Source organism: Dyella sp. SG562 (genome assembly GCF_011759495.1).
GTDB classification, from domain to species: domain Bacteria; phylum Pseudomonadota; class Gammaproteobacteria; order Xanthomonadales; family Rhodanobacteraceae; genus Dyella_D; species Dyella_D marensis.
On record NZ_JAAOYS010000008.1, the window covers coordinates 114,388 to 170,525 of the forward strand.

General features: G+C 68.1%; 50 protein-coding genes and 2 tRNA genes (1 of these 52 running past the window's edge). 34 read left to right on the plus strand and 18 right to left on the minus strand.

Going from position 1 to position 56,138, the window contains the following annotated elements; genetic code table 11:
- The 3 genes from FHW84_RS15475 to FHW84_RS15485 form a co-directional block, all read left to right on the plus strand.
- On the plus strand, positions 1-695 hold the 3' end of the coding sequence (locus FHW84_RS15475; protein ID WP_167256871.1) for a protease pro-enzyme activation domain-containing protein. 1,702 nt of this gene lie to the left of the window's left edge; the window shows 695 of its 2,397 coding nt (coding positions 1,703-2,397); its start codon lies off the left edge, out of view; it ends in the stop codon at positions 693-695.
- Positions 696-854: 159 nt separating this feature from the next.
- Positions 855-1,280 carry a heavy metal-responsive transcriptional regulator gene (locus FHW84_RS15480; protein ID WP_167256872.1) on the plus strand — a complete coding sequence of 142 codons (426 nt, stop codon included), beginning with the start codon at positions 855-857 and terminating at the stop codon, positions 1,278-1,280.
- Complete coding sequence (locus tag FHW84_RS15485) at positions 1,277-3,736, plus strand: heavy metal translocating P-type ATPase (RefSeq protein ID WP_167256873.1); 2,460 nt, start codon at positions 1,277-1,279, stop codon at positions 3,734-3,736. The genes FHW84_RS15480 and FHW84_RS15485 overlap by 4 nt, the downstream gene beginning before the upstream one ends.
- Before the next feature lie 50 nt (positions 3,737-3,786).
- On the opposite strand, the gene FHW84_RS15490 is transcribed toward FHW84_RS15485, so the two are convergent.
- Complete coding sequence (locus tag FHW84_RS15490; protein ID WP_167256874.1) at positions 3,787-4,518, minus strand: helix-turn-helix domain-containing protein; 732 nt, start codon at positions 4,516-4,518, stop codon at positions 3,787-3,789.
- 231 nt (positions 4,519-4,749) lie between these two features.
- On the opposite strand from FHW84_RS15490, the gene ispG reads away from it, so the two are divergent.
- The 3 genes from ispG to FHW84_RS15505 all read left to right on the plus strand — a co-directional run bounded on the left by ispG (position 4,750) and on the right by FHW84_RS15505 (position 7,608).
- Positions 4,750-6,009: a flavodoxin-dependent (E)-4-hydroxy-3-methylbut-2-enyl-diphosphate synthase gene (ispG, locus tag FHW84_RS15495; RefSeq protein WP_167256875.1), complete on the plus strand. Its 1,260-nt coding sequence runs from the start codon at positions 4,750-4,752 to the stop codon at positions 6,007-6,009.
- A 19-nt stretch (positions 6,010-6,028) separates the two neighbouring features.
- Positions 6,029-6,715 carry a methyltransferase domain-containing protein gene (locus FHW84_RS15500; RefSeq protein WP_243868138.1) on the plus strand — a complete coding sequence of 229 codons (687 nt, stop codon included), beginning with the start codon at positions 6,029-6,031 and terminating at the stop codon, positions 6,713-6,715.
- Positions 6,716-6,801: 86 nt separating this feature from the next.
- Complete coding sequence (locus FHW84_RS15505) at positions 6,802-7,608, plus strand: HD-GYP domain-containing protein (protein ID WP_208399817.1); 807 nt, start codon at positions 6,802-6,804, stop codon at positions 7,606-7,608.
- Between the two features lie 207 nt (positions 7,609-7,815).
- Here the strand turns inward: FHW84_RS15505 and FHW84_RS15510 are convergent, their stop codons facing one another.
- Positions 7,816-8,778 carry a helix-turn-helix domain-containing protein gene (locus tag FHW84_RS15510; RefSeq protein ID WP_167256877.1) on the minus strand — a complete coding sequence of 321 codons (963 nt, stop codon included), beginning with the start codon at positions 8,776-8,778 and terminating at the stop codon, positions 7,816-7,818.
- 111 nt (positions 8,779-8,889) lie between these two features.
- Here FHW84_RS15510 and FHW84_RS15515 point away from each other — a divergent pair, with 111 nt between their 5' ends.
- Positions 8,890-9,534: a cysteine hydrolase family protein gene (locus FHW84_RS15515; protein ID WP_167256878.1), complete on the plus strand. Its 645-nt coding sequence runs from the start codon at positions 8,890-8,892 to the stop codon at positions 9,532-9,534.
- Positions 9,535-9,700: 166 nt separating this feature from the next.
- Here the strand turns inward: FHW84_RS15515 and aat are convergent, their stop codons facing one another.
- Genes aat through trxB form a run of 4 tightly spaced genes read right to left on the minus strand, consistent with a single transcriptional unit; the run spans position 9,701 to position 13,250 of the window.
- Complete coding sequence (gene aat / locus FHW84_RS15520) at positions 9,701-10,441, minus strand: leucyl/phenylalanyl-tRNA--protein transferase (protein WP_167256879.1); 741 nt, start codon at positions 10,439-10,441, stop codon at positions 9,701-9,703.
- Between the two features lie 2 nt (positions 10,442-10,443).
- The gene (locus FHW84_RS15525; protein WP_167256999.1) at positions 10,444-11,586 is read right to left on the minus strand and encodes a GNAT family N-acetyltransferase; all 1,143 of its coding nucleotides are present in this window, start codon (positions 11,584-11,586) and stop codon (positions 10,444-10,446) included.
- A gap of 45 nt (positions 11,587-11,631) precedes the next feature.
- The gene (locus FHW84_RS15530) at positions 11,632-12,291 is read right to left on the minus strand and encodes a DsbA family protein (RefSeq protein ID WP_167256880.1); all 660 of its coding nucleotides are present in this window, start codon (positions 12,289-12,291) and stop codon (positions 11,632-11,634) included.
- Positions 12,291-13,250 carry a thioredoxin-disulfide reductase gene (trxB, locus tag FHW84_RS15535; RefSeq protein ID WP_167256881.1) on the minus strand — a complete coding sequence of 320 codons (960 nt, stop codon included), beginning with the start codon at positions 13,248-13,250 and terminating at the stop codon, positions 12,291-12,293. The genes FHW84_RS15530 and trxB overlap by 1 nt, the downstream gene beginning before the upstream one ends.
- Positions 13,251-13,542: 292 nt before the next feature.
- Between trxB and FHW84_RS15540 the strand changes: the two genes are divergently transcribed.
- The 8 genes from FHW84_RS15540 to FHW84_RS15575 all read left to right on the plus strand — a co-directional run bounded on the left by FHW84_RS15540 (position 13,543) and on the right by FHW84_RS15575 (position 23,374).
- Positions 13,543-15,873 carry a DNA translocase FtsK gene (locus FHW84_RS15540; RefSeq protein ID WP_167256882.1) on the plus strand — a complete coding sequence of 777 codons (2,331 nt, stop codon included), beginning with the start codon at positions 13,543-13,545 and terminating at the stop codon, positions 15,871-15,873.
- A gap of 59 nt (positions 15,874-15,932) precedes the next feature.
- Positions 15,933-16,592, plus strand: a complete 660-nt coding sequence (lolA, locus tag FHW84_RS15545) for an outer membrane lipoprotein chaperone LolA (protein ID WP_167256883.1) — start codon at positions 15,933-15,935, stop codon at positions 16,590-16,592.
- 10 nt (positions 16,593-16,602) lie between these two features.
- Positions 16,603-17,268 (plus strand): YoaK family protein, encoded by a 666-nt coding sequence (locus tag FHW84_RS15550; protein ID WP_167256884.1) that lies wholly within the window; start codon positions 16,603-16,605, stop codon positions 17,266-17,268.
- 217 nt (positions 17,269-17,485) lie between these two features.
- Entirely contained in the window at positions 17,486-18,817 is a 1,332-nt protein-coding gene (locus FHW84_RS15555) for a replication-associated recombination protein A (RefSeq protein WP_167256885.1), read from the plus strand.
- Positions 18,818-18,878: 61 nt separating this feature from the next.
- Positions 18,879-19,505 (plus strand): DsbA family protein, encoded by a 627-nt coding sequence (locus tag FHW84_RS15560; protein WP_167256886.1) that lies wholly within the window; start codon positions 18,879-18,881, stop codon positions 19,503-19,505.
- Positions 19,506-19,596: 91 nt separating this feature from the next.
- Positions 19,597-20,172, plus strand: a complete 576-nt coding sequence (locus tag FHW84_RS15565) for a hypothetical protein (protein ID WP_167256887.1) — start codon at positions 19,597-19,599, stop codon at positions 20,170-20,172.
- 115 nt (positions 20,173-20,287) lie between these two features.
- Complete coding sequence (gene serS, locus FHW84_RS15570; RefSeq protein ID WP_167256888.1) at positions 20,288-21,568, plus strand: serine--tRNA ligase; 1,281 nt, start codon at positions 20,288-20,290, stop codon at positions 21,566-21,568.
- A gap of 138 nt (positions 21,569-21,706) precedes the next feature.
- Complete coding sequence (locus FHW84_RS15575) at positions 21,707-23,374, plus strand: S41 family peptidase (RefSeq protein WP_167256889.1); 1,668 nt, start codon at positions 21,707-21,709, stop codon at positions 23,372-23,374.
- Positions 23,375-23,621: 247 nt separating this feature from the next.
- Here the strand turns inward: FHW84_RS15575 and FHW84_RS15580 are convergent.
- Positions 23,622-23,711 (minus strand) — tRNA-Ser (locus FHW84_RS15580).
- 111 nt (positions 23,712-23,822) lie between these two features.
- Here FHW84_RS15580 and FHW84_RS15585 point away from each other — a divergent pair.
- Positions 23,823-25,238, plus strand: a complete 1,416-nt coding sequence (locus FHW84_RS15585; RefSeq protein ID WP_167256890.1) for a deoxyribodipyrimidine photo-lyase — start codon at positions 23,823-23,825, stop codon at positions 25,236-25,238.
- Positions 25,239-25,333: 95 nt separating this feature from the next.
- On the opposite strand, the gene FHW84_RS15590 is transcribed toward FHW84_RS15585, so the two are convergent.
- Both FHW84_RS15590 and FHW84_RS15595 read right to left on the minus strand, forming a co-directional pair.
- Complete coding sequence (locus tag FHW84_RS15590) at positions 25,334-26,530, minus strand: cation:proton antiporter (RefSeq protein ID WP_167256891.1); 1,197 nt, start codon at positions 26,528-26,530, stop codon at positions 25,334-25,336.
- Between the two features lie 37 nt (positions 26,531-26,567).
- Positions 26,568-28,034, minus strand: coding sequence for an MFS transporter (locus FHW84_RS15595; RefSeq protein WP_167256892.1), 1,467 nt, complete (start codon positions 28,032-28,034; stop codon positions 26,568-26,570).
- A 400-nt stretch (positions 28,035-28,434) separates the two neighbouring features.
- On the opposite strand from FHW84_RS15595, the gene ligA reads away from it, so the two are divergent.
- From ligA to FHW84_RS15610, 3 genes are all read left to right on the plus strand, one after another.
- The gene (gene ligA / locus FHW84_RS15600) at positions 28,435-30,819 is read left to right on the plus strand and encodes an NAD-dependent DNA ligase LigA (protein ID WP_167256893.1); all 2,385 of its coding nucleotides are present in this window, start codon (positions 28,435-28,437) and stop codon (positions 30,817-30,819) included.
- The gene (gene epmA, locus FHW84_RS15605; protein ID WP_167256894.1) at positions 30,816-31,802 is read left to right on the plus strand and encodes an EF-P lysine aminoacylase EpmA; all 987 of its coding nucleotides are present in this window, start codon (positions 30,816-30,818) and stop codon (positions 31,800-31,802) included. Before ligA ends, epmA begins: the two co-directional genes overlap by 4 nt.
- A 122-nt stretch (positions 31,803-31,924) precedes the next feature.
- Positions 31,925-32,086, plus strand: a complete 162-nt coding sequence (locus tag FHW84_RS15610; RefSeq protein WP_167256895.1) for a DUF5668 domain-containing protein — start codon at positions 31,925-31,927, stop codon at positions 32,084-32,086.
- A gap of 72 nt (positions 32,087-32,158) precedes the next feature.
- On the opposite strand, the gene aqpZ is transcribed toward FHW84_RS15610, so the two are convergent.
- Positions 32,159-32,857 (minus strand): aquaporin Z, encoded by a 699-nt coding sequence (gene aqpZ, locus FHW84_RS15615; protein WP_167256896.1) that lies wholly within the window; start codon positions 32,855-32,857, stop codon positions 32,159-32,161.
- Positions 32,858-33,207: 350 nt separating this feature from the next.
- On the opposite strand from aqpZ, the gene FHW84_RS15620 reads away from it, so the two are divergent.
- On the plus strand, positions 33,208-34,521 hold the full coding sequence (locus tag FHW84_RS15620) for an MFS transporter (protein WP_167256897.1): 1,314 nt from the start codon (positions 33,208-33,210) through the stop codon (positions 34,519-34,521).
- A 216-nt stretch (positions 34,522-34,737) separates the two neighbouring features.
- On the opposite strand, the gene FHW84_RS15625 is transcribed toward FHW84_RS15620, so the two are convergent.
- Positions 34,738-35,424, minus strand: a complete 687-nt coding sequence (locus FHW84_RS15625; protein ID WP_167256898.1) for a DUF2461 domain-containing protein — start codon at positions 35,422-35,424, stop codon at positions 34,738-34,740.
- Between the two features lie 12 nt (positions 35,425-35,436).
- Positions 35,437-36,888, minus strand: a complete 1,452-nt coding sequence (sbcB, locus tag FHW84_RS15630) for an exodeoxyribonuclease I (protein ID WP_167257000.1) — start codon at positions 36,886-36,888, stop codon at positions 35,437-35,439.
- Between the two features lie 119 nt (positions 36,889-37,007).
- On the opposite strand from sbcB, the gene orn reads away from it, so the two are divergent.
- From orn to FHW84_RS15655, 5 genes are all read left to right on the plus strand, one after another.
- Entirely contained in the window at positions 37,008-37,568 is a 561-nt protein-coding gene (orn, locus tag FHW84_RS15635; RefSeq protein ID WP_167256899.1) for an oligoribonuclease, read from the plus strand.
- A gap of 33 nt (positions 37,569-37,601) precedes the next feature.
- Complete coding sequence (gene folP / locus FHW84_RS15640; protein WP_208399818.1) at positions 37,602-38,513, plus strand: dihydropteroate synthase; 912 nt, start codon at positions 37,602-37,604, stop codon at positions 38,511-38,513.
- Positions 38,514-38,552: 39 nt separating this feature from the next.
- Positions 38,553-39,905, plus strand: coding sequence for a phosphoglucosamine mutase (gene glmM, locus FHW84_RS15645; RefSeq protein ID WP_167256901.1), 1,353 nt, complete (start codon positions 38,553-38,555; stop codon positions 39,903-39,905).
- Positions 39,906-40,028: 123 nt separating this feature from the next.
- Positions 40,029-40,976 carry an isopenicillin N synthase family oxygenase gene (locus tag FHW84_RS15650; protein ID WP_167256902.1) on the plus strand — a complete coding sequence of 316 codons (948 nt, stop codon included), beginning with the start codon at positions 40,029-40,031 and terminating at the stop codon, positions 40,974-40,976.
- Positions 40,977-41,156: 180 nt separating this feature from the next.
- Positions 41,157-41,642, plus strand: a complete 486-nt coding sequence (locus FHW84_RS15655) for a hypothetical protein (protein ID WP_167256903.1) — start codon at positions 41,157-41,159, stop codon at positions 41,640-41,642.
- Position 41,643: 1 nt separating this feature from the next.
- On the opposite strand, the gene FHW84_RS15660 is transcribed toward FHW84_RS15655, so the two are convergent.
- Positions 41,644-42,456 (minus strand): SDR family oxidoreductase, encoded by an 813-nt coding sequence (locus FHW84_RS15660; protein WP_167256904.1) that lies wholly within the window; start codon positions 42,454-42,456, stop codon positions 41,644-41,646.
- A 132-nt stretch (positions 42,457-42,588) separates the two neighbouring features.
- Between FHW84_RS15660 and tpiA the strand changes: the two genes are divergently transcribed.
- The 6 genes from tpiA (at position 42,589) to FHW84_RS15690 (ending at position 47,834) form a co-directional block, all read left to right on the plus strand.
- Positions 42,589-43,338: a triose-phosphate isomerase gene (gene tpiA, locus FHW84_RS15665; RefSeq protein ID WP_167256905.1), complete on the plus strand. Its 750-nt coding sequence runs from the start codon at positions 42,589-42,591 to the stop codon at positions 43,336-43,338.
- A 23-nt stretch (positions 43,339-43,361) separates the two neighbouring features.
- A complete protein-coding gene (gene secG, locus FHW84_RS15670) occupies positions 43,362-43,817 on the plus strand; it encodes a preprotein translocase subunit SecG (RefSeq protein ID WP_167256906.1) in 456 nt (151 codons plus the stop codon).
- A 13-nt stretch (positions 43,818-43,830) separates the two neighbouring features.
- Positions 43,831-43,915, plus strand: a tRNA-Leu gene (locus FHW84_RS15675).
- A gap of 130 nt (positions 43,916-44,045) precedes the next feature.
- Positions 44,046-44,975, plus strand: coding sequence for a hypothetical protein (locus FHW84_RS15680; RefSeq protein WP_167256907.1), 930 nt, complete (start codon positions 44,046-44,048; stop codon positions 44,973-44,975).
- Between the two features lie 854 nt (positions 44,976-45,829).
- On the plus strand, positions 45,830-46,072 hold the full coding sequence (locus FHW84_RS15685; RefSeq protein ID WP_167256908.1) for a hypothetical protein: 243 nt from the start codon (positions 45,830-45,832) through the stop codon (positions 46,070-46,072).
- 85 nt (positions 46,073-46,157) lie between these two features.
- A complete protein-coding gene (locus FHW84_RS15690; RefSeq protein WP_167256909.1) occupies positions 46,158-47,834 on the plus strand; it encodes an amidohydrolase in 1,677 nt (558 codons plus the stop codon).
- A gap of 39 nt (positions 47,835-47,873) precedes the next feature.
- Here FHW84_RS15690 and FHW84_RS15695 read toward each other — a convergent pair whose 3' ends face one another.
- The gene (locus FHW84_RS15695) at positions 47,874-48,458 is read right to left on the minus strand and encodes an FMN-dependent NADH-azoreductase (RefSeq protein ID WP_167256910.1); all 585 of its coding nucleotides are present in this window, start codon (positions 48,456-48,458) and stop codon (positions 47,874-47,876) included.
- A gap of 120 nt (positions 48,459-48,578) precedes the next feature.
- On the opposite strand from FHW84_RS15695, the gene FHW84_RS15700 reads away from it, so the two are divergent.
- The 3 genes from FHW84_RS15700 (at position 48,579) to FHW84_RS15710 (ending at position 51,551) form a co-directional block, all read left to right on the plus strand.
- Complete coding sequence (locus tag FHW84_RS15700) at positions 48,579-49,544, plus strand: LysR substrate-binding domain-containing protein (RefSeq protein WP_167256911.1); 966 nt, start codon at positions 48,579-48,581, stop codon at positions 49,542-49,544.
- A 76-nt stretch (positions 49,545-49,620) separates the two neighbouring features.
- Entirely contained in the window at positions 49,621-50,766 is a 1,146-nt protein-coding gene (locus FHW84_RS15705; RefSeq protein WP_167256912.1) for a pyridoxal phosphate-dependent aminotransferase, read from the plus strand.
- Positions 50,754-51,551, plus strand: a complete 798-nt coding sequence (locus FHW84_RS15710; protein WP_167256913.1) for an amidohydrolase — start codon at positions 50,754-50,756, stop codon at positions 51,549-51,551. The genes FHW84_RS15705 and FHW84_RS15710 overlap by 13 nt, the downstream gene beginning before the upstream one ends.
- 147 nt (positions 51,552-51,698) lie before the next feature.
- On the opposite strand, the gene arsC is transcribed toward FHW84_RS15710, so the two are convergent.
- From arsC to FHW84_RS15730, 4 genes are read right to left on the minus strand one after another with little or no spacing between them, the layout of a single operon-like run.
- Positions 51,699-52,049, minus strand: coding sequence for an arsenate reductase (glutaredoxin) (gene arsC, locus FHW84_RS15715; protein WP_167256914.1), 351 nt, complete (start codon positions 52,047-52,049; stop codon positions 51,699-51,701).
- Positions 52,050-52,058: 9 nt separating this feature from the next.
- A complete protein-coding gene (locus FHW84_RS15720; RefSeq protein ID WP_167256915.1) occupies positions 52,059-53,567 on the minus strand; it encodes a pseudouridine synthase in 1,509 nt (502 codons plus the stop codon).
- Entirely contained in the window at positions 53,564-54,523 is a 960-nt protein-coding gene (gene scpB / locus FHW84_RS15725) for an SMC-Scp complex subunit ScpB (protein ID WP_167256916.1), read from the minus strand. The genes FHW84_RS15720 and scpB overlap by 4 nt, the downstream gene beginning before the upstream one ends.
- A 51-nt stretch (positions 54,524-54,574) precedes the next feature.
- On the minus strand, positions 54,575-55,477 hold the full coding sequence (locus FHW84_RS15730; RefSeq protein ID WP_167256917.1) for a ScpA family protein: 903 nt from the start codon (positions 55,475-55,477) through the stop codon (positions 54,575-54,577).
- Positions 55,478-56,138 lie beyond the last annotated feature (661 nt).

The window sequence follows — 56,138 nt, forward strand, 5'->3', positions numbered from 1 at the left end:
TGACGGTGAACTTCACCGACAGCTCGACCGATACGGGCGGCACCATCAGCACGTATGCCTGGGACTTCGGCGACGGCGGCACCTCCACCAGCAAGAACCCGAGCCACACCTACGCCGCGGGCGGCACCTACAACGTCAAGCTGACCGTCACCGACAACCTCGGCGCCAGCAACAGCAAGACGCAGGCGGTAACGGTGAGCGGCGGCGGTGGTGGTTCCTCGCAGCTGCTGGGCAACACCGGCTTCGAAAGCGGTGCGGCCTCGCCGTGGTCGATGAGCTCCGGCGTGCTGTGCAGCAACAGCAGCTGCTCCGGCCAGACCGCGCATGCCGGCACCTGGTTCGCGTGGATGAACGGCTATGGCTCCAGCCACACCGACACGGTGTCGCAGTCCGTGGCCATCCCCAGCGGCAAGACCACCGCCACTTTGCAGTACTACCTGCATATCGACACGGCGGAGACCACCACCAGCACCGCCTACGACACGCTGAAGGTGCAGGTGCTCAACAGCTCCGGCACCGTGCTGGCCACCCTGGCGACGTACTCCAACCTCAATGCCGCCAGCGGCTACACGGTGCATACGGCGAACCTTGCGCCGTACATCGGGCAGACGGTGACGATCAAGTTCACCGGCACCGAGGATTCCTCGTTGCAGACTTCGTTCGTGCTGGACGATGTGACCTTGAACGTGCAGTGAGTTCGCGCTGCCGATCGCTGCGTGCAATTCGCGGCGGTTGTTGAAGAGAGAGCCCGGCCGCACGGCCGGGTTCTTTTTTGTCAGCCCAAAGGACGGTTGGCAGGGGCGTGACTCTACAGGCTTGACTCTGGACCTTGATCAATGGTCTAGACTTTCCCCATGGACACCCAAACCCCCACCCTCACCATCGGTGCCGTCGCCAAGCGCGTCGGCGTGAATATCGACACCATCCGCTTCTACGAGCGCGAAGGGCTGCTGCCGGAGCCGGTGCGCCGGGCCTCCGGCTACCGCAGCTACGACGAAGGCGCGGTGCGGCAGTTGCGCTTTATCCGGCGCGCCAAGGACCTGGGCTTCACGCTGGAGGAGATCCGCGACCTGCTGGCGCTGTCGGCGGACCGGCATCGCGGCGTGAAGGCGGTGAAGAAGCGGGCGGAGGCGCGGCTGGCCGCGATCGATGCGCGCATCGCCGAACTGACGCGGGTGCGCGACGGGCTGGAGGAATTGATCGAGGCCTGCCCGGGGCACGGCTCGCCGGACCAGTGCCCGATCCTGCGCGCGCTGTCGGACGATGAGGACGAGGCATGAGCGCGCAGGAGAAGGCTTGTTGCGGTTCGCATGCCAAGGAGCCGGAAGGGGTGGCCGCGGAGTCGGCAGCGGCGAGTTGCTGTCACGCCCAATCGTTGGCCCATGAAGATCATGCGCAGCACGATCACAGCCATCATGGCCACCCGCACGACCACCACGCGCACCACGCCGTGAAAGACCCCGTCTGCGGCATGTCCGTCGATCCGCACACCGCCAGGCACCGCGCGGACTTCGAAGGCCACACCTACTACTTCTGCGCCGCGCGCTGCCGCGAAAAATTCCTCGCCGACCCGGCCAGCTATCTGGGCGAACGCCCCAAGCCGCCCGCCGCGCCGCCCGGCACCATCTACACCTGCCCGATGCATCCGGAAGTGCAGCAGGTCGGCCCCGGCGATTGCCCCAAGTGCGGCATGGCGCTGGAGCCGATGATGCCCAGCCTGGACGAGGACGACGGCGGCGAACTGCGCCATCTGTCGCGCCGCTTCTGGACGCTGGTGGCGCTGACCCTGCCGGTGTTCCTGCTGGCGATGGGCCCGCACCTATTTGGCTGGCATCTGCCGACGCCGTGGGATGGCGTGGCGGCGTGGACCGAGGCGCTGCTGTCCAGCGTGGTGGTGCTGTGGGGTGGCGCCTCGTTCTTCGCGCGCGGCTGGCGTTCGCTGCGGCCGTGGTCGCCGAACATGTACACGCTGATCGCGCTGGGCACCGGCGTGGCCTGGGTTTACAGCATGGTGGCGTTCTTCCTGCCCGAGGCGTTCCCCGATGGTTTTCGCGATGCGCACGGCCGGGTGGGCGTGTATTTCGAATCCGCCGCGGTGATCGTCACCCTGGTCACGCTCGGCGATTTCCTCGAGCTGCGCGCGCGCCGCCGCACCGGTGCCGCCTTGAAAGCGCTGCTCGGCCTGGCGCCGAAGACGGCGCGCCGCGTCAACGCCGACGGCAGCGAACACGACGTGGCACTGGAAGACGTACAGGCCGGCGACATGCTGCGCGTGCGGCCCGGCGAGAAGGTGCCGGTGGATGGCGTGGTGCTGGACGGCACCAGCCACGTCGACGAAGCCATGCTGACCGGCGAACCGCTGCCGGTCGCCAAGCGCGCGGACGATCGCATCACCGGCGGCACCGTCAATCAGGATGGCGCGCTGACCATGCGTGCGGAAAAGGTCGGCGCCGACACCCTGTTGTCGCGCATCGTGGCCCTGGTGGCGCAGGCGCAGCGCAGCAAGGCGCCGCTGCAGCGCGTGGCCGACCGCGTGGCCGCGTGGTTCGTGCCGGCGGTAGTGGCGGTGGCCGTGCTGGCCTTCGCCGCCTGGGCCGTGTGGGGGCCGGAGCCGCGGCTGGCGCATGCGCTGATCGCGCTGGTGTCGGTGCTGATCATTGCCTGTCCGTGCGCGCTGGGCCTGGCCACGCCGATCTCGATCATGGTGGCCAGCGGGCGCGGCGCACACGAAGGCGTGCTGTTCAAGGACGCGGCGGCGATCGAAAGGCTGCGCGACGTCGACACCCTGGTGCTGGACAAGACCGGCACGCTCACCGAGGGCAAGCCTGCGCTGCAGGATGTGGTGAGCACCGGCGCGCTGCCGTGGGATCAGCTGCTGGCCGTGGCCGCGGCGCTGGAACGCCCCAGCGAGCATCCGCTGGCGCGCGCGATCCTGGCCGGCGCCGCGGCGCGCGGCGTCAAGGTGCCGGAGGTGGAAGCGTTCCGCACGCTTACCGGCGGCGGCGTGCAGGGCAGGGTGGCCGGGCGCGACGCGGCGCTGGGCAATGCGCGCCTGTTCGAAAGCTTGAGGATCGCCATCGGCGACGAAGCGCGGCAGCGCGCCGACGCCATGCGCAAGGACGGCGCGACGGTGATGTTTCTCGCCGTGGACGGCGCACTCGCCGGCCTGCTGGCGGTGGCCGACCGGTTGAAGCCGAGCACGCCGCCGGCGATCGCGGCGCTGCATGCGGCCGGCCTGCGCATCGTGATGCTTACCGGCGACAACGCCGTCACCGCGCAGGCGGTGGCGAAGACGCTGGGCATCGACGCGGTGCACGCCGATGTCTCGCCGGCCGACAAGGCCGCGGTGGTCAATGCGCTGCGTGCCGAAGGAAGTCGCGTGGCGATGGCCGGCGACGGCATCAACGACGCGCCCGCCCTGGCCGCGGCGGATATCGGCATCGCCATGGGCGGCGGCACCGACGTGGCGATCGAGAGCGCGCAGCTGACCCTGGTGAAGGGCGAGCTGACCGCGATCCTGCGCGCGCGTGCGCTGTCGCAGGCGACGGTGGCGAATATCCGCCAGAACCTGTTCTTCGCCTTCGTCTACAACGCGCTGGGCGTGCCGCTGGCGGCGGGCGTGCTGTATCCGTGGCTGGGCCTGACCCTGTCGCCGATGGTGGCGGCGCTGGCGATGAGCCTGTCGTCGGTGTCGGTGGTGGGTAATGCCTTGCGGCTGAGCCGGCAGCGCGCGTAACGGGCGCCCAACATCGCTGCCTTCAAGCGTGCGGCATCGTTGGGGTTCGCCTAGGGCTCACCCCAACCTACGTGGCGCAGTCCATCCAGATGCAGCAGTTCCACGCCGCTGCGCGTCACCCGCAGCAGCCCCGCATCGCGGAACCGCGCCAGCAGGCGGCTGACCGTTTCGGTGGCCAGGCGCAGGTGGTTGCCGATGTCGGCGCGCGACATCGGCAGCGGCAGCAGGGCGCCGGTGTCGCCCAGTGCTCTGCGGCGTTCGTGCAGGTCGACCAGGAAAGCCGCCATGCGCTCGTCGGCCGAGCCGCCGGCGGCGTCCAGGTGCTGGCGGTGGACCAAGCGGCTCATCGCGCACAGCAGGTGCGCCTGCACTTGCGGCTGGCGGGTGGCGAGATCGCGCAGCGCGGCGAACGGAAAGCGGCAGCATTGGGTGCGCCCCAGCGCGACCGCGGCGCTGTCGTGCTGGCCCTGCCAGATGGCGTCCAGCCCGAACAGCTCGCCGGGAAGGTGAAACGCCAGCACGCGCTCGCGGCCGGCGCGGTCCACCGACACCGTCTTGGCCATGCCCGATTGCACCGCGTACACCGCATGGAAGGGCGTGAGCGGGCGGTACAGATATTCGCCGTCGCGCAGCAGGCCGACGCGCTCGGCGATGCAGCGCAGGCCATGCAGCTCCGGCCGGCCGTAGCCGGCGGCCTGGCAGGCCGGGAGATGGGCGCAGCCGGTGCAGCGGGTAGGGGCGGCTGCGGCCGGCGGCGTCTGGATGGCAAAGGCGACGGACATGGCGGCGGCTCCCTCGTTGCGCGACGCCGTTCATGATGAGCCGGCGGTGCCGCGGCGCCATGCCCGTGTGCGCTTATGCCGCGCGGCTTTGCGCCGCGGCCGTGGTCAGGAGGACACCGGAACGGGAGCGGCGGGTCATGAAGCCGCCAGCCGGCTGAAGTATCCTTGCGAGCCATCTGCCGCGATCCCAGGCGTGGCGTCCGTCTCCTGCCATCCGCAATCGGTTCCCCCATGAGCGACCAGTCTTCTTCCACTCCCCGCGCCGCCGAGCCCGAGCCGCGCCGCCCCAGCGTCGGCGTGCGCATCGGCAAGGTGACGGTGGGCGGCGGCGCGCCGATCGTGGTGCAGTCGATGACCAACACCGACACCGAGGACCCGGCCAGCACCGCGAAGCAGATCGCCGAGCTCGCGCGCGCCGGCTCCGAGCTGGTGCGCATCACGGTGAACACCCCGGCCGCCGCCGCGGCGGTGCCGCGCATCCGCGAGCGGCTGGACATGATGGGCGTGGAAGTGCCGATCATCGGCGACTTCCACTACAACGGCCACCAGCTGCTGGAGCAGGAACCCGCCTGCGCCGAGGCGCTGGCCAAGTACCGCATCAATCCCGGCAACGTCGGCTTCGGCAAGAAGAAGGACAGCCAGTTCGCCGCCATCATCGAAAAGGCCATCCAGTACCGCAAACCCGTGCGCATCGGCGCCAACTGGGGCTCGCTGGACCAGAGCATGGTGGTCGCGCTGATGGACGAGAACCACGCGCGCGCCGAACCCTGGGACGCCGCGCTGGTGGCGCGCGAGGCGCTGATCCGTTCCGCTGTCGATTCGGCCATCCGCGCCGAAGAGATCGGCCTGCCGCGCGAGCGCATCATTCTTTCCTGCAAGGTTTCCGGCGTGCAGGAACTGATCGCCGTCTACCGCGACCTGGCCCGGCGCTGCGACTACGCCCTGCACCTGGGCCTGACCGAGGCCGGCATGGGCTCCAAGGGCATCACCGCCTCCAGTGCCGCGCTGGCGGTGCTGCTGCAGGAAGGCATCGGCGACACCATCCGCATCTCGCTCACGCCCGAACCCGGCGCTCCGCGCACCGGCGAAGTGGTGGTGGCGCAGGAACTGCTGCAGACCATGGGCCTGCGCGCATTCACTCCGCTGGTCACCGCCTGCCCGGGCTGCGGCCGCACCACCAGCGAGTTCTTCCAGGAGCTGGCCAAGACCGTGCAGTCGCACGTGCGCGAGCGCATGCCGGAGTGGCGGGTGAAGTACGACGGCGTGGAGAACCTCACCCTGGCGGTGATGGGCTGCGTGGTGAATGGCCCGGGCGAATCCAAGCACGCCAATATCGGCATCTCGCTGCCGGGCAATGGCGAGGCGCCGGCGGCGCCGGTGTTCATCGACGGCGAGAAGGCCATGACCTTGCGCGGCGAGCGGATTGCCGAGGAGTTCATCGGCATCCTGGACGACTACGTAGCCAGGCGCTACGCCGCGCGCGGCGCCTGAAGCGCGGGAGCGGATGCCCTTGCACGATCGTCCGCACGCCGAAGACACCATCCTCGAGGTCTGGCACGGCAACGCCGCGCCATGGACCGATGCCGTGCGCGAGCGGCGTATCGAAAGCCGCCGGCTGGTGACCGACCGCGCCATCGTCGACGCCGTGCTGTCGCGTCGGCCGCGCAGCGCGATCGATCTGGGCTGCGGCGAAGGCTGGCTGGCCCGTGCGCTGGCGGAGCATGGCGTCGACGTGCTGGGTGTGGATGCGGTGCCCGCGTTGATCGACGCCGCACGGGCGCAGGGCGGCGGACGGTTCGAAGCCATGAGCTACGCGCAGATCGCCGCCGGCGAGCTGCATGGGAAAGCCGACGTGGCGATCTGCAATTTCTCCCTGCTCGGCAAGGAGTCGACCGAGGCCGTGCTGACCGCGGTGCCGCGGCTGCTCGAACCGGGTGGCGCGCTGCTGGTGCAGACGCTGCACCCGGTGGTTGCCTGCGGCGAGCTGCCGTACCGCGACGGTTGGCGCGAAGGCTCGTGGGCCGGCTGCGGCGAGGGCTTCGGCCAGGCCGCACCCTGGTATTTCCGCACGCTCGGCGGCTGGGTCGATACGTTCCTGGCCTGCGGCCTGCGCGTGGCGCGCATCGAGGAACCGCTGCATCCGCACAGCGGGCGGCCGGCGTCGATCATCTTCGCGCTCGAAGCTGCCACGTCCTGACGCACGTTGCTTCGCCGGCGATTGGCGGTAAGCTCGCGGCTCTCGTTCCCGGGACGGAGTTTCCCGGGGCGGCAAGGGGAAGTCGGATGAGACTGAAGCCTCAAGTACGCACCGTGCTGGCGTACGTGATCGTGTCCAGCCTGTGGATCTGGTTGTCCAACCGCGTATTGCGCCTGCTGGTGGAAGACCCCGACACGCTCAGCCTGATGCAGAGCCTGAAGGGCACGCTGTTCGTCATCGTCACCGGTGCCTTGCTCTACGTGCTGATCGACCGCGACCTGCGCGGCATGACACGCGCCAATCGCCTGCTGCTCAAGGGCAACGAACAGGCCCTGCGCGCGCTGGTCCATGCCATGGACATCCGCCACAAGGAAACCAGCGACCACTCCGACCGCGTCATGCGCATGACCGTGGCGCTGGCCCGCCTGGCCGGACTGCGTGGCGAGGAGCTGCGCAAGGCGCGCTTCGGCGCGCTGCTGCACGATATCGGCAAGCTGGCGCTGCCGGACGCGATCCTGATCAAGCCCGGCCCGCTGAGCGAGGAAGAGATCGCGGTGATGCGCACCCATCCGCAGGTGGGCTACGAGCTGCTGCAGCAGGTGGATTTCCTGCGCGATGCCGCGGAGATTCCATATAACCACCATGAGCGCTGGGATGGCGGCGGCTATCCGCGCGGTTTGCGCGGCGAGGCGATTCCGCTGGTGGCGCGGGTGTTCAGCGTGGTGGATGTGTGGGATGCGCTGAGTTTTCCGCGGGTGTACAAGCCGGCGTGGCCGGAGGACGAAGTGATTGCCTATCTGCGCAAGATCGCGGGGAGCCAGCTGGATCCGGCGGTGGTGGAGTTGTTTCTCGCGAATTATGAGGACATCAAGCGGGTGGGGCTGGCGGATTAGTTCCAGTTGGAATTCCTTCTCCCATCGGGAGCACGCGGGGAGGGCACAGGGATGTGCCCGGCTTTGAGGAGCGAGGAAGGTTCCGGCAGGCGGATGAGGGTTCGGCCGGAGTCGTGCACATCACTCTTGCGCTTCGCCCGCACCCTCACCCCAACCCCTCTCTCCCACGGGGACTACCTTCGGGTCGCCGGAGGGAGAGGGGCTCGATCAAGCGGCCTTGCCTGCGTTGAATGTCCGCCGGTAATTCGCCGGCGAGGTGCGGAACGCGCGCTGGAAATGCTGCCGCAGCGTCACCGGCGAACCCAGCCCCACCGCGCTGGCGATGCGATCCAGCGGCAGTGCGGTCGTCTCCAGCAGGCGCTGTGCTTCGCTGAGCCTTTGCGCCATCAGCCAGTCGCCGAAGCTGCTGCCGGTGAGCTGGCGGAAATGCCGGGTGAAGCTGCGCCGGCTCATCGCCGCGCGCTCGGCGATCTCGTCGAGGTTATGCGGCTGCTGCAGCTTGCGGCGGATCTCGTCGAGCAGCTTCGCCATGCGCTCGTCCCCGGCCATGCTCGGCACCGGCTGCTCGATGAACTGCGCCTGCCCGCCATGGCGGAACGGCGACACCACCATGCGCCGGGCGATGCGGTTGGCGCTCTCGCTGCCCAATAGCTGGCGCACCAGGTGCAGGCAGCAGTCGATGCCGGCGGCGGCGCCGGCGGAGGTGACCACCTGGCCGGCGTCCACATAGAGCACGTCCGGGTCGACTTCGGTGGCGGGGAAGCGCTCGGCCAGCTCGCCGGTGGCGATCCAGTGCGTGGTGGCGCGCCGGCCATCCAGCAGGCCGGCATGGCCGAGCACGAAGGCGCCCATGCACAGGCCGACGATGCGCTTGCCGCGCGCGGCGGCGCGGCGCAGCGCTTCCAGCAGGGCTTCCGGCGGGCGCTCCTCCGCGCTGCGCCACGAGGGCACGATCACGATGTCCGCGTTGCGCAATTCCTCCAGCCCGTAGTCGGTGGCGATCAGGAAGCCCGAGGCGCTGCGCACGCGCTTGCCCTCGGCCGAGCACACGCGCAGGCGGAACGGCGATTGCTCGTCGCGCAGCACCGCGGCGAACACGCCGCAGGGCACCGAAAGATGGAAGGGCAGGATGTCGTTGAACGCCACGACGGCGATGCGGATCTTGCGCATGGGGAATTCCGGTTGGCCCGATCGCATCGATCATTGTCCTTCAGGCCACTCCCGCGCAAGTGGCCCGGAGCGCAGCATGTGCACACCTTTTCCACCCCAAGGAGCCGTGCCATGACTGCCACCCAACCCCGCCGCGCGCTGATCGTCGTCGACGTGCAGAACGAATATTTCGACGGCAACCTGCAGATCGAATACCCGCCGGTGTCCGACAGCCTGCCGAAGATCGTCCGCGCCATGGACGCCGCCACCGCCGCCGGCATTCCGGTGGTGGTGATCCGCCAGGATTCGCCCGCCGATGCACCGGCCTTCGCCGAAGGCAGCCACGGTTGGCAGCTGCATGCGGAAGTGGAACGCCGCCGGCGCGACGTGCTGTTCGGCAAGCCGCTGCCGAGCGCCTTCGCCGGAACCGGCCTGGGCGAATGGCTGCAGGCGCGCGGCATCGACACGCTCACCGTGGTGGGCTACATGACCCACAACTGCAACGACACGACGATCAAGCATGCGTTCGATCGCGGCATCGAGGTGGAATTCCTGCACGATGCATCCGGCGCGGTGTCGTATGCCAACCGTGCGGGCTATGCGACGGCCGAGGAAATCCATCGCGTGTTCGCGGTGGTGGAGCAGTCGCGTTTCGCGGCGGTGCTGAGTGTTGAGGAGTGGGAGCGTTGCCTGGACACCGGCGAAGCGCCGGTGCGGGAGAACATCCTGGATTCGTATGCGAATGCGCGGAAGTTGCGCGAGGCAAAGGCGGCGTAACGCGCTTGCTCCCTCTCCCCTCCGGGGAGAGGGCCGGGGTGAGGGGCCGGGCGGAGCGTAGAAGCGAGAGCGGACAACGAGCCACGCCCTGTCGATCTTCCGCCGCGAGCACCCGCCCCTCATCTGCCTGCCGGCATCTTCTCCCCGGAGGGGAGAAGCGATTCACTTAGCTTCCTTTGCGCAACCCCGCCATCGTCTCTTCCACCAACGGCGTGAATTCCTTCCAGCTCCCGGGCTGCCCCGGCAATTTCACCAGCTGCCTTACCGTCTTCAGGAACGTGTCGCGCGGATACTCCACCGCCCCAAGACTCAACAGATGGTTGTTCGTCACCTGCGCATCGATCAACGGATAATCCCACCGATGCAGCAAGCGCCCCAGCGCCAGCAAGGCCAGCTTCGACCCACCGCTCTCGCGGCTGAACATCGACTCCCCGCAGAACAAGCGCCCCACGGTCACGCCGTAGATCCCGCCGACCAGCCGCTCGCCTTCCCACACTTCCACGCTGTGCGCATGCCCCATCTCGTGCAACTGTGTGTACGCCTCCGCCATCGCCGGCACGATCCACGTACCCAGCTGCCCGGAACGCGGCGCGGCGCAGGCTTCGACGGTGGCGCGGAAGGCATGGTCCAGGGTGATGCGCCAGGGTTTGCGCCCGATCTGGCGGCGCAGGCTGCGGTTGGCCAGCAAGCGGTCGGTTTGGAACACGCAGCGCGGATCCGGCGACCACCACAGGATCGGCTCGTCCTCGTTGTACCAGGGGAAGATGCCGCCCGCGTACGCGGCCAGCAGCCGGCGCGGCGTGAGATCGCCGCCGAAGGCGAGCAAGCCATTGGGGTCGGCCATGGCGCGGCCGGGATCGGGAAACTGCTCGGGATGGGCGGCGTCGAGCAGGGGCAGGCGGATCATGGTCAGGCGTCGCGGTGGGCGTACGGGCTGTGTTCGAGCAGGTCGGCGGCGTAAGCGTCAACTGCTTCGGCCTCGCGCGCAAGCGCGGCGTGCACGGCCTTGCGGAAGCTGCCGTCGGCCAGGTAATGGCGCGAATGCGTGCGCACCGGCAGGAAGCCGCGCGCCAGTTTGTGTTCACCTTGGGCGCCGGGTTCGAAGCGCTGCAGGCCGGCGCGGATGGCGTGCTCGATGCCCTGGTAGTAGCACAGCTCGAAATGCAGCCCCGGCACCTCGACGCGGCTGCCCCAGTAGCGGCCGTACAGCGCTTCGCCGCTTTGCAGGAACAGCGCCATCGCGGCCATGCGCTCACCCTCCCAGGCCAGCGCCAGATGCGTGGCGGCGCCGAGTTCGCCTTCGCCCAGGGCATGGAAGAAATCGCGCGTCAGTGCGGCGTGGTTGCCCTTGGCGTCGAAGGTGCCCTCGTACAGGCGGTGCGCCTGCCGCCATTCGTCCGCGCCCAGGCTGTCGCCGCGGCGCACTTCCAGCCGCAGGCCGGCGCGCGCCACCTGGGCGCGCTCCTGGCGGATGTTTTTCCGTTTCTTGTGATTGAGCGCGGCGAGGAAATCGTCGAAGCCGCCATAGCCACGATTGGGCCAATGGAATTGCACGTCCGAACGTGCCAGCCACTGGTCGTCGAAGGCGGGCAGGTCGTCCGGCGCCAGGAAGTTGGCGTGGATGGACGACAGGCCATGCGCGTCGGCCAGCTGGCGCATCGCCCGCACCAGGGTTTCGCGCCGCTGCGGTGCTTGCGGGCCATCGCCGGCCAGCAATCGGGCCCCAGGCACGGGCGAGTAGGGCACCGCATTGAGCAGCTTGGGGTAGTAATCGCCACCCGCGCGTTCCCACGCCGCGGCCCAGCTCCAGTCGAACACGAACTCGCCGTGCGAATTGCCTTTCACGTAGAGCGGCGCCGCGGCGACCAGCCGTTCGTCCTCGTACAGGCCCAGGTGGTGCGCCTGCCAGCCCCAGTCCTCGCGGATGCAGCCGGTGCGCTCCAGCGCGGCGAGGAAGGCGTGTGAGAGGAAAGGATTGCCGTCGGTGCGCAGGGCATCCCACGCGGCGGCGGGCAGCTCTTCGATGCGCGGATGGAAACGGGCTTCGAGCATGCCGGACCGGTCGGCGGCCATCGGCGAGCGATGGCCGCGCGTCATTCAGTGCACCGCCGGCAGGCGGGCCGCGATGCGTTCGACGAAGGCATCGGGACGGCCGTAGTCCTGGTGGTGCGGCAGCACGTGGCGCACGCCCTGGACGTCCAGCACCAGGGTGGGGAAACCCTGGCCGCCCACTTCGCCGAGCAACTGGCGGCTGGCGGTGACGTGTTCGATCGTCTCGGCGCCGCTTGCGCTGGCGAAGGCCTCGGCGAACCGCGCGGCATCCAGGCCGATCTCTTCCGCCAGTTCGGCCAGCACGTCGGCTTCCACCACGCGCAGGCCGCGCTGGTAGTGCGCATGCTGGATCGCCACCAGCATCGGATAGCCGGCCTGCGGATGGAGCCGTTCGGCCGCCAGCACCGCCGCGATCGGCGGCAGCGAATACAGCACCGTGCCTTGCTCGGCCAGCAGGCCTTCGGTGTAGGCGTCGCCGAACGGCTGGCCGCTGATCTCCTCGATGCGCTCGTCGGCGCGCACGATGTGCTCGGCCATCGCCGGGGTCAGTTCCTGCGGCTCGGCAAACAGCGCGCCGCCGTGCAGGCGCAGGGCCAGGCGGTCGCCGAGCATGGCGACCGCGGCGCTGACCAGCGGCTGGGCGCCATAGCACCAGCCGCACAGCGGGTCGTGGATGTAGTGCAGGGTGGCGTGGCTGGCGCTCATCAGGCGGCCGGGGTCTGCTGGTCCAGCCAGCGCTCGGCGTCCAGCGCGGCCATGCAGCCGAAGCCGGCCGAGGTGATCGCCTGGCGGTAGACGTGGTCGGCCACGTCGCCGGCGGCGAACACGCCCGGCACCGAGGTCATGGTGGCCATGCCTTCCTGGCCGCTGTGGATCTTGATGTAGCCGTCGTGCATGTCCAGCTGGCCCTCGAAGATGCCGGTGTTCGGCGTATGGCCGATGGCGACGAAGAAGCCGGTGGCCTGGATGTCGCGGGTGGCGCCGCTGTTGACGTCCTTCACGCGCACGCCGGTGACGCCGCTGCTGTCGCCCAGCACTTCGGCCACGGTGTGGTTCCACACCAGCTCGATCTTGCCGGCGGCGGCCTTCTCGAACAGCTTGTCCTGCATGATCTTTTCCGCGCGCAGCTTGTCGCGGCGATGCACCAGGGTGACCTTGCTGCACAGGTTGGACAGGTACAGGGCCTCTTCCACGGCGGTATTGCCGCCGCCGATCACCACCACTTCCTGGCCGCGGAAGAAGAAGCCGTCGCAGGTGGCGCAGGCGGACACGCCCTTGCCCTTGAAGTGCTGCTCGCTCTCGATGCCCAGGTACTTGGCGGTGGCGCCGGTGGCGATCACCAGGGCGTCGGCGGTGTACTCGCCGGAATCGCCCTTGAGGCGGAACGGGCGCTGGCTCAGGTCCGCGCTGTGGATATGGTCGAACACCATCTCGGTCTCGAAGTGCTCGGCATGCTCGGCCAGGCGCTGCATCAGCTCCGGACCCTGCACCGCCTTGTCGCCCGGCCAGTTCTCCACGTCGGTGGTGGTCATCAGCTGGCCACCCTGCTGCAGACCGGTCACGAGGGTGGGCTTCAGGTTGGCGCGGGCAGCGTACACGGCCGCGGTGTAGCCGGCGGGGCCGGAACCGAGGATCAGCAGGCGGCTGTGCTTGGGGGTGCTCATGGTTATAATCCTTGGGTGTTATCAGCAGCTTGGAATTGCTATTCGATCCGGCCTTTACGGCCGTTTCCTCACACCGGTTCAAGGCTCCGGCGAAAGGTTGGAGCCCGACAGAATGGGGAAGACGGGTGCGCGATTCAAGGCAGCTGAACCGGCAACCGGAGGTTGGCGGGCCCTGGGGCCCGGCCCCTGCGGACCGGGCCGCGGGGGGCGGTATCGAGGTATCTGGAGTCCTGGCCTTTGCCCAGGCGACGCAGTAGAAGCAGGTCCCTAGGACCGGCACGCGAGGAATACGGTGGCGCGTAGCGCGAACGTCAAGAAAGACAAGAACAAGGAACCCAGCGGCCTCAGCGAGGAGCTGAAGCGCCGCCTGCGCGAGGCCGGCGCGCTGCTGCTGCTGCCGCTGGCGCTCTATCTGCTGGTCTGCCTGTTCAGCTACAACGACCAGGACCCGAGCTGGGGTCATGCCAGCACGGTGGAGCACGCGCGCAACTTCGGCGGCGCCGTCGGCGCCAATATCGCCAACCTGCTGCGCTACATCTTCGGCCTGGTCGCCTACTGCTTCCCGCTGCTGCTGCTGGGCCTGGGCGTGCAGGTGCTGCGCCACCGCGGCGTGCGCACGGTGCAGCCGTGGGAGCCCTCGCTGCGGCTGATCGGCTCGGTGTTCTTCTTCATCACCGCGCCGGCCCTGCTGTACCTGAAGTTCAGCGACGAGCCGGTGCTGCCCCAGGGCGTGGGCGGCATCATCGGCATGTGGGTGGGCCGCGGCCTGCTGCAGGCTTTCGGCGGCACGGGGGCGCCGCTGCTGCTGCTGGCGATCTTCCTGATCGCGGTGACCCTGGCCACCGGCCTGTCCTGGTTCAAGCTGATGGACCTGACCGGGCAGGGCATGCTGAAGATCGCCGGCTGGTTCGGCGGCAAGCTCAAAGAAGCCCCCGAAGTGCTGGCCGCGCGCCAGGCGCGCGCCGAGCGCGAGGTGGTCAAGAAGGTCGAGGCCGTGAAGCAGGCCAAGCGCGAGCCGGTGCGTATCGAAGCACCGCCGCCGCCGGCGCCCAAGAGCGAGCGCGCCCGCGTCGAAACGCAGATCCCGCTGTTCACCGGCGCCTCCGAGGCCGGCGAGCTGCCGCCGCTGTCGCTGCTGGACGAGGCGCCGCCGCAGGGCCCGGGCTATTCCGAAGAGACCCTGGAAGTGCTGTCGCGCCAGGTCGAGCTGAAGCTCAAGGATTTCCGCATCGAGGCCAAGGTGGTGGGCGTGTATCCCGGCCCGGTGATCACCCGCTTCGAGCTGGAACCCGCCGCCGGCGTGCGCGGCTCGCAGGTGTCGAGCCTGGACAAGGACATCGCGCGCGGCCTCTCCGTGGTGAGCGTGCGCGTGGTCGACGTGATCCCGGGCAAGAACGTGATCGGCCTGGAGATTCCCAACGCCAAGAAGCAGATCGTGTACCTGTCGGAGGCGCTGCGCTCTGAGAAGTACGACCAGATGAAATCGCCGCTGGCGCTGGCCCTGGGCAAGGATATTGCCGGCCGCCCGGTGGTGGCCGACCTGGCCAAGATGCCGCACCTGCTGGTGGCCGGCACCACCGGCTCGGGCAAGTCGGTGGCGGTGAACGCGATGGTGCTGAGCCTCTTGTACAAGGCCAGCCACAAAGACGTGCGCATGATCATGATCGACCCGAAGATGCTGGAGCTCTCGGTCTACGAGGGCATCCCGCACCTGCTGGCGCCGGTGGTCACCGACATGAAGGAAGCCGCCAACGCGCTGCGCTGGTGCGTGGCCGAGATGGAGCGCCGCTACAAGCTGATGGCCGCGGTGGGCGTGCGCAACCTGGCCGGCTTCAACAAGAAGGTGAAGGACGCCGAGAACGCCGGCCAGCCGCTGCTGGATCCGCTGTTCCGCCCGAACCCCGAGATGCCGAACCTGGCGGCCGAGCCGCTGGAGCCGCTGCCGTACATCGTGGTCATCATCGACGAATTCGCCGACATGATGATGATCGTCGGCAAGAAGGTGGAAGAACTGATCGCCCGCCTCGCGCAGAAGGCGCGCGCCGCCGGCGTGCACCTGGTGCTGGCCACGCAGCGCCCGTCGGTGGACGTGATCACCGGCCTGATCAAGGCCAATATCCCCACCCGCATCGCGTTCCAGGTTTCCTCCAAGATCGACTCGCGCACCATCCTTGACCAGTCCGGCGCCGAGACCCTGCTGGGCCACGGCGACATGCTCTACCTGCCGCCCGGCACCGCCACGCCGGAGCGCGTGCACGGCGCCTTCGTCGACGACCACGAGGTGCACAACGTGGTGGCGTGGCTGCGCGCGCAGGGTGCGCCGCAGTACATCGAGGGCGTGCTGGAAGAAGTGCAGGCCACCTCGGACGGCAAGTTCATCAACGACTCCGGCCTGCCGCAGGACGGCGAGGAAGGCGGCGATGCCGACGCGCAGCTGTACGACAAGGCGGTGCGCATCGTCACTGAGTCGCGCCGCGCGTCCATTTCCGGCGTGCAGCGCCATCTGCGCATCGGCTACAACCGCGCCGCGCGCCTGATCGAGCAGATGGAGCAGGACGGCGTGGTCAGCGCGCCGCAGCACAACGGCAACCGCGAAGTGCTGGCGCCGCCGCCGCCGAAGTAAACCATTAAGCGATGTCGGCGCAGACTGCGCCGCCATCCGCGACACGAAACAGGGACCTTATGAACCGCTTCCTCGCCCTCTGCGCCGCGCTGGCCCTCACCGCCGCCGGCGCCGTCCACGCCGCCGCCGGCCCGGCCCGCGCGCGCCTGGACACCTTCGCCACCGGCCTGCATGCGCTGACCGGCCAGTTCACCCAGATCCTCACCGACGCCAACGGCAACAAGGGCAAGAGCAGCTCCGGCACCTTGTCGCTGGAAGCGCCGCGCCAGTTCCGCTGGGAAACGCTCGCCCCCTACAAGCAGACCATCGTCGCCGACGGCAGCCGCGTATGGCTGTACGACCCGGACCTGGAGCAGGTCACCGTGCGCGTGCAGAGCACCGAGGAGGCGCACAGCCCGCTCACCGTACTCACGGACCTCAAGCAGATGGACCGCGACTTCAAGGTGACCGAGCAGGGCGAGCACGACGGCCTGGCCTGGCTGCGCCTTACCTCCACCGCCAAGGACCCGCAGTTCGACTACGCGGACCTGGGCTTCGATGCCAACGGCCTGGCGCGCATGACCTTCCGCGACCAGCTCGGCGCGGTCACCGAGATCCGCTTCGCCAACTGGCAGCGCAATCCCGCCATCCCGCCGGCCACGTTCAACTTCGTGCCGCCGAAGGGCGCCGACGTGATCGGCGACGCGCCGGTGATCCAGACGCAGCCGCTGAAGGACTGACGCTTCCTCCATGCTGCGCCAGCTGCCGCGCTGGGCCTGGATCGGCGGAGGGCTGCTGGCCTTTATCGCCGGCATGATCAACGCGGTGGGCTTCATGGGTTTTCGCCATCAGGCGATCACGCATCTGACCGGCACCGCCACGTTGATGGGCGTGGCGGCCGCCGAAGGCAACCGCGGCGAGCTGTTGCACTGGGCGCTGGCGATCCTGGCGTTTCTCGTTGGCGCGGTATTGAGCGGCTTTATCGTGCAGCAGCACACGCTGAAGCTGGGGCGGCGCTATGGCGTGGCCTTGATGGTCGAATCGGCCTTGCTGTTCGCCGCGGTGCCCTTGATCCACGCCGGCAACGATGCGGGGCTGTATCTCGCGTCGATCGCCTGCGGTTTGCAGAACGCCATGGCCAGTACCTATAGCGGCGCGACGTTCCGCACCACGCATCTGTCGGGCATCTTCACCGACCTCGGTATTTATCTCGGCCAGCGCCTGCGCGGGCTGGACGTAGACCGCCTGCGCATCCAGGTCTGCGTGTTGGTGGCCGGCAGTTTTATCGCGGGCAGTGCGGTGGGGGCGTTGGCGTTCGGGGTGATGGCGGAGCGTACGTTGTTGTTGCCGGCGGTGATGACGGGTGTGGTTGGGCTGGTCTATGCGATCTACCGTCACCGCCACTTGGTCGATTAGAAGGCGGCGCCTCGCCATTGCCGTCATCCCGGCGCAGGCCGGGATCCAGTGGCGACAAGGCGCGAGGTTGCAAGAGCATGAGCAGCTTCTGGCGGCCGTTGCCTGCCCCGACGGTGCCGTTACTGGATCCCGGCCTGCACCGGGATGACGATGCGGCGAAGCCGTTTGCTTAGGGCATTCCGCGTCCCCAGGCCTCCCCGCGCTATCATGGCGTCCTATGTCCGCCCGCGGTTCCTCCCCCGACCTCTTCCCCGAATCCGACGAGCTCAAGCCCCTGGCCGAGCGCATGCGTCCGCGCGGCCTCGACGAGATCGTCGGCCAGCAGCGCGTGCTCGCGCCCGGCAAGGCGTTGCGCCGCGCACTCGAAGCGGGCCGCGTGCATTCGATGGTGCTGTGGGGCCCGCCCGGTTGCGGCAAGACCACCGTGGCCCTGCTGGTGGCGCGCTATGCCGACGCCGATTTCCGCGCGATTTCCGCCGTGCTGTCGGGCCTGCCGGAAGTGCGCAAGGCCTTGGCCGAGGCGGAGGCGAACTTCGCGCAGGGGCGGCGCACCGTGCTGTTCGTCGACGAGGTGCACCGCTTCAACAAGGCGCAGCAGGATGCCTTCCTGCCGCATATCGAGCGCGGCGTGATCATCTTCGTCGGCGCCACCACCGAGAACCCGTCGTTCGAACTCAACTCCGCCTTGCTGTCGCGCTGCCGCGTGCACGTGCTGGAAGCGGTGTCGGCGGACGATATCGTCGGCGCGCTCAAGCGTGCGCTGGAAGACAGCGAGCGCGGGCTGGGCGGGCAGGGGCTGAGCATCGGCGACGCATCGCTGCAGCTGATCGCCCGCGCCGCCGACGGCGACGTGCGCCGCGCGCTCACCTTGCTGGAAATCGCCGCCGAGCTGGCCGAGGACGGCCGCATCGACGAAGCCACGCTGGAGCAGGTGCTGGCCGACCGCACGCGCCGCTTCGACAAGGGCGGCGAGCAGTTCTACGACCAGATCTCGGCGCTGCACAAATCCGTGCGCTCCTCCGACCCCGACGCCGCGCTGTACTGGATGTGCCGCATGCTCGACGGCGGCGTCGATCCGCTGTATCTGGCGCGCCGCATGACCCGCATGGCGGTGGAAGACGTGGGCCTGGCCGAGCCGCGCGCCTGGCGCATGGCGCTGGATGCCTGGGACACCTATGAGCGCCTGGGCAGCCCGGAAGGCGAGCTGGGCCTGGCGCAGCTGGCGATCTGGCTGGCGATGGCGCCCAAGAGCAATGCCGCCTACACGGCCTACAACCAGGCGCGCGCGACGATCCGCGAAACCGGCACGCTGGACGTGCCCATGCATCTGCGCAATGCGCCGACCAGGCTGCTGAAGGGGCTGGGCTACGGCCAGGGCTACCAGTACGACCACGATGCCGAAGGCGGCATCGCGCTGGGCCAGCAATGCCTGCCCGATGCGCTCGACGGCACCGTGTTCTACGAGCCGGTCGAGCGCGGCCTGGAATTGAAGCTGCGCGAGAAACTGCTGAGCCTGCGCGAAGCGCGGCGGCAGGCGCGCGGCAAGTAAGCGGTCTTTCTTCGGCGTTCCGCGCGGGCGCCGCCGTTCTGCCGTAGCCTGAGGCCATCGCATGTCCATCGTCTGGTACTTCGACTTCGTCTCCCCGTTCGCCTGGCTGCAGTGGCCGCGCATCGAGGAGCTGATGCGCACGCACGAGGTGAGCTTGCGCCCGATCCTGTTCGCCGGCGTGCTCGACCGCGTCGGCCAGAAGGGGCCGGCGGAGATTCCCGCCAAGCGCGAATTCATCTATCGCCACGTGCTGTGGCGTGCGCGCGAGGCGGGGCAGCCGCTGCGCTTTCCGCCGGCGCATCCGTTCAATCCGCTGGCCGCGCTGCGCCTGTGCATTGCGGCCGGCAGCGATGCACGCGCCACCGGCGCGATCTTCGAGTGGATCTGGGGACAGGGGCAGGTTGGCGACACGGCCGAAGCGCTCGCGCCGGTTGCGCAGGAGCTGGGCATTGCGGATGCCGCCGCGGCGATTGCCGACCCCGCCGTGAAAGCGCAGCTCAAAGCCAACTTCGACGCGGCCATGGCCGACGACATCTTCGGCGTGCCCACCCTGGCCATCGACGGCCGCCTGTTCTGGGGCGGCGACGCGCACGACTTCGCGCTGGCCTGCCTGCGCGATCCGGCGCTGTGGGACGAAGCGGAAATGCACCGCGTCGCCACTTTGCCGATCGGCGCCTCGCGCCTTTGAGCGCAGCCTGCTGCGAGCACCCTTGCGGGGCTTGCGCGCGCAGGCATAGATTCCGGCCACCGCAGCGCTTCTAACCGGGGGAGGGACGGATATGCGCGTACTGGTGGCTGCCTTGATCGGCGGCATCGTGATGTTTATCTGGGGCGCCGTGGCACATATGGCGCTGGGCCTGGGCGAAACCGGCATACGCCAGCCGGCGGCGGAAAACGTGGTGCTGGACAGCCTGCATCAGGGGCTGGGGATGCAGGCCGGTGTCTATATCCTGCCGTCGTTCGATCCCGCCAGGATGTCCGACGAGGCCGCCGTCAAGGCTTATTCGGAAAAGGCCAAGTCCTCGTCGTACGCCTGGATCGTCTATATGCCGCAGGGCGACGATCTGATGCAGATGGGCCCGCAGCTGGGCCGGCAATGGGCCTCGGACACCTTGTCCGCCCTGGCCCTGGCCTTCGTGATGGGCCTGGCCGCCTTCGGCTTCCGCAAGCGCCTGGGCATCGCGGTGGCGGCGGCGTTGTTCGCCTGGCTCAGCTCCATGGTGCCGTACTGGAACTGGTACCGCTTCCCGCTGGACTTCACCCTGGCCGCCCTGGTGGAGCAGGTGATCGGCTGGCTGCTGGCCGGCGCCGCCATGGCGTGGTGGCTGGGCCGCGCGGAACGGCGCGTCGTTTAAGCCGGACCGCATCACAGGCCGCGGCGGGCGAGGGCGCGCCGCGGCCTGTCGCATTGCGGCAAGTCGGGCCCGGCCGCCATAATCCGGCGTTCCCTGGCCATCATCCGGACCCATCATGCTGGACCCCGCCCTGCTGCGTTCGCGCCTGGCCGACACCGCCGCGCGCCTCAAGGAAACCCGTGGCTACGAACTCGACGTAGCCGCCGTGGAAGCGCTGGAAAGCGAACGCAAGCGGCTGTCCACCGAGACGCAGGAACTGCAGAACCTGCGCAACACCCGCTCCAAGGCGATCGGCCAGGCCAAGGCCAAGGGCGAGGACGTCGGCGCGCTGATGGCCGAAGTCGCCGGCCTGGGCGACAAGCTCAAGGCCAACGAGCATGCACTGGTCGAGGTGCAGGCGAAGATCGCCCACATCGCGCTGGGCATCCCGAATATCCCGCACGAGTCGGTGCCGCCGGGCAAGGACGAGAGCGAGAATGCCGAGCAGCTGCGCTGGGGCACGCCGCGTTCGTTCGATTTCGAAGTGAAAGACCACGTCGACCTCGGCGCCCGCCACGGCTGGCTGGACGCCGACGCCGGCGCCAAGCTCTCCGGCGCGCGCTTCACCGTGCTGCGCGGCCAGCTGGCGCAGCTGCATCGCGCACTCGCGCAGTTCATGCTCAACCTGCATACCGGCGAGCATGGCTACCTGGAATGCAGCGTGCCGCTGATCGTCAATACCGAGACGATGCAGGGCACCGGGCAGCTGCCGAAGTTCGAGGAAGACCTGTTCTCGACGCACGTCGGCGAGGCCAAGCGTTATCTGATTCCCACCGCGGAAGTGGCGCTGACCAACCTGGTTGCCGACAGCATCGTCGAAGCCGACGCGCTGCCGATGCGCCTCGCCGCGCATTCGATGTGCTTCCGCGCCGAAGCCGGCAGCTATGGCCGCGACACGCGCGGCATGATCCGCCAGCATCAGTTCGAGAAGGTGGAGATGGTGCAGATCGCTGCGCCTGAGCAGTCGCATGCTCAGCTCGAAGAAATGGTCGGCCATGCCGAGAAGGTGCTGCAGCAGCTGGGGCTGCCGTATCGCAAGGTGCTGCTGTGCACGGGCGATATGGGGTTTGCGGCGCAGAAGACCTACGACCTGGAAGTGTGGCTGCCGAGCCAGAACACCTATCGCGAGATTTCCTCGTGTTCGAACTGCGGGGATTTCCAGGCGCGGCGGATGCAGGCGCGGTGGCGCAATCCGGCGACGGGGAAGCCGGAGCTGGTGCATACCTTGAATGGGTCGGGGCTGGCGGTGGGGCGCACGCTGGTGGCGGTGATGGAGAACTATCAGAACGCGGATGGTTCGATCACGGTGCCAGAGGTGTTGCGGCCTTACCTGCACGGGGCGGAAAAAATCGCCTGAGCCTGTGACGAAAAGCCCGGCCTTCGCCGGGCTTTTTTCTTATGGGCCGCCACATTGCTTTTAGGGAAGATGTCGAAGGGGGCCGCCGCTCGGGATGGCTCAAGCAGTGCTTCGATCCATTCGAACAGCGAAGACGACATGATCAGGACGCAGACGCGAAGCTTGGCTTGGATTTTATGTTTCATGGCCTGCGGGGCCGCCGCGGCCCAGTCGCCGCCCGCGACACCGGCCAGCCTGCCGGGGCGCTATATCGAATCGCTGAAACTGCATCAGGCCCGGCAATATGCCGAGGCCGCGGCGATCCTCGAGCCGTTCTACACGGCCGGCCCCAATGGCATGGATTGGCATTGGAATGCCGCCATGTACCAGCTCGCACGCGATGAAGCGCTGGCCGGTAACAAGGACAAAGCCATGGATGCGCTGATGGCCGCGCAGGCCAGGGGCGGCAGCGTTTCGGCGGACCAGCTGGCAGCGGAGGCCGACCTGGCATCGCTCCATGGCGACCCGCGATTCAAGCCGCTGGTCGAGGCGGCGCGCAGCCAGGAGCGCCTGTGGGCGCGCCAGCCCGGCCAGGATCTGCCGTTCGCGCCGAACCTGAGCGAGGACGCGAAGATCGCGGGGTTGTCCAGCCTGTGGGCGGAGGCCCGCTTCAACTTCGCGTTCTTCGACCGCGAGCCCGAGCTGGACTGGAACCAGGCCTACCTGGATTTCCTGCCCAAGGTGCGGGCGGCGGCATCGACCGAACAGTATTACCGGGTGCTGATGCGGTTCGCCGCACTGCTGAAGGACGGCCACACCAATGTCTATCCGCCCGAGCTTCTGCGTGACGCCTTCTATGGCCGGCCGGGCTTGCGCACGCAGCGGGTGGAAAACGCTGTGGTGGTGACGGGAATCGACGATCCGGCGTTGTCCGCGCAGCATTGGCGTGTGGGCGATGTGCTGGTGAAGATCGATGGCGAAGACATACGTTCCTATGCGGAGCGCGAGATCGCGCCTTACCAGAGCTCCTCGACGGCGCAGGATCTGCGGGTGCGCACCTATGACTATGCCTTGCTCGGCGGGCGGGCCGGCAGCCAGGTTCACGTCACTGCCAGGAATGCCGAAGGTAAGGAAGAAACCCGCGTATTGACCCGGTTGACGCTGGCAGCGCAATCGAAGCTGAGGACCGGTGGAGTGTCGTTCAAGTTGAGGCCGGATGGGATTGCCGTTCTTGCCATCGACGAGTTCGACGACAGCGAAGGCACCAAGGCGCTGCTCGCGAATCTGTCGGTGGTGAACGCGTCCAAAGGGCTGGTCATCGATCTGCGTGCCAATGGGGGCGGCAGCACACCTGTGGATTTGTTGCAGTTGTTGGCGCGGGAGCCGATTCGGGGGCCGTTGATTCGTACGAGAAGCTATGCGGCGGCGGATCGGGCGCGTGGTGTGTTGCCGGGGTGGAGCGATGTGGTGCCGTTCGAGGTGCCGGCGGATCCTGCGCATCATGTCGATGTGCCGGTGGCGGTGTTGACGAGTGCGCGGACGTTTTCGGCGGCGGAGGATTTTGTCGCGATGTTCGGGGCGATGCGGCGGGGGATTACGGTGGGGGAGACTACTGCTGGAAGTACAGGGCAGCCGTTGTTCTTTTCGCTACCGGGTGGGGGGAGTGCGCGGGTTTGTACCAGGAATGATCGTGGGCCGGATGGGGTGGTGTTTGAGGGGGTGGGGTTGCGGCCGACGATTGGGGTTTCGCAGACGGTGGAGAGTGTGCGGAGGGGGAGGGATGTGGTGTTGGAAAGGGCGGTGGGGGCGTTGGTGAGTGGGAAATGAAATGGGGGGCGGGGCTTAGTGAGGTTTCGATGGAGGGGGCGCTTTGGTTTGGGAGGGTGGGATTGTGAGGCCCATCCATGGGCCTCACCCCTCCGCGCTGCGCGCTGCGGGGCCAGCCTGCGGCTGTCCAAATTCGCTCCCGGCGAATTTGTCGAACCGGTGGCTCGGCGTAGCCGAGCCACCGGTTCTCTCTACCCACTCTCTCCGCCAGATACCAGAACGCCCCCAATGGGGGCGTTCTGGTATCTGGCGGAGAGAGTGGGATTCGAACCCACGGAAGGTTTGACCCTTCGCCGGTTTTCAAGACCGGTGCCTTAAACCGCTCGGCCATCTCTCCGTAAGCGTTGTCGGCTGTCCAGGACAGCGAAAGCGGCGCCATCCTAGCAGAATTGGCGTTGGGGCCCGCTTTGGGCGATAAGCTTCGTTCTTCCGAAGGCTTTCCATCCCGATGACCGCTCTCGTCTGGTTCCGCCGCGACCTCCGCCTGGCCGACAACCCCGCGCTCGCCGCCGCCTGCGCGGAGCATGGGCACATCCTGCCGGTCTACGTGCACGAGCCGGACGAGGAGGGTGCCTGGGCGCCGGGCGCCGCCAGCCGCTGGTGGCTGCATCATTCGCTGGCCGCGCTGTCCGCCGCGTTGAAGCAGCAGGGCGGCGGCCTGCATATCCGCACCGGCGGCACCCTGGACAACCTCGTCACCGCATGCCGCGCCGCTGGCGCCACGGCGGTCTACTGGAACCGCTGCTACGAACCCGCGCTGATCGAGCGCGACAAGCACATCAAGGCAGCGCTGCGCGAGCAAGGCATCGAGGCGAAGAGTTTCAATGCGGCGTTGTGGGTGGAGCCGTGGCAGGTCGCCACGCAGCAGGATGGTCCTTATCGCGTTTTCACCCCGTTCTGGCGCAGCGTAAGGCCTCGGCTGGAACCGCAGGAGCCGATTCCCATGCCGGCCATGCGCTTTGCCAAAGCCAAGCATGGCGTGACATTGAAGTCGCTCGAACTGTTGCCGCGCATCCACTGGGACAAAGGCCTGCGCGAAACCTGGACCCCGGGCGAGCAAGGCGCTCTCGAAGCGCTGGAGCTGTTCGCCGACGACGCGCTCAACGGCTACGCGCGCCTGCGCGACCTGCCGGCACGCCACGGCACGTCGCGCCTGTCCCCGCATCTGCATTTCGGCGAGATCTCGCCGCGGCAGATCCACCACATCCTGCATCGCCAGACGCAAGGCCTGGCCGCCAAGCGCCGTCCGGATCTCGAACCCTTCCTGCGCGAACTGGGCTGGCGCGAATTCGCCCACCACCTGCTGTTTCACTTTCCGCAAACCCCCACCGACAACTTCAACCCAGGCTTCGCCAACTTCCGCTGGGCCAAGCCCGACGAAGCCTTGCTCGAACGCTGGCGCCATGGCCGCACCGGCATTCCCTTGGTCGACGCAGGCATGCGCGAGCTATGGCACACCGGCTGGATGCACAACCGCGTGCGCATGGTGGTGGCGAGCTTCCTCACCAAGAACCTCCGCCAGCATTGGCACGAGGGGGCGAAGTGGTTCTGGGACACGCTGGTGGATGCGGACCTCGCCAACAACACGCTCGGTTGGCAGTGGGTGGCCGGTTGCGGTGCGGATGCGGCGCCGTACTTCCGCGTGTTCAATCCGGTGTCGCAGGCGCAGAAGTTCGATCCGCAAGGGGGCTATCTGCGCCGCTGGTTGCCGGAGTTGAAGGATGCGCCGCTGCCGCTGCTGCATGAGCCGTGGAAGGATGGCTCGCTGTTGTCGCGCAGCGGTTATCCGGCGCCGATGGTGGATCTGGCGCAGTCGCGGCGGGATGCGTTGGGGGCTTATCAGGCGATGCGGGGGCGGGATTAGACCGAAGAGCAGGTTGTCGCTTGCTTTCCGTTGCGGCTTCTACGCTTCGAGTGACCCCTCACCCCAGCCCTCTCCCCGGCGGGGAGAGGGGGCGGTCAGCCGCGAGTGTCGGGTTCCGCTACGCCGCCGTCGCGCTTGAGCAACACCGCCAGCACCGGCGGCGTCACCATCGCCGTCAGCAGCGACATCGCCACGATGATCGCGTAGGTGCGGTCGCTGAACACCCCGGCCGCCAGGCCAAGGCTGGCGATCACCACGCCTACCTCTCCGCGCGGCACCATGCCGAAGCCCACGATGGTGGCCCCGCGCTTGCCCAGCGACAGCGCGCCGAGGAAGCCGCCGGCGAGCTTGGAAATGATGGCGATGACGGTCACGACAGACAGCGTGATCAGGGCGTCCGCGCTGGCCAGCTGCTGCAGATCGATCTTGCTGCCGGTGATCACGAAGAAGAACGGCGTGAGCAGGGCCAATAACGGCTGTACCTGCTTCTCCAGCGTGTGCTGCTGGCGTGTCTCCGAGGCGATCATGCCGGCAAGGAAGGCGCCGATGATGGCGGCCAGGCCGAACAGCGTGGACACATAGGCCAGGCCCAGGCACAGCGCCAGCACGATCGCCAGCGCCGAATGCTGGCCGTGCGGCTTGTCCAGCCAGCTGGAATTCCAGCGCATCGCGCGCGCGCCGCCGAAACCGATCACCGCGATAAAGCCGATCGCGCCGACCAGCGTGGTGATCAGGTGCATCGCGTTGAAACCTTCGCCGCCCTGCAGCGACACCACCACGCCCAGCAGCAGCATGGCCAGGATGTCGTCGATCACGGCGGCGCCGAGGATCACCTTGCTCTCCGTGCGCTGCAGCGCATTGAGCTCCTGCAGCACGCGTGCGGTGATGCCGGCGGAAGTGGCAACGAACGCGGCGGCGATAAACAGCGACTTGCCCCAGTCGTAGCCGCTCGCATGCGCCCACACGCCGCCGAGGCCGAACGGCACCAGCACGCCGAGGATGCCGACCAGGAAGGCGACCTTGCCCACTTTCTTGAGATCTTCGAGCCGCGTCTCCAGGCCGACGGCGAACAACAATAGGACTACGCCTATTTCCGCGAGCACATCGAGCGGCGTGCCGGTGGCGATCTGCTCCGGTGCGATCCAGCCGAGCAGCGAAGGACCGACCACGCAGCCGGCGGCGATCTCGCCCACCACGCCCGGCAATTTCAGGCGTTGCGCGATCTCCCCGCCGATCTGCGCGGCGACGAAGACGATGAACAGGGTGAGCAGGATGTCGGCGGCGTGATGCATGCTCAGGTTCCTTCCGGTCTATCGCGACCGGGGCATGCTACACGCTTGCGCTGCGTTTCGGCGCGTCGCGGCCGAGCCGGCTGAACACCCAGCTGGCGGTGGCGGTGACGATGCCCAGCAGCAGTACCGTCCAGCGGAACGACACCACGTAGTCGTCGTGCGCATGGCCTTGCAGCAGCGCCTCCATCAGCAGCGAGGCGAGCGCGATGCCGAAGCTCATCGACAGGTATTGCGCGGTGGAGGCCATGGACGAGGCCATCGAGGCGTACTTCACGTCCAGGTCGTTGTAGATCAGCGTGTTCATCGCGGTGTACTGCAGGCCCATGAAGCCGCCGTAGACGAACACCATCACCGCGATCACCCACATCGGCGAGTCCTTGCCGAGCAGGGCGAACGAGCACAGCAGCACCGCCACGATCAAGGTGTTGGCCAGCAGGAAGCGGCGATAGCCCATGCGCTGCAGCAGGCGGTTGATCACCCACTTGGCGCAGATCGAGCCCAGCGCCTGCGGCACCATCATCAGGCCGGCCATGGTCGGCGACCAGCCGCAGCCCACCTGCAGGAACAGCACCAGCAGCAGGAACATGCCGGACACGCCCAGCCGCGTGAACAGGTTGCCGGCCAGCGACACCCATACGCTGCGCACGCGCAGCAGGTTCAGGTCCGCCACCGGGTATTCGGTATGCCGGCTATGCCAGACGTAGATGCCGCCGAAGATCAGCGCGAGCACGCCGCTCACGGCGATCTGCAGCCATTGCCCGCCGCCGCCGCTGGCCACTTCCGAAGCGGTGAGCAGCATGGCCGAGGCCAGCGCGAACAGCACGAAGCCGGAAAGATCGAAGCGGTGCGGATCGGCCAGTCGGTAATCCGGCATCTCGCGGCGATTCATCCAGAAACCGGCGATGCCCACCGGCACGTTGATCAGGAAGATCAGGCGCCACGAGGTGTACTCCGCCAGCACGCCGCCGAGCAGCGGACCGATCACCGAACCGAGCAGGCCCACCGTGGCCACCGTGCTCATGGCGCCGACGAAGTCGCGCTTGTCGATGCTGCGCACGAGCACATAGCGGCCCACCGGCATCAGTGCGGCGCCGCCCAGGCCTTGCAGCACGCGCGCGGCCACCAGCTGGGGCAGGGTCTGCGAGATGCCGCACAGCAGCGAGCCCACGGTGAAGATGGCGATGGCCGCGGCGAAGATGCGGCGCGTGCCGAAGCGGTCGCACATCCAGGGGCTGGCGGGAATGAAGATGGCCAGGGTCAGCACGTAGCTGGTGAGCGCGATGCGCATGCCCAGCGGCGCCACGCCCAGCGCTTCGCCCATGGCCGGCACGGCGGTGTTGACGATGGTGGAATCGAGCGCCTGCATGAAGAAGCTGGCGGCGACCAGCCAGATCAGTCCGCGGTAGCGCTCGCGCGAGGAGACGGGAGGCGGGGCGGGAGGTGTGCCGGGGTTGGGCGTACCCAGTTCGGGCGGCACTTCCGTGGCTGCGGAGGTATCGGACATGACCTGCGCATGATAGCTGCTATGGCAGCTGCCGATGCAGCCGCGGATTGGGGCGAGCCGCAGGGGAGCCCCCATGGGCCTTGCACGCTGGCGCAACTTGCCGCTGTGCAAGGGCTGTGAAGGCTTTGGCAGTCGCGACCGGGGCGAGCGGCCGTCGTAGGCGATCCGCTGGCTGCCGCGTTTCCACCTCCTGCTGTGTCGTGGTAACGCAGCGTTTGGTCGAGGCCGAATGGGCCGCCCTGTGCCTGGGCGGCGACAGGCGGCGCGGGGACGGGCGGGCATGCCCGGATCGCCTGGCCGGTGGTCCTGATGGCCCCGATGCGATGGATCAAGCGAAAACGAGGCCAGGGCGCGTGGCTTTCGGTTGTCTTAGTAAACTGCGCGGCATGAGGAGCCCCGCATGAGCCATTCATCTGAACCTGAGGTCCGCGCCACCGAGCTGCGCGAGCGGATCGAGCGCGCCAATTACCGGTACCACGTGCTCGACGATCCGGAGATCACCGACATCGAGTTCGACCGCCTGCTGCGCGAGCTGGAGGCGCTGGAGGCCGAGCATCCGGAGCTGGCTACGTCCGATTCGCCCACGCGCCGCGTGGGCGCCCGCGCGGTCGGCGGCTTCGCCGAGGTGCAGCACGCCATTCCTATGCTGTCGCTGAGCAATGCCTTCGAGCAGGAAGGCGAGACGGAGCTGGAGCGGTTCCGCGAAGTGGCGGAATTCGAGCGCCGCATCGAGCAGACCCTGCAGCGGAAAGAGCCCGTGTTCTCGGTGGAACCGAAGCTGGACGGCCTGGCCATCAGCCTGCGCTACGAGAACGGCGTGTTCGTGCAGGGCGCGACGCGCGGCGACGGCGCCACCGGCGAGGACGTCACCGCCAACCTGCGCATGGTCGGCGCCATCCCGCTGCGCCTGCACGGCAAGGACTGGCCGCGCGTGCTGGAAGTGCGCGGCGAGGTGATCATGCTGCGCAAGGATTTCGAGGCCTTCAATGCGCATGCCCGCGAGCACGGCGAGAAGGTGCTGGCGAACCCGCGCAACGGCGCGGCCGGTTCGCTGCGCCAGCTCGATCCGGCCATCACCAAGAAGCGCAAGCTGAGCTTCTTCGCCTACGCCATCGGCGTGGTGGAGGGCGGCGAGATTCCCGCCACCCATTCGGCCACCTTGCAGAAGCTGCGCGAATGGGGTTTCCCGGTCTCGCACGAGGTGGGCACGGCTAAGGGCTTCAAGGGGCTGCTGGCGTATTACCGGCGCATCGGCGAGAAGCGCGACAGCCTGCCGTTCGATATCGACGGCGTGGTCTACAAGCTGGACGACTACGAAGGCCAGCGCGAGATGGGCTTCGTCTCGCGCGCGCCGCGCTGGGCCATCGCGCACAAGTTCCCGGCGCAGGAACAGACCACCACGGTCGAGGCGATCGAGATCAATATCGGCCGCACCGGTGCCGCCACGCCGCTGGCGCGCCTCAAGCCCGTGCAGGTGGCGGGTGTGACGGTGAGCAATGCCACCTTGCACAACGCCGACCAGGTGGCGCGGCTGGACGTGCGGGTAGGCGATACGGTGATCGTGCGCCGCGCCGGCGATGTGATTCCGGAAGTGGTGCGGGTGATGCCCGAGCTGCGTCCGCCGCACACCAAGCAATGGCATATGCCATCGCACTGCCCGGTGTGCAATTCGGAGCTGCTGCGCGAGGAGGGCGAGGCGGTATGGCGCTGCTCCGGCGGCTTGATCTGCGCCGCGCAGCGCAAGGAGGCGCTGATCCATTTCGCCGCGCGCCGTGCCATGGATATCGAAGGCATCGGCGAGCGCTTCGTCGATGCGCTGGTGGATTTCGGCTACGTGCACACGCCGGCCGATCTCTACAAGCTCACCCTGGACGATTTCCTCGAAATGAAACGCCGCGCCGACGAGCGCGACGGCACCACGCCGGAGACGGTGAAGCAGGGCAAGGTCGCCACCAAGTGGGCGGAGAACCTGCTGGAAGCGATCGAGGCCAGCAAGCGCAGCACGCTGCCGCGGTTTCTGTATGCGCTGGGCATCATGCATATCGGCGAGAGCACGGCGAAGACGCTGGCCCTGTGGCTGGGCCGGCTGGAGCTGGTGCGTTCCACGCCGGCGCCGGTCTTGCGCGTGCTGCCGGACATCGGCGACGAAGTGGCCAACTCCATCGACGGCTTCTTCGCCCAGGAGGGCAACCAGAAGGTGGTCGACGACTTGCTCGCCTCCGGCATCGTGCTCGGCGACGAGAGCGCGCCGTCGCCGAAGCTGCGCGGCAAGCTGGGGCTGGACGTGCTGCTGGATACCGCCAAGGTATCCAAGCTCGGTCCCAAGAGCACGCAGCTGCTGGCGCAGCACTACCGCAGCGTGAAGCAGCTGGCGGACGCGGGGGCCGCGCATTGGGTGGTGGCCGGGGTGCCGTCGGCGGCGGCGACGAATCTTGAGCACTTCCTGGCCGACCGGGAAAACCTCAAGGCCCTGGAAGACGCGGAAGCGGCCATGCAACGCCTGCTGGACGCCATCCCGAAATCCGCCAAGGCCGAAGCCGCGCCGCTGGAAGGGCAGACCGTGGTGCTCACCGGCACGCTCGCCGGGCTGACCCGCGATGAAGCCAAGGAGCGCCTCGAAGCGCTGGGCGCCAAGGTTTCCGGTTCGGTCTCGAAAAAAACCAGCTTCGTGGTGGCCGGCGAAGCGGCCGGCTCCAAGCTGGACAAGGCGCAGGAGCTGGGTGTGGACGTATGGGACGAAGAACGCCTGCTGGCGCTGCTGGCCGAGCACGAGGGCGGCGCATGACGGCGAAGGAATCCGCCCGCATCGTGCAACTGCCCGGCGACCGCGGCTCGCTGCGCCTGCGTGCGCAGCTCAATGCGCTGCTGCGCCAGTTCTTCGCCGACCGCGGCGTGCTGGAAGTGGAGACGCCGATCCTGTCGGCGGCCGGCAATACCGATCCGAATATCGAAAGCTTCAGCGCCAGCTTCAGCGGCCACGTCGACGCCGGCCCGCGCGAGCGCTGGCTGCGCACCTCGCCGGAATACCCGCTCAAGCGCCTGCTCGCCGCCGGCGTGGGCGATTGCTACGAGCTGGGGCGTGTGTTCCGCAATGGCGAATCCGGCGGCCGCCACAACCCCGAGTTCACCATGCTGGAGTGGTACCGCGTGGGCTGGGACCATCGCCAGCTGATGGAGGAAACCATCGCCCTGGTCGAAGCCGCGCTGGCCATGGCCGGGCGGCGTGCCGAAGTGGTGGTGGAAAGCTATCGCCAACTGTTCCTGGACGAGCTGGGCATCGATCCGCTGCATGCGCCGATCGACGAATTGCGCGCGCCATTGGCCGAATACGGCATCGGCCCCGACGGACTGGGCCGCGACGACTGGCTCGATCTGCTGATCACCCACAAGCTGCAGCCGGCGTTTCCGCGCGACCGCATCACGGTGATCCACGACTACCCGGCCAGCCAGTGCGCGCTGGCGCGCATCCGCCCCGGCGATCCGCCGATGGCCGAGCGCTTCGAGCTGTTCCTGGGGCGCTACGAGCTGGCCAACGGGTATCACGAGTTGAACGACGGGGCGGAGCAGCGCAGGCGCTTCGAGCGCGACAACGCGGTGCGGCGCGAACGTGGGCTGCGCGAGATTCCGCTGGATGAGTCTTTGTTGGCGGTGCTGGATGCGATGCCCGATTGTGCCGGCGTGGCGATGGGCATGGAGCGCCTGCTGATGTGCCTGGCGGGGACGGATGCGATCGCGGATGTGCTGGCGTTTCCGTTCGCCGAGGCTTGACGTAGGTTGGGGTGAGCGCAGCGAACCCCAACACTGCCGCAACGTTGGGGTTCGCTGCGCTCACCCCAACCTACGCTCTTGTGGCAGAGTGGCCGCCGTCGCCTAACCACCCCGAGAACCCGATGAAACCCAGCGTCCCCGGCATCATCCTGATCGCGATCGGCGCGCTGTTCCTGCTGCGCAACCTCGGCTTCGACCTGCACCTGGGCCAGCTGTTCGCCACCTGGTGGCCGCTGGCGCTGATCGCGCTGGGCGTGGGCATGATGTTCCGCCGCACCAGCTGAAGCGCATAAAAGAAGGCCGGGCGCCCGGAGCATCTTCCCGATGCCCCCGGCGCCCGGCCTTCGTCGTTTCCGTCAGTCCTTGCTTTCCAGCAGATGGCGGTAGATCAAGCCGCCGATCGCGCCGCCGATCAGCGGCACCAGCCAGAACACCCACAGCTGCTGCAGCGCCCAGCTGCCCTGGAAGATCGCCACGCCGGTGCTGCGCGCGGGGTTCACCGAGGTGTTGGTGACGGGGATGCTGATCAGGTGGATCAGGGTCAGCGCCAGGCCGATCGCCAGCGGGCCGAAGCCGGCCGGCGCGCGCTTGTCGGTGGAGCCGTGGATCACCAGCAGGAAGAACGCGGTGAGCACCAGCTCGGCCACGATCGCGGCGTGCAGCGAATAGCCATTCGGCGAATGCTCGCCATAGCCGTTGGAGGCGAAGCCGGCGGTGGCATCGAAACCCGCCTTGCCGCTCGCGATCGCGTACAGCACGGCGGCGGCGGCGATCGAACCGATCACCTGCGCCACGATGTAAGGCACCACGTCCTTGGCCGGGAAGCGGCCGCCGGCGCACAGGCCCACGGTCACGGCCGGATTGAAATGCCCGCCGGAAATATGGCCCACGGCGTAGGCCATGGTTACCACGGTCAGGCCGAAGGCCAGCGCCACGCCGGCGAAGCCGATGCCGAGATCCGGATACGCCGCAGCCAGCACCGCGCTGCCGCAGCCGCCGAATACCAACCAGAAAGTGCCGAAGAATTCGGCGGTCAAACGCTTGCCAATGCTCATGAGCAGGTCTCCTTGCGAAGGCGGGAAGGGAAAAGCAAAAAGTTCTTGTTGCCCCTACAGCCCCGGTCGTCCTGTCCGGCGCGGCGCTAGCCTACGCAAACGGTGCGGTCATGGGAACAGCCGTGATGTGATGGCGGCACTCAAGGCCGTCATTCCGGCGCAGGCCGGAATCCAGTAGCGGTGCACGGCATGGGGCGTATCGCCCCAAGACACCGCTTTTGAATGTCCTCGCGACAATCGAACGTTATCGCCACTGGATTCCGGCCTGCGCCGGAATGACGAGGGTGTGAGTATTTGGCCAGGGCGGGTGCTATGTTCCGCCAACTCTTCCCCACGATGCCGTCTCCACGATGACGCAAGCCGCTCCGTCCGTTCCCCCGCTGGACTCGCCCGCCCCACGCTGGAACCGCAACGACCTGCGCACCCTGGCGCTTGCCGCCTTGGGCGGTGCGCTGGAGTTCTACGACTTCGTGGTGTTCGTGTTCTTCACCAAGGTGCTGGGCCAGTTGTTCTTCCCGGCCGATATGCCGCCGTGGCTGGCGCAGGTGCAGGTGTACGGCATCTTCGCGGCGGGCTATCTGGCGCGGCCGCTGGGCGGCATCGTGATGGCGCATTTCGGCGACCGCACGGGGCGCAAGCGGATGTTTACGCTGAGCGTGTTCCTGATGGCCTTGCCCACCCTCTGCATCGGCCTGCTGCCCACGTATGCGCAGCTTGGCGTGCTGGCGCCGATGCTCCTGCTGCTGCTGCGCGTGGTGCAGGGCGTGGCGATCGGCGGCGAAGTGCCGGGCGCCTGGGTGTTCGTGGCCGAACATGCGCCGTCCGGCCGCGTGGGCTTTGCCTGCGCCAGCCTGACCTCGGGCCTTACCGCCGGCATCCTGATCGGTTCCCTGGTGGCCGCCGGCATCAGCGGCCTGGGGCCGGAAAAAGTGCTGGCTTACGGTTGGCGCTGGCCCTTCATCCTGGGCGGCGTGTTCGGCTTCTTCGCGGTGTGGCTGCGCCGCTGGCTGAGCGAGACGCCGGTGTTCGCGCAGATGCGCGAACGCAAGGAGCTGGCCAGCGAGTTGCCGCTGAAGCGTGTGATGACCGGGCAGCTCGGCGGTGTGCTGCTGAGCATGCTGGTGACCTGGATGCTTACCGCGGCCATCGTGGTGGTGATCCTGATGACGCCGACCCTGGCGCAGAGCAGTTTCCACCTGCCGCAGACGCTGGCCTTCCACGGCAACAGCCTGGCGGCCCTGATGCTGTGCTTCGGCTGTATCGCCGGCGGCGTGGCGGTGGATCGCTTCGGGCGTGGCCGGTCCCTGCTGGCCGGCTCGCTGGCACTGCTGGTCACCACCTATCTGCTGTATCGCGATCTGGCGCAGGGCGCGGAGCATTTCATGCTGCTGTACGCGCTGGCCGGCCTGTGCGTCGGCGTGGTGGGCGTGGTGCCGGCGGTGATGGTGGCGGCGTTTCCGCCGGTGGTGCGGTTCTCGGGTTTGTCGTTCTCGTACAACATCGCGTACGCGGTGTTCGGCGCGATCACGCCGCCGCTGATTGCTTATCTGGCCGCGAAGCTGGGCGCGATGGCGCCGGCGCATTATGTGGCGCTGACGGCGGTGATCGGTGCGGGGTGTGCGCTGTATCTGCTGACGACGCAGCGCGAGTTCCACGAGCGCTGACGCCTCTGCCCCCTCTCCCCTGCGGGGAGAGGGCTGGGGTGAGGGGGACCTACGGAGCGGTGAAGCGGAAGCATAAAAGCGAGCGACGCTTCGTCGATCTTCTTCCGCGAGCACCCGCCCCTCATCCGGCTGCCGCCACCTTCCTCGCTCCTCAAAGCCGCGCACATCCATGTGCGCTCCCCGCGTGCTCCCCGGAGGGGAGAAGGGACTCAATAGTCAGAAATCCAGTTCCTGCGTGGCGCACAGATAATCCACCATCGGCGCCAGCCGCTTGTAGGTCTCCACCATCCACGGCCGCAGCTCCGCCGAGCAGGCCAGCTTCTCGTCGAAGCCTTCGCCCGCGGCAAAATCCTTCCGCTTGATGTCCTCGATCAGCTCGTGCGCCGGATCGAACCCGCGCGGCGGCCGCGTCAGCGCCTCGCCCCAGAACGTGAAATGCTCGCGGAACGCCTTGCTCTGCGTGGCCTTCTTCCACGCCGCCGGATTGTCGGCGAGGAAGGCGCGGATACGCTTCAGCGCATCCGGCTCCGGATGCCACATGCCGCCGCCGGCAAAGCAATCGCCCGGCTGGATATGCACATAGAACGACGGCGCCGGAATCTCGTGGCGCCGCTCGTGGAAAAAGCGCGCACCCTGCCAGGGCTTGTACGGCTGCTTGTCGTTGGAAAAGCGCGTATCGCGATGGATGCGGAACAGCGAGCCGCCGTTCTTGCGCGAGTCGGCGCGGTAATGCGCGCTGATCTTGGTAAGCGGCGCCTGCATGTCGGCAATCAGCTGCAGGAACGGATCGCGCACGTCGCGTTCGTATTCCGGCTTGTGCGCCAGAAACCATTCGCGGTTGTTGTTGCGTTCGAGGGCGCGGAGAAAACGGAAAGTGGCAGGCGTGAAGTAAGCGTTGGCCATGGTCGGTAGGGGTCAGGCGGGCAGGGGCGCAAGGTCGGCGGCGAGCTCTTCGCCCCAGGCTTGCAGTTGATCGAGCAGGGCGAGCTTGCCGGGATCCTGCGCCAGTTCGCCGCGCAGCTGGGCCAGGCGGGCGAAGTAGTCGGGCAGGGTGAGGCCGGTCAGCGGGGTGGACTTGAACAGGCGGTCGCGGCGGAACGCGTCCCAGCGCTGCTGTTCCTCCGGCGTCAGCGTGTGCGGCCAGTTGCGCGCGCGGTAGCGGAACAGCAGCTCGGGATAGCGCGGGTCGCGGAACGGGAAGTCGCGCGTGCCCAGCTGTTCCGGCGGCGTGGCGCGCACTTCGGCCAGCAGGCGCTTGTCGGAGTCGGGCAGGAAGCCGCCGTAGATGGCCAGCTCCGGATCGGCCGGCGGCGGCAGGTCGCTGGCGCGCTGGAACACGCGGCGCAGCTTCTCGGCCAGGCCTTGGGCGGCGGCCAGCACGTCGCGGTTGGCCAGGCAGCGCTCGACGTCCAGCCGCAGGCGGGCGGTGTCGGTGCCCTTGAGCACCGACAGCGGCGCCAGCGCGGGCGAGCGGTTGGCGCGCACGGTGCGCAGCGGGATGCGCTCCACCCCTTCGGGCAGGTCGGCGCGGGCGGTGAACATGCGGTCGGCGATCTCTTCCTCGTCCAGCGCCAGCAGCAGCGAAGGGTCGCCCGACAGGTCGTACACGATGATCTCGCCCGGCCGCGTCGGATGCGCCGCGATCGGCGCCACCATGGCCAGGCAATAGCGGCTGGCCGGATAGCGCGAGGACACGTGCAGCACCGGCGTCATGTTCACCACGTCCAGCAGCTCGAACACCTTCTGCTTGCGGCGCAGCGCGTAGTGCCAGTCCCACAGGCGCGGCTGGCGCACGCGGATCAGGCGGGCCAGGTCGATCAGCGCGTGCACGTCCGACAGCGCGTCGTGCGCGCGCTCCTGGGTGAGATGGTTGGCGCTGGCCAGGTGCTCCAGCCGGAAGCTGAGCGTGCCGTCCTCGCGGGTCGGCCAGGCGATGCCTTCGGGGCGCAGGGCCGCGCACATGCGCACCAGGTCGATCAGGTCCCAGCGCGAATTGCCGTTCTCCCATTCGCGCCCGTAGGGCTCGTGGAAGTTGCGGTAGAGCATCTGCCGGGTGAACTCGTCATCGAAGCGCAGCGAGTTGTAGCCCACCCCGCAGGTGCCCGGCGCGGCCAGCTGCTCGTGCACGCGCGCGGCGAATTCGGCCTCGCCCACGCCGTCGCGCTCGGCCTGCTGCGGCGCGATGCCGGTGATCAGGCAGGCCTCCGGGGCGGGCGGCAGCTCGCGCGGGGGCTTGCCGAAGAACATCACCGGCTCGCCGACGATCTCCAGCTCCATCGTGGTGCGGATGCCCGCGAACTGCAGGGGGCGGTCGCGCCAGGGATCGGCGCCGCTGGTCTCGTAGTCGTGCCAGAAGAACGTCTGCATGCCGGGGATGATCGCATGGCCGTCCAGGTGTGTCCGCTTGCACAGGATGGCCGGCCAATGGGCATACACCGCCCAGGGCGGGCTTCCGCTGCTGCTAGACTGCGCGCCCAGGAGGGAGCATGAGCCTAGCGAACGAAGAAAATCTGATCTGGATCGACCTGGAAATGACCGGTCTGGATACCGATAACGACTCGATTCTCGAAATCGCCACCATCGTGACCGACAAGGAATTGAACATCCTGGCCGAGGGTCCGGTGTTCGCGATCCGCCACGAGGTGGAGCGCCTGGAGGCGATGGATGCGTGGAACCGCAACCAGCACCGCAAGTCCGGCCTGTGGGAGCAGGTGCTGGCTTCCGCCGACGACCATGCGGCGGCCGAGGCGGCCACGGTGGAGTTCCTCAGGGCCTGGGTGCCGGCCGGCAAGTCGCCGATGTGCGGCAACTCGATCTGCCAGGACCGCCGCTTCATGCACCGGCAGATGCCGCGGCTGGAACGCTATTTCCATTACCGCAACCTCGACGTGTCCACGCTCAAGGAGCTGTCGCGCCGCTGGTCGCCGAGCATCTGCAAGAACTTCAGCAAGGAGTCCGCGCATACCGCCCTGTCGGACATCCGCGACTCCATCGAGGAGCTGCGCTACTACCGCCAGTTCATGGGCGCGCTGGGCGGCGCCGGCTGAGCGCCGCGCCGCAGGCTTGAGCCAGGAGTGACCATGTCCGCCGCCGATCTCTTCGCCACCGTGCTCGACTGCAACGGCCGCCGCCTGGTGCTGGACCGTCCGCGCGTGGTCGGCATCCTCAACGTCACGCCCGATTCGTTCTCCGACGGCGGCAGCCACGCCACCACGGAAGCGGCGGTGGCGCATGGCCTGCGCCTGGCGGAAGAGGGCGCGGACATGCTCGACGTGGGCGGCGAATCCACCCGTCCGGGCGCGGACGACGTGCCGCTGGAGGAAGAGCTGCGCCGGGTGATCCCGGTGATCGAGCAGCTGGCCGCGCACACCTCGCTGCCGATCGCGGTCGACACCTCCAAGCCCGAGGTGATGCGTGCCGCGGTGGCCGCCGGCGCGGGCATGATCAACGACGTCTACGCGCTGCGCCGCGACGGCGCGCTGGACGCCGCCGCCGCACTGCGCGTGCCGGTGTGCCTGATGCACATGCTGGGTGAGCCGCGCGGCATGCAGGACGATCCGCGCTACGACGACGTGGTGGGCGAAGTGCACCGCTTCCTTACCGACCGGCTGTTCGCCTGCGAGCTCTCGGGCATCGACAAGCGGCTGGTGCTGGTCGACCCGGGTTTCGGCTTCGGCAAGACGCTGGAACACAACCTGGCCCTGCTGCGCGCGCTGGAGCGCTTCGGCAACCTGGGCAGCGGCTGCTACGTGGGGCTGTCGCGCAAGACCATGATCGGCAAGCTCACCGGCCGCGAGGATCCCGCGCAGCGCGCGGCCGGCTCGGTGGCCGCCGCGCTCATCGCCGTGCAGCGTGGCGCCCGTATGGTGCGTGTACATGATGTGGCCGCTACGGTCGATGCTTTGGCGGTATGGCAAGCCGTGGCTGCAGGGGAGCCCGCGGCGCGCAAGGACCCGCGTCCGGCCGCGCCGCGCTGGCCCGACGACGAATAAGCAACCAACCGCGCCCTCCGGCGCGATGAAAGGATCCCCATGAGCGAACGCAAATACTTCGGCACCGATGGCATTCGCGGGCCGGTCGGCCAGTGGCCGATCAGCGCGGATTTCATGCTGCGCCTGGGCCGCGCCGCCGGCATGGCGCTGGCGCGCGACAGCCGCGAAGGGCGGCCGAAGGTGCTGATCGGCAAGGACACCCGCGTGTCCGGCTATATGTTCGAGGCCGCGCTGGAAGCGGGCCTGGTCGCGGCGGGCGTGGACGTGGGCCTGCTCGGCCCGATGCCGACGCCCGCGGTGGCCTTCCTCACGCGCTCGCTGCGGGCTCAGGCCGGCATCGTGATCAGCGCCTCGCACAACCCGCACCAGGACAACGGCATCAAGTTCTTCTCCGCCACCGGCGAGAAGCTGTCCGACGAAGTGGAAGCGGCGATCGAGCTGGGCCTGGATGCCGAGTTCACCACCGAGTCCCCCGAGCGCCTGGGCAAGGCCAGCCGCATCGACGATGCGGGCGGGCGCTATATCGAGTTCTGCAAGCGCACCCTGGCCGACAGCGAGTTCACCCTGCGCGGCATGCGCATCGTGCTGGACTGCGCCAACGGCGCGACCTACCAGGTGGCGCCGAAGGTGTTCTCCGAGCTTGGCGCCGAGGTGATCGCCATCGGCCACAAGCCGGACGGTTTCAATATCAACCGCGGGGTGGGCTCGACCCATCCGCAGACCCTGCAGCTGGCCGTGCTGGAACACCGCGCCGACATCGGCATCGCCTTCGACGGCGACGGCGACCGCGTGCAGATGGTGGACCGCGAAGGCGTGCTGGCCGATGGCGACGACATGCTGTTCATCCTGGCCCGCGCCTGGGCCGCGCAGGGCCGCCTGAAGGGCCCGGTGGTCGGCACCCTGATGAGCAATTACGGCCTGCAGCAGGCGCTGGGCGCGCTGGACGTGGACCTGATCCGCGCCAACGTGGGCGACCGCTACGTGCTGCAGAAGCTGAAGGAGCACGGCGGCCAGCTGGGCGGCGAGACCTCCGGCCATATCCTGTGCCTGGACCGCGCCAGCACCGGCGACGGCATCGTCTCGGCGCTGGCCGTGCTGGAGGCGCTGGGCGGGCGCGACCTGGCCGAGGCGCGCCAGGGCCTCTACAAGATGCCGCAGATCATGATCAACGTGCGCGCCAACGGCGCGCGCGAATCGCTGCACAGCGACGAAGTGAAGCAGGCCCTGGCCGAGACCGAGCAAGCCCTGCGCGGCCGCGGCCGGGTGGTGCTGCGTGCCTCCGGCACCGAGCCGCTGGTGCGGGTGACGGTGGAGGCCGCCGACGAGGCCGAGGTGAGGCGGATGGCGGAGCAGCTGGCGGAGGTCGTAAAATCCGCGGCCGAACGCTCGTGAGCCAGCGGGGGCGGTCGTAAGACCCAGCCCCGCCCAGGTCGCCAAGGATTGGCCCGACGTGCCCCGCCCCTGCGGTGGCGGGTTCGACAAATCGACCGCACGCCTACCTGTGGATCACGACACATGAATACGACCGTCAAACGGGTTCCCACCCTCGACATCCGCCGCTACGACACCGACCGCGAGGCCTTCGTGGCCGAGCTGGGCGCGGCCTACCGCGAATACGGCTTCTGCGGCATCAGCGGCCACGGCATCGCGCCGGAGCTGATCGACAACGCCTACCAGGCCTTCCAGCAGTTCTTCGCGCTGCCGGCCGAGACCAAGCAGAAGTACCACGTGCCCGGCAGCGGCGGCGCGCGCGGCTACACCCCGTTCAAGGTGGAGACCGCCAAGGACAGCAAGTACGCCGACCTCAAGGAGTTCTGGCACGTGGGCCGCGAGATCCCGCGCGACTCCCGCTTCGCCGACGTGATGGCGCCGAACCTGTGGCCGGAGGAAGTGCCCGCGTTCAAGCCCTACGGCTACGGCCTGTTCGAGGCGCTGGACCAGCTCGGCACCCGCGTGCTGCGCGCGCTGGCCCTGCATATCGGCCTGCCGGAGAACTATTTCGAGGACAAGACCGACCAGGGCAATTCCATCCTGCGTCCGATCCATTACCCGCCGATCACCGAGGAGAACATCCCGAACGTGCGCGCGGGCGCCCACGAGGACATCAACTTCATCACCCTGCTGGTCGGCGCCAGCGCCGAGGGCCTGGAAGTGCTGACCCGCGAGGGCGAGTGGCTGCCGATCACCACCAAGGGCGATGCCATCGTGGTGAATATCGGCGACATGCTGCAGCGCCTGACCAACCACGTGTATCCGTCCACCACGCACCGCGTGGTGAACCCGCAGAACGCCAATGCGCGCAAGCCGCGCTATTCGGTGCCGTTCTTCCTGCATCCGAACCCGGACGTGGTGCTGGATCCGCTGCCGCAGTGCGTGACGCCGGACAACCCGAGCCGCTACGACACGTCGATCACCTCGCATGAGTATCTGCAGCAGCGGCTGCGCGAGATCAAGCTGATTTGATAGGGCTGATTTGATCGGGCCGATTTAATTGGGCTGATTTAATTGGGCTGATCTGATCGGGCTGATCTGATCGGCTCGATCCAAGCCGGGCTGATCTGACGCTGATGCATGACTTCCGGTCGGTACGCACCGGCCGGGAGTCCGCTAGCCTCGCGGCACGTTCGATGCGGGGATGCCGCGATGCGTGTTCCGTTCCTGTTCGCCTTGACCCTGCTCGGCGGCGCGGCCAGCGCCGCGGAGGCCCCGTCCCCCATCCAGGCCATGCAGCCGCTGCTGGGCAGTTGGCATTGCGCTGGCGTGTTTCCCGCCAGCGGCAAGAAAATCGCCTCGACCATGCGCTTCGACACCGAGCTCGGCGGCGCGGGTGTGCTCAAGCATCACGACGATATCGCGCCGAATACGTATCGCGCGGTGGAAGCGTGGACGTACGACGCGAAGGGCAGGCAGTTCAATGCGGCCATCGTCGACAATTTCGGCGGCGCGCGCCGTTTCAGCGCCGACGGATGGGAAGGCGACACGCTGACGTGGACCTCCGCACCGGAGGTGCAGCCGGCGCAGAAGTTCGTCTACGTGCGCATGGCCGATGGCGGCTTGCGCGTGGACTGGCAGGTGATGCGCGGCGGCAGCTTCGTGGTGGGCGACACGCTGAGCTGCAAGCGCCCGTGAGTCAGTGCGCCGCGGTCTGCCGGTAGCGCCGCGATTCGCGCGCCGACAAGGCCAGCGCCATGCGGTCCGGCATCAGCTTCACCAGCGCCTTGATAAAACGGTTGACGCGGCCGGTGACGCGCACCACGTCGCCGCGTTCGACCGCATCGCAGCCTTCGCGCACTACTTCTTCGGCGGTCTGCCACATGAAGCGCGGCATCTGGTTCATCAGTTCGCGCGTGCCGGTGACGTCGTGGAATTCCGACCAGGTGAAGCCCGGGCACAGCGCGCAGACGTGGACGCCGAGGTGGCGGTTTTCCAGCGCCAGCGATTGCGAGAACTTGATCAGGTACGCCTTGGACGCGCCGTACAGCGTATGTCCCGCCGTGCCCGGCACATGGCCGGCGAGCGAGGCCACGTTGACGATGCGGCCGTAGCCGCGTTCGCGCATGCCGGGCAGCAGGCGCCAGGCCAGTTCGGTGGGGGCGGTCATCAGCACCTGGATAAAGGCCGCGTGGTCCTGCCAGGTGTTGGCGTCGAAGGTGCCGGGCAGGCCGTAGCCGGCGTTGTTGATCAGCCAGTCCACGGCCAGTTGGCGTTCGGCCAGCGCGGCCTGCAGTTGCCGCGGCGCGGCGGGGTCGGCGAGATCGGCCGGCAGCACGGTCACGCTGCCGTTGTGCTTGCCGCGAAGTTCTTCCGCCAGCGCTTCCAGGCGGTCCGTGCGGCGTGCGGTGAGCACGAGGTCGTGGCCGCGCGCGGCCAGTTCGCGCGCGAAGGCGGCGCCGATGCCGGCGGAGGCGCCGGTGATCAGGCTCAGGGGGCGGGACTGCGGCATGCCGGTTCCTTCGGTGCGCGGGTGGAGACGCGATCTTGCGGTCAGTTGGCGGAACGCGCCAGCGCCCGCGCCGTTGCCGGGTCAAAGAGTGCTCGCTAAGCTGCCGCGTTTTCGAAGGAAGGGAGACGCGCCATGCGCAAGAAGCTCGTTGCCGGTAACTGGAAGATGCACGGCAGCCGCTCGATGGCCGCCGCGCTGGCGAGCGAGATCGCGGCCGGGCTGCCGGCGTCGATCGATGCGGTGGTGTTCCCGCCGTTTCCCTATATCGCCGAGCTGGCGGCGCAGCATGCCGGTTCGGGCCTGGGCTTCGGCGGCCAGGACGTGAGCGAGCACGAGGGGCAGGGCGCGTATACCGGCGAAGTCTCCGCCGCGATGCTGCAGGACGTGGGCGCGCAGTGGACCCTGGTCGGCCATTCCGAGCGCCGCCAATACCACCACGAGAGCGACGAGCTGGTGGCGCGCAAGTTCGCCGCCGCCCGCGCCGGCGGCCTCACCCCGGTGCTGTGCGTGGGCGAGACGCTGGCGCAGCGGGAGGCCGGCGAGACCGAGGCGGTGATCGCCCGCCAGCTGCACGCCGTGCTGGCGCTCAACGGCGTGGCCAGCTTCGATACCGCGGTGATCGCCTATGAACCGGTCTGGGCCATCGGCACCGGCCGCACCGCCACGCCGGAGCAGGCCCAGGAGGTCCACGGATTCATCCGTAGCCAACTGGCCCGGCAGGATGCTATGATCGCCCGTCTGACTCGGCTGCTTTATGGCGGCAGCGTCAAGCCGGCCAACGCCGCGGAATTGTTCGCGCAGGCGGATGTGGATGGGGGGCTCGTCGGAGGTGCATGTCTGACCTCGGCCGATTTCCTCGCGATCTGCGCCGCCGCGCATTGAGCGCACGGATTCTTTAGGAAACCATGTTCGTCATCTTCAGCGTCTTCTACATCCTGATCGCCGCGGCGATGATCGTGCTGATCCTGATGCAGCGCGGCGCCGGTGCCGATGCGGGTTCCGGTTTCGGCGGCGGCGCCTCGGCCACCGTGTTCGGTGCGCGCGGTTCGTCCAGCTTCATGACCCGCGCCACGGCCGTGCTCGCCGCGCTGTTCTTCCTGCTCAGCCTCGGCATGGGTATCTACCTGAGCCGCCACGGCGCTCCGCAGAACGGCGGCGCGGATCTCGGCGTGATGTCCGGCCTTGCCAACCCGCCGGCCGCCACGCAGAATGCGCAGCCCTCGGCGCCGGCCAACGCGGAAGTCCCGCAGGCGACCAAGCCGGCAGGCGACGTCCCGGCGGCCACGACTCCGGCCCAGAGCGCCGAAGTCCCCGCGGCGACCGCTCCGGCCAAGCCGGCCTCGACGCCGGAAAAGAAGTAACAGCAAGACACCTGCCCAGGTGGCGGAATTGGTAGACGCACTACCTTGAGGTGGTAGCGACGCAAGTCGTGGGGGTTCGAGTCCCCCCTTGGGCACCATTAATCGATATCGAATGGTTTGGTTTGATTCGGATCGTTGGAGAACCCCGCATAACGCGGGGTTTTTTATTGGCCGCCCTATGCGTGGTCGAAGTAGGCGAATCGCGGCAGACCTCGTACAGTGATGTGCATGACCGTCGCATTTCCCGATCTGGACGAATATTTTCAGCGGCCATCCGACGAACGCCGGCCGGCGTTTTTTACGGAAGAGCGATTCAAGGTCGCCCCGTTTTATCCGCAAGCGTTCAACGCGCGAATTCATCCCGCTTCTTTCCCCTCGGTTCCCTCGATTCCCGAACTCGCGCAAGCAACCGTGCGAGCGGCCCTGGTCGACGTAGCCTGGGGTAGTGCCGCGCTCGAAGGCGGCAGCTATACGCTCGCCGACACCCAGCGCCTGCTCGATACCGGTGCAACCAAACCCGGCGCCTCGGTGGACGATACGCATCTGGTGCGAACCCATCTGGCGGCGTGGCGCTACCTGACCGGATTGGAGCGACGGCCTGCGCTGGATGAGATTCGGGAAACGCATCGCCTGCTGGCCATCGAGCCTGCGCCGGAGACGAACTCTCCGCATTTCCTGCCTGCGATTCAGGCGGGCGCATTTCGCGTCGACGGTCCGGAGGGGCTGTTGATCAGCGGTTCGGCCTACATCCCGCCGAACACCTATGACCGGGGGCTCGACTTTCTGCCGCAACACCTCGATCGGTTAGTGCAGGACATTGCCGGCCTGCCTCAAGTGGCGGATCGCGCGCTCAACTGGCTGGCGCGGCTTCCCTATCTCCAGGCTTTCTCCGACAGCAACAAGCGCTTGGGCCGGCTGCTTGCCGCCTGGGAATTTCACCATGTGCAGGCACCCATTCCCCGTCTGGGAAAAATGGATCGCGGCGCTTATCTGCGCGGCTTGTTGGCGTTCTACGAACTAGGGGATTTAAGGCTGCTGGGGGCGGTATTTCAGCAGGCCATCGAAGCCGGCCTCGACGCTGATCGCCGGATGCACCAAGACATGATGCGAATTCTTGGCGAGCGGGAATCGCAAGGGGACGATTGGCCCGGGGCGTAGTCCCTCATCTTCCTCGTAGGCATTTGTAGGAATTCCCCTACAACACGACGCGCCTTTCACCTCTACCCCCACCTAAGACAAATCCGCAAACTATTTCTGTCCGGCAAGTCAGGCTCCTTTGCCGATGCCCCGGACACTAAGGACGAAGCGGCTACGGACGGCTGCAAGCCCCATGGATGGGGCTTTTCTTTTTCGGGGCACAGGAGTGCGGCCGGGACTACGGCACCCGCATTCATGCCTGGAAGCGCAGCCCGCCTTATGGCGGGTTTTTTGTTGGCTGAGGGCCGGGGTGCGTCCGACCTGGGCGTCGCCGACCATGTGGCGGACCTGATCCAGAAGCATCGGACGATCCGTGCGGTGTTGCCGGAAGAGGGCGCTCATCTGGTGTCGGCGCGATACCGACGCCACTCATCGGAATTCCCCTACAAGAACTTGCGCCATTCGCCGCTAGGTGCCGATTGCGAATAGGCGCAATCTGCATCTGCCCCGCGAGTCAGGCGGTGAGCTTCAGGCTCATGCCAGCCGATGACCGGGGCGTTCTTCTGTATGGCTCATGCCCCTGAGCCCTAGGCTTTGGCGCCCCGCACTCCGGGGCGCCTTTTTGTTTGTGCGCGACGTGGCACGGTCGCGCAGAACTCATGCCACGACAGCAAGCTCCATGGCCGTCAATGTGCCGCTGCCAGTGAAATTGAGACTTGGACCACAAATACGTAGGCCATCGCCTACACAACGACGTGCCGCACGCCGATAGGACGATTCCTCACGCCGATGCATGCTTCGCACGCTGGCATGGCGGCCGTTGCATGGATGCGCGACCGCAAGCCGGCGTACTTCATCCCAGAGGGGCAAGCACGATGATCATCTACGCGCTCAAGCCTTCGCACGAAGGCCAATGGAATATCTGCCGCTCGGGCTTCTGCCTGTTCAGCGGCCTGCGCCTGGGGCCGGCGATCACGCTGGCGCGGGAAGTCGCCCGCGACGAGCACGCGCGCTCGGGCCGTTCGATCTGCGTGGAAATGCCGGGGCTGGGTTCGGCCATCCGGCTGGCGCAGTACGAGGACCGCTCGATCGAAGGCTTCGCCGTCGCCGGTTGCTGATTCGCCGGCGCGGCGCCATCCGCTTCTTGTCATTCCCGCCCGGGCACGGGCAAAGTGGCGCGATTCCCTCCCCAGGACGCCGCCCATGCTTCTGTCCCGCCGCCTCGCCGCCGCCGTGCTGCTGGCGCTTGCCCTCGCGCCGTTGCAGGCCGCCACGCTGCTCGTCAACGCACGCGTGCACACCATGGATCCCGCCAGGCCCGAGGCCACCGCGCTGGCCTGGGACGGCGAAGGCCGCCTGCTCGCTGTAGGCACCACGGCCGAACTGCAGGAGAAGTTCGCCGGTGCGGAGTCGGTGGATGCGCACGGCGCGACGGTGATCCCCGGCCTGATCGACGCCCATGGACACGTGCTCGGCCTGGGGATGGTCCGCGGCCAGGCCGACCTGGTCGGCGCGCATTCCAAGGCGGAGATCGTCCAGCGCCTGAAGGATTTCGCCGCGAAGCTGCCCAAGGACGCCTGGCTGCTCGGCCGCGGCTGGGACCAGAACCTGTGGCCGGACAAGCAGTTTCCCAGCGCGGCCGATCTGGATCAGGCGTTTCCGGATCGGCCGGTCTTTCTCGAGCGCATCGACGGCCACGCTTCCTGGGCCAATACCGCGGCGATGAAGAAGGCCAGCAAGCCGCTCGATGGCGACTGGCAGCCGGATGGCGGGCGCATCGTGCGCGTCGGCACGCGCGCCACCGGCGTGCTGATCGACGGCGCGCAGCCGCTGGTGGGCAATGCGGTGCCGCCGCGGACCCCGGCGCAGACACGCGAGATGTACCGCACCGCCTTCAAGGAGCTGGTGGCGCAAGGCCTGACCGGCGTGCACGACGCCGGCGTCAGCCTGGACGATTTCCGCGTGCTGCAGCAGATGGCCAAGGCCGGCGATATCCCGCTGCGCCTGTACGAAATGGCCGACGGCAACCATGCCGCGCTGGAATGGCTGTGCATGCAGGGCGGGCAATGGATCGACGACAGCGGCCGCCTGCGCATGCATACGGTGAAGCTGTACATGGACGGCGCGCTGGGCAGCCGCGGCGCGGCCCTGCTGCAGGACTACAGCGACGACCACGGCAATCGCGGCATCTTCGTCACCTCGCCGGAGGACTACCGCGTCGCGGTGGAGAAGGCGCACAAGTGCGGCGTGCAGGTGGCCACCCATGCCATCGGCGACCGCGGCAACCGCATGGTGCTGGACACCTACCAGGCCGCGCTGGGCAAGGACGCGCAGGGCGACCACCGCTGGCGCGTGGAGCACGCGCAGATCCTGGCGCTGGACGACATCCCGCGTTTCGCCAAGCTGCATCTGATCGCCTCGATGCAGCCGACCCATGCCACCTCGGACATGCCCTGGGCCGCGCAGCGCCTGGGCATCGACCGCCTCAAGGGCGCCTATGCCTGGCAGCGCTTCCTGCACGAGCAGGTGCCGCTGGCCTTCGGCTCGGATTTCCCGGTGGAAAGCCCCAATCCGATGCTGGGCATCTATGCGGCGATCACCCGCCAGGACCTGAAGGGCCAGCCGCCGGGCGGCTGGCTGCCGGACCAGAAGGTCAGCCGCATCCAGGCCCTGGCCGGCTTTACCCGCACCGCGGCCTATGCGGCTTTCATGGAGCGCGAGGTGGGCATGCTGAAAGAAGGCATGCGTGCCGACTTCGTGGTGCTCAATGCCGACCCGCTGACCATTCCGCCGCGCCAGGTCGCCGACCTCAAGCCGCTCAGCACCTGGGTCGACGGCAAGGCCGTGTACGAAGCCGGAAAAGCCGACGCCGCGCGATGAACTGCGCGGCGCCGGCCGGGGTGGAGGGTGCAGTGGAGCTTAAGCCGCCTTGCGGATCGCCACGCCGATGCTGGCCTGGGCGGTCTTCAGCGCTTCGGTCTTGTGGTCGGCGCTGACGTTCACGCCTTCGGCGCGGACGAATTCCACATCGGTGATGCCGAGGAAGCCGAGCACCGCGCGCAGGTAGGGCTCCTGGAAGTCGAACGACTGGGCGGCCGTGCCCTGGCCGTAGAAGCCGCCGCGGCTGGAGGCGATCACCACGCGCTTGCCCTTGGCCAGGCCTTCGGGACCGTTCGCGGTGTAGTGGAAAGTCTTGCCGGCGACCGCCACGCGGTCGATCCAGGCCTTCAGTGCGCTGGGCACGGAGAAGTTGTACATCGGGGCACCGATCACGATCACGTCGGCGGCAAGGAATTCTTCCAGCACGGCGCTGCCGAGCACGGCGGCCGGGTCGGCGGCGTCGGCCACCGGGCTCCAGTGCGGGATCGGCTGGGCGGCGAGGTCGCGGTAGGTGACTTCCGCGCCCGGCTGTTCGCGGACCAGCTCGGCTACGATGGCGGCGGTCAGGCCGCGGGACACCGAGTGGCTGCCCAGGGCGCTGGAATCGATGTGCAGGACTTTCATGGCGCTATTCCTCGTTCGGGGGCCGGTCGGTATGCCGGCGACGGGAATAACGATATTCTTGGAACAATCATCCGATAAGCCGGGTGATTACGAACGAATTGTTTCATATTGGAAACGACGATGAGCGTACTCGACGGCGCCCTGCAGGACCTCAACGACCTCTATTTCTTCGCTTCGGTGGTGGAGCACGGCGGTTTCTCGGCCGCGGGGCGGGCGCTGGGCATCCCCAAGTCGCGCCTGAGCAAGCGCATCGCGCAGCTGGAAGACCGCCTCGGCGTGCGCCTGCTGCAGCGGACCACGCGCCGCTTCGTGGTCACCGAGGTGGGCGAGCGCTTCTATTCGCACTGCCGCGCCGTGCTGGAAGAGGCGCGCGCCGCCCAGGACGCCGTGGACGAGCTGCGCACCGAGCCGCGCGGCGTGGTGCGGGTGAGCTGTCCCAACTCGCTGGCCCAGACCATCGTGGCGCACGTGCTGCCGGACTTCCTGGCGCAGTACCCCAAGGTGCAGGTGCGCCTGCAGGCCACCAACCGCCGGGTGGATCTGATCGGCGAAGGCGTGGACGTGGCGATCCGCGTGCGCTCCAAGCTGGATACCGACGCCACCCTGGTGATGCGCACCTTCGGCCAGTCGCGCGTGCTGATCGTGGCCAGCCCCAAGCTGCTGGAGCAGAGCGGACGTCCGAAGCTGCCCGCGGATCTTTCCGCGATCCCCGCGCTGGCCATGAACGAGCACGAGGGCGCGCACAGCTGGGAGCTGCTGGGCGCGGACAACGAGCGCGTGGTGGTGGATATCCAGCCGCGCTTGATCTGCGGCGATTTCTCCGTGCTGCTCGAATCCGCGCGGCGCGGCATCGGCGTCACCCTGCTGCCGGAATTCGTCTGCGCGCCGGCCATCACCAACGGCGACCTGGAAGTGCTGCTGCCGGATTGGAGCGTACCCGAGGGCACCATGCACTTCGTCTATCCGAGCCGGCGCGGCCTGCTGCCGGGCGTGCGCGCCTTTGTCGACTTCCTCGCCGAGCGCCTGCCGCAGGCGACGCTGCAGAAGCACGAGCAGTGCAGCAAGCGGCCCTGTCCGGAAGTCTGAAAAGCGGCGGGCGCGCGGGCCCGAAAGCTTCCGCGTGCTAGCATCCCGTTTGGACTTCCAAACCCTCAGAGCCTCGATGCGTATCGACACCAAGCTTCCGAAGGTGGGCACCACCATCTTCAGCGTGATGAGCCAGCTCGCCGTCGAGCACCAGGCGGTCAACCTGGGGCAGGGCTTTCCCGATTTCGAACCGCCGGAACCGCTGCGCGACGCCATCAGCCGCGCCATGGCCGAAGGGCGCAACCAGTACGCGCCGGGCATCGGCCTGCCGGCGCTGCGCGAGCAGATCGCGCTGAAGACCGAGCGCATGTACGGTCGCCGCATCGACGCGGGCACCGACGTCACCGTCACGTCCGGCGCCACCGAGGCGCTGTTCGCGGCGATCGCCGCGGTGGTGCGCGCGGGCGACGAAGTGATCGTGTTCGATCCGGCCTACGACAGCTACGAGCCGGCCATCGACCTGCAGGGCGCCAAGGCCGTGCATATCCCGCTCACCGTGCCCAGCTTCGGCATCGACTGGCAGCGCGTGCGCGAGGCCGTCACGCCGCGCACGCGGATGATCCTGATCAACAGCCCGCACAATCCTTCCGGCGCGGTGCTGTCGGCGGCGGACCTGGACGAACTCGCCGCGATCGTGCGCGACACGGAGATCGTGGTGCTGTCCGACGAAGTGTACGAACACATCGTGTTCGACGGCGCGCTGCACCAGAGCGTGCTCCGCCACGCGGAGCTGGCCGGGCGCAGCATCGTGGTGTCCTCGTTCGGCAAGACCTATCACTGCACCGGCTGGAAGCTCGGCTACGCGGTGGCGCCGCCAGCGCTGTCGGCTGAATTCCGCAAGGTGCACCAGTACCTCACCTTCTGCACCTTCCATCCGGCGCAGGTGGCGTTCGCGCAATTCATGGCCAGCACGCCGGAGCATTACCTGGAACTGCCGGCGTTCTACCAGGCCAAGCGCGACCGTTTCCGCGCGCTCATCCAGCCGTCCCGCTTCAAGCTGCTGGACGTGCCGGGCGGTTATTTCCAGCTGGTGGACTACGCTGCGATCCGCGACGAGTCCGACGTGGCCTTCTGCGAGTGGCTGGTGAAGCACGGCGGCGTGGCGGCGATCCCGCTGGCGCCGTTCTACGAGACCGCGCCGGACACGCGCCTGGTGCGCCTGTGCTTCGCCAAGAGCGACGCCACCATGGAAGCCGCCGCGGAGCGCCTATGCAAGCTCTGACCGTCAGCCTGGTGCAGGGCGCCACGCGCTGGCACGACGCGCCGGCCAATCGCGACTATTACGGCGCGCTGGTGCGCGGCGTGGGCAGGAGCGACCTGATCGTGCTGCCGGAAACGTTTCTATCCGGCTTCAGCAACGACACCCGCGCCAGCGCGGAAACCATGGACGGCGAAGGCGTGGCCTGGCTGCGCGCGCTGGCGCAGGAAGTCGGCGCCACCCTGTGCGGCAGCCTGGCCATCCGCGAAGGCGACACCGTATACAACCGCCTGCTGTGGGTGCGTCCGGACGGCAGCTTCGCGCAGTACGACAAGCGCCATCTGTTCCGTATGGCCGGCGAGCACACGCGCTACGGCGGCGGCCGCGAGCGGCTGATCGTGGAGCTGAAGGGTTGGCGCATCCTGCCGCAGGTCTGCTACGACCTGCGCTTCCCGGTGTGGCTGCGCAACCGCCGCGTGGAAGCCGCCGCGGGCGGCATGGATTACGACCTGGCCGTGTTCGTCGCCAACTGGCCGGCGCCGCGCCGCCAGCCGTGGCGCACGCTGCTGCGCGCGCGCGCGATCGAGAATCTCAGCTACGTGATCGGGCTCAATCGCGTCGGCGTGGATGGCAACGACTTGCCCTATGCGGGCGACAGCGCGGTGCTCGATGCGGTGGGCGAGCCGCTGATCGAGCTGGGGCCGCAGGAGCAGGTGGCGACGGTGACGCTGGATCCCGCACCGCTGCTGGCGCATCGCGAGCGCTTTCCGGCATGGATGGATGCGGATGAGTTTTCGCTGCAGCCGTAAGTGTATCTGCGCCGCATGAAAAAGGCCGCCCTGGAGCGGCCTTTTTCGTAGGTTGGGGTGAGCGCAGCGAACCCCAACGTTGCACAGCGCTTGCGGCGCACGATGTTGGGGTTCGCCTTCGGCTCACCCCAACCTACGCCATGGGTATCACAAAATCCCCAGCACCGATTCCGGCGGCCGCCCCAGCTTCGCCTTGCCATTGGCAACGACGATGGGTCGCTCGATCAGGCGCGGATACCGCGACATCGCCGCGATCAGGTCATGCTCGCTCAGCGCGGGATCGTCCAGCCCCAGCTCGGCATATTCCGCCTCGCCCTTGCGGATCAGTTCGCGCGCCGTCATGCCGAGCTGGTCGAGCAGCTGTACGAGTTCATCGATGCTGGGCGGCGTGTCGAGATAGTTGATCACCTCGCACTGGCAGCCGCGCTCCTGCAGCAGCGCGAGTGCGGCGCGCGACTTGGTGCACTGGTCGTTGTGATAGATGCGGACCGCGTCCATCGCCTGGACTCAGCGATTGCCGCCGCGCGGACCGCCACGGCCACCGCCCTGCGGACGCCCGCCGCCACCGCCATGACGGTTGCCGCCGCCCTGGCCGGAGCGATTGCCGCCGCCCTGGCCCGGACGCCCGCCACCGCCACCCTGGCCGCCCGGACGAGCGCCGCCGCTGCGTGCCTGCGGACGTCCACCCTTGCCGCCCTGGCCCTGGCCGCCACCGTAGCCACCACCACCGCCGCCGTAGCCGCGGTTGCCGCCACCACCGAAGCCGCCGTAGGGATTGCCGCCGCCCTGCGCCTGGCCGCCGGGGCCGCGCTTGCCGCCGCCGCCGCTACGGCGATTGCCGCCACCGTAGCCCTGGCCCTGGCCGCCGCCACCTTCGCGGCTTTCGCCGGCGAACCAGGTGCGCACCGAGGGCAGTTCCTGGCCCGGTGCGACGCCGCGCTTGCCGCCCGTCTTGCGGCGGCCGGCGTTCGCGTTCGGACCGCGCTCGGGACGGGCGACGTTGCCGTTCACTTCCTTACCCGGACGGCGGCGCTGCTGCTTGCCGCGTGCCGGTTCCTCGCGGATGCGGTCGTAGGCGCGCAGCTCGCGCGCTTCGTCCTGGTAGGCGCCGCTCCACGCGCCGCCGGCGCCGCGCTCGGGGCGGTACTCGGTGACGTTGCGGCTGGCGCGGCGCTGATGCAGCACGGGGCTAAGGGTGAGCACCGGCTGCGGCGCGCCCAGCCCGCTGGCCTGGCGCAGTTCCTTCACCGCCTCTTCGCCCAGCGCCTCGCAGTCGCCGCGGCGCAGGGTGCGCGACAGCTCCACGCTGCCGTAGCGGATGCGCTTGAGGCGGCTGACCAGGAAGCCCTGCGAATCCCACAGGCGGCGCACTTCGCGGTTGCGGCCTTCGCGGATCACCACGCGGAACCAGCTGTGGCTGCCGCCGCGGCTGATCACGGCGATCTCGTCGAAGCGGGCGGGGCCGTCTTCCAGTTCCACGCCGGCCTTCAGCTTCTCGATGATTTCGTCCGGCACCTCGCCATGCACGCGGCACAGGTATTCGCGCACCAGGCCGCTGCGCGGATGCATCAGCGCATTGGCCAGCTCGCCGTCGGTGGTGAGCAGGAGCAGGCCGGTGGTGTTGATGTCCAGGCGGCCCACGGCGACCCAGCGCGCGCCCTTCAGGCGCGGCAGCTGCTCGAACACGGTGGGGCGGCCTTCGGGGTCTTCGCGGGTGGTCACCACGCCTTCGGGCTTGTGATAGACCAGCACTTCGGTCTCGTCGCGGTTGTCGGTGGCGACCACGAACTGCTTGCCGTCCACCACCACGCGGTCGCCGGCGTGCACGCTGGCGCCGATGCCGGCGGCGCTGCCGTTGACTTCGACTTCGCCGGCCTGGATGCGCTGCTCGAGCATGCGGCGCGAGCCCAGGCCCGCGTTGGCCAGCACCTTGTGCAGGCGTTCTTCCAGGGCGGGCGCGTCGGTGGTGCGCGTGTCGCGCTTGAGGGTCAAAACGGATTTCTGCGGCGCATTCATGCGCGGTACTCCTCGGTGTCTTTCGTGGCGTCGCCATCGCTGGCGTCCGCTTCGTCCGCTGCCTCGGCGGCAGTGGGGGTGGATGATGCGGCGGGGTGCTCCTCGCCGGTGACGGGAGCCGCGGCCTCGACGGCCGCGGCCTCCTGGTGTTCTTCGACCGGCGCGGCGGGCGCGGCCGGTTCGGCGATTTCGCCGGCGGCTTCCGGCTGGCCCGCGACGTGGAATTCCTCCTCGCCTTCGGTGCGGCCGGGAGCCTCGTCTTCGTTGCTGGAGCTTGCTTCGGCGCCGTTCTCTTCGGCCGGAGCTTCTACTTCGGCCTGAGCTTCTGCTTCAGCGCGGGCGCGTTCCTCGGCCTCGGCTTCCGGATCGATCGGCAGGTCGCGGATCACGCGCGCCGGCAGGTCTTCGATAAAGCGCAGCTGCGGGTCTTCCATGTCGCGGATTTCCGACAGCGGCGGCAGCTCGTCCAGCGACTTCAGGTTGAAGTAGTCGAGGAAGGCGCGGGTGGTGCCGAACAGCGCGGGCTTGCCGGGCACGTCGCGGTAGCCGACCACGCGGATCCACTCGCGCTCCTCCATCGTCTTGATGATGTTGGAGGACACCACCACGCCGCGGATCTGCTCGATCTCCGGGCGGGTGATCGGCTGGCGGTAGGCGATCAGCGCCAGCGTTTCCAGCAGGGCGCGCGAATAGCGGCTGGGTTTTTCCGTCCACATGCGCGAGATCCATGGATGGACCTCCTGGCGCACCTGGTAGCGGAAGCCCGAAGCCACCTCGCGCAGCTCGACGCCGCGGCCGGCGCAGTCTTCCGCCAGCGCTTCCAGCGCGCGCGACAGCTGCTCGCGGTCGACCTCGTCTTCCTCGCCGAAGAGGTCGCCCAGCTGCTGCACGGTGAGCGGCTGGGTGGCGGCGAGCAGGGCCGCCTCGATGATGTTCTTCAGTTGCTCGATCTGCATGGCCTGATCGGTTGAGGATGCTCGGTTGAGAGTGCCTGGATGGGTTCGGGGTCAGTCGGCGGCGGACGCCTGCGCGGGCGTGTCGTCTTCGACGGATTCCTCGGCCTGGGTGACCTTCGCCTTCACATAGATCGGAGCCAGCGGCTCTTCCTGCACGATTTCCACCAGCATTTCCTTGGCCAGTTCCAGCATGGCCAGGAAGGTGACCACCACGCCGAGCCGCCCTTCGCTGGGGTCGAACAGTGTCTCGAAGCGGTGAAAGCTGGCGTCGCCGAGCTTGCCCAGCAGCTCGCCCATGCGCTGGCGCACGCTCAGCGCCTCGCGCCGGATGGCGTGATGCCCGAACAGCTCGGCGCGATGCAGCACGTCCTTCAGCGCCAGCAGCAGTTCCTTCAGGTCCAGCGGCGGCGGCAGCTTGATCACGGTGCGCTCGCCGCTGTCGGCGTGCACCACCACCGTGTCGCGCTCGACGCGGGGCAGGGCGTCGATGTCCTCCGCCGCGCGCTTGAAGCGCTCGTATTCCTGCAGCCGGCGCACCAGCTCGGCGCGCGGATCTTCCTCGACGCCTTCTTCCACCGGCGGCCGCGGCAGCAGCAGCCGCGACTTGATCTCGGCCAGGATCGCGGCCATCAGCAGGTATTCGGCGGCCAGCTCCAGCCGCATGTCCCGCATCATGTCGATGTATTCCAGATACTGCCGGGTGATCTCGGCGATCGGGATGTCCAGGATGTCCAGGTTCTGCCGGCGGATCAGGTACAGCAGCAGGTCCAGCGGGCCTTCGAACGCCTCCAGGATGACTTCCAGCGCATCCGGCGGGATGTACAGGTCCTGCGGCATCTGCAGCACGGGTTCGCCGCGCACGATGGCCAGCGGCATTTCCTGCTGTTGCGGTACCGACGCGAAAGCGTCCTGCGGTGCTGCCACCGGCTGAGGCTCGACTGGCTCAGTGCTCATCAATGCATGTCGTTGGGCCGCCCATGACGGCTTGCAGTGCGTTCAACACGTTCGGAACCGTTCGATTCCACCGGCATTCGCTGAGGCTGTCCCCCGCTCTCGGGCGGCGGCCATCCGGCGGTCACCCGTGAAACTCCTTGAGGCTCGATCACCACGGGCGCTCTGGCGTCCGTCACGGCCTTGCATGATGAAACCGCGCCTGCGGCGGCATCGGTCAGGCTGGCCGTGAACAATTCCTGCAACCGGACCGGGAGGCAATCCACGGCGAACGGCAAGCCGGGCCGCGCGTTGAACTGCGCCACGGCGTGAACAGGAGGTCTGCTGGGTGTCGGGCGGGTGCTCCGGCGGCGTCTGGCTCGAACGGCAGGCGCACCCTGTAACCCACGTGCGATCAAGGTTAACGGCTGCATGCGGCCAAGTCCAGTATGCGTACGGCCTACCAAGCGTGCGGGTGCATCGGCAGAATGCCGCGGATGCGTGGTTTGGAAGGGCTCGATCGTCCACGTCGCAAGGGCAGCATGTGACCCGCCGCGTCTGGCCTGGGCGTCGGCGCCGATGCAATGGAAACGCTCGATGGAAGCGACACAGCTTCAAGGCGCCCGCAAAACGGCGGGAAATGGCCGAATCCCGCGTGCCGGTGGGTTCCGGGCGCGTCGCCGGC

Bases quoted from the DNA above. Each gene is read 5' to 3' on its own strand.
- scpB (WP_167256916.1), bottom strand. From the start codon at position 54,523: ATGCAGATCGAGCAACTGAAGAACATCATCGAGGCGGCCCTGCTCGCC.
- FHW84_RS15730 (WP_167256917.1), bottom strand. From the start codon at position 55,477: ATGAGCACTGAGCCAGTCGAGCCTCAGCCGGTGGCAGCACCGCAGGAC.
- epmA (WP_167256894.1), top strand. From the start codon at position 30,816: ATGACGGCGAAGGAATCCGCCCGCATCGTGCAACTGCCCGGCGACCGC.
- arsC (WP_167256914.1), bottom strand. From the start codon at position 52,049: ATGGACGCGGTCCGCATCTATCACAACGACCAGTGCACCAAGTCGCGC.
- orn (WP_167256899.1), top strand. From the start codon at position 37,008: ATGAGCCTAGCGAACGAAGAAAATCTGATCTGGATCGACCTGGAAATG.
- FHW84_RS15690 (WP_167256909.1), top strand. From the start codon at position 46,158: ATGCTTCTGTCCCGCCGCCTCGCCGCCGCCGTGCTGCTGGCGCTTGCC.
- FHW84_RS15720 (WP_167256915.1), bottom strand. From the start codon at position 53,567: ATGAATGCGCCGCAGAAATCCGTTTTGACCCTCAAGCGCGACACGCGC.
- FHW84_RS15620 (WP_167256897.1), top strand. From the start codon at position 33,208: ATGACGCAAGCCGCTCCGTCCGTTCCCCCGCTGGACTCGCCCGCCCCA.
- aqpZ (WP_167256896.1), bottom strand. From the start codon at position 32,857: ATGAGCATTGGCAAGCGTTTGACCGCCGAATTCTTCGGCACTTTCTGG.
- FHW84_RS15695 (WP_167256910.1), bottom strand. From the start codon at position 48,458: ATGAAAGTCCTGCACATCGATTCCAGCGCCCTGGGCAGCCACTCGGTG.
- FHW84_RS15680 (WP_167256907.1), top strand. From the start codon at position 44,046: ATGACCGTCGCATTTCCCGATCTGGACGAATATTTTCAGCGGCCATCC.
- FHW84_RS15700 (WP_167256911.1), top strand. From the start codon at position 48,579: ATGAGCGTACTCGACGGCGCCCTGCAGGACCTCAACGACCTCTATTTC.
- FHW84_RS15595 (WP_167256892.1), bottom strand. From the start codon at position 28,034: ATGTCCGATACCTCCGCAGCCACGGAAGTGCCGCCCGAACTGGGTACG.
- FHW84_RS15480 (WP_167256872.1), top strand. From the start codon at position 855: ATGGACACCCAAACCCCCACCCTCACCATCGGTGCCGTCGCCAAGCGC.
- sbcB (WP_167257000.1), bottom strand. From the start codon at position 36,888: ATGCAGACGTTCTTCTGGCACGACTACGAGACCAGCGGCGCCGATCCC.
- FHW84_RS15685 (WP_167256908.1), top strand. From the start codon at position 45,830: ATGATCATCTACGCGCTCAAGCCTTCGCACGAAGGCCAATGGAATATC.
- FHW84_RS15575 (WP_167256889.1), top strand. From the start codon at position 21,707: ATGATCAGGACGCAGACGCGAAGCTTGGCTTGGATTTTATGTTTCATG.
- FHW84_RS15555 (WP_167256885.1), top strand. From the start codon at position 17,486: ATGTCCGCCCGCGGTTCCTCCCCCGACCTCTTCCCCGAATCCGACGAG.
- FHW84_RS15660 (WP_167256904.1), bottom strand. From the start codon at position 42,456: ATGCCGCAGTCCCGCCCCCTGAGCCTGATCACCGGCGCCTCCGCCGGC.
- folP (WP_208399818.1), top strand. From the start codon at position 37,602: ATGTCCGCCGCCGATCTCTTCGCCACCGTGCTCGACTGCAACGGCCGC.
- FHW84_RS15655 (WP_167256903.1), top strand. From the start codon at position 41,157: ATGCGTGTTCCGTTCCTGTTCGCCTTGACCCTGCTCGGCGGCGCGGCC.
- FHW84_RS15505 (WP_208399817.1), top strand. From the start codon at position 6,802: ATGAGACTGAAGCCTCAAGTACGCACCGTGCTGGCGTACGTGATCGTG.
- tpiA (WP_167256905.1), top strand. From the start codon at position 42,589: ATGCGCAAGAAGCTCGTTGCCGGTAACTGGAAGATGCACGGCAGCCGC.
- FHW84_RS15585 (WP_167256890.1), top strand. From the start codon at position 23,823: ATGACCGCTCTCGTCTGGTTCCGCCGCGACCTCCGCCTGGCCGACAAC.
- FHW84_RS15510 (WP_167256877.1), bottom strand. From the start codon at position 8,778: ATGCGCAAGATCCGCATCGCCGTCGTGGCGTTCAACGACATCCTGCCC.
- FHW84_RS15490 (WP_167256874.1), bottom strand. From the start codon at position 4,518: ATGTCCGTCGCCTTTGCCATCCAGACGCCGCCGGCCGCAGCCGCCCCT.
- FHW84_RS15625 (WP_167256898.1), bottom strand. From the start codon at position 35,424: ATGGCCAACGCTTACTTCACGCCTGCCACTTTCCGTTTTCTCCGCGCC.
- lolA (WP_167256883.1), top strand. From the start codon at position 15,933: ATGAACCGCTTCCTCGCCCTCTGCGCCGCGCTGGCCCTCACCGCCGCC.
- FHW84_RS15590 (WP_167256891.1), bottom strand. From the start codon at position 26,530: ATGCATCACGCCGCCGACATCCTGCTCACCCTGTTCATCGTCTTCGTC.
- FHW84_RS15610 (WP_167256895.1), top strand. From the start codon at position 31,925: ATGAAACCCAGCGTCCCCGGCATCATCCTGATCGCGATCGGCGCGCTG.
- FHW84_RS15650 (WP_167256902.1), top strand. From the start codon at position 40,029: ATGAATACGACCGTCAAACGGGTTCCCACCCTCGACATCCGCCGCTAC.
- FHW84_RS15525 (WP_167256999.1), bottom strand. From the start codon at position 11,586: ATGCTCGAAGCCCGTTTCCATCCGCGCATCGAAGAGCTGCCCGCCGCC.
- FHW84_RS15530 (WP_167256880.1), bottom strand. From the start codon at position 12,291: ATGAGCGCCAGCCACGCCACCCTGCACTACATCCACGACCCGCTGTGC.
- aat (WP_167256879.1), bottom strand. From the start codon at position 10,441: ATGATCCGCCTGCCCCTGCTCGACGCCGCCCATCCCGAGCAGTTTCCC.
- FHW84_RS15565 (WP_167256887.1), top strand. From the start codon at position 19,597: ATGCGCGTACTGGTGGCTGCCTTGATCGGCGGCATCGTGATGTTTATC.
- ispG (WP_167256875.1), top strand. From the start codon at position 4,750: ATGAGCGACCAGTCTTCTTCCACTCCCCGCGCCGCCGAGCCCGAGCCG.
- FHW84_RS15515 (WP_167256878.1), top strand. From the start codon at position 8,890: ATGACTGCCACCCAACCCCGCCGCGCGCTGATCGTCGTCGACGTGCAG.
- FHW84_RS15710 (WP_167256913.1), top strand. From the start codon at position 50,754: ATGCAAGCTCTGACCGTCAGCCTGGTGCAGGGCGCCACGCGCTGGCAC.
- trxB (WP_167256881.1), bottom strand. From the start codon at position 13,250: ATGAGCACCCCCAAGCACAGCCGCCTGCTGATCCTCGGTTCCGGCCCC.
- FHW84_RS15560 (WP_167256886.1), top strand. From the start codon at position 18,879: ATGTCCATCGTCTGGTACTTCGACTTCGTCTCCCCGTTCGCCTGGCTG.
- FHW84_RS15485 (WP_167256873.1), top strand. From the start codon at position 1,277: ATGAGCGCGCAGGAGAAGGCTTGTTGCGGTTCGCATGCCAAGGAGCCG.
- glmM (WP_167256901.1), top strand. From the start codon at position 38,553: ATGAGCGAACGCAAATACTTCGGCACCGATGGCATTCGCGGGCCGGTC.
- secG (WP_167256906.1), top strand. From the start codon at position 43,362: ATGTTCGTCATCTTCAGCGTCTTCTACATCCTGATCGCCGCGGCGATG.
- FHW84_RS15550 (WP_167256884.1), top strand. From the start codon at position 16,603: ATGCTGCGCCAGCTGCCGCGCTGGGCCTGGATCGGCGGAGGGCTGCTG.
- FHW84_RS15705 (WP_167256912.1), top strand. From the start codon at position 49,621: ATGCGTATCGACACCAAGCTTCCGAAGGTGGGCACCACCATCTTCAGC.
- ligA (WP_167256893.1), top strand. From the start codon at position 28,435: ATGAGCCATTCATCTGAACCTGAGGTCCGCGCCACCGAGCTGCGCGAG.
- serS (WP_167256888.1), top strand. From the start codon at position 20,288: ATGCTGGACCCCGCCCTGCTGCGTTCGCGCCTGGCCGACACCGCCGCG.